The sequence below is a fragment of the Kibdelosporangium banguiense genome (assembly GCF_017876405.1).
Taxonomy (GTDB): domain Bacteria; phylum Actinomycetota; class Actinomycetes; order Mycobacteriales; family Pseudonocardiaceae; genus Kibdelosporangium; species Kibdelosporangium banguiense.
In genome coordinates this window covers 8,493,736-8,551,406 of record NZ_JAGINW010000001.1, presented here as the reverse complement: position 1 = coordinate 8,551,406, position 57,671 = coordinate 8,493,736, and the positions used below count along the sequence as shown (strand labels likewise).

Here is a 57,671-nt window from a genome sequence, read left to right as displayed (position 1 = left end):
GGAACACCAGGAAGAACAACACGATCGGCACCAGCGCGAGCGCCGACATGGCGAACATCGCGCCGAAGTTGGACTGGCTGCTGGTGTCCACGAACAGCCGCAGTCCCAGGGGGACGGTGAACTTCTCCGCGTCGTTGAGGTACACCATCTGTGTGAAGAAGTCGTTCCAGGTCCAGATGAACGTGAAGATCGACGTGGTGACCAGTGCCGGTTTGGCCAGTGGCAGCACCACGAACCAGAACGTGCGGTAGACCCCGCAGCCGTCGATGGTGGCCGCCTCGTCGAGCTCCCGCGGGATGCCGCGCATGAACTGCACGATCAGGAACACGAAGAAGGCCTCGGTGGCCAGCAGTTTCGGCAGGATCAGCGGGACGAAGGTGTTGACCAGCCCGGCCTGCTGGAAGATCACGTACTGCGGGATCAGCGTGACGTGGTGGGGCAGCATCAGGGTCGCGATCATGAACGCGAACAGCGGCCCGGAGAACCGGAACCGCAGGCGCGCGAACGCGTACGCCGCCAGCGTGCAGGAGAACACGTTCGCGGCCACCGACAGGATCGCGACGATGAACGAGTTGAGGAAGAACGTGCCGAACCCGGTTCCGGCCGCGCCTTCCCAGCCTTGCCGGTAGCCGTCGAGCACCACCCGGCTGGGCAGCAGGTTCAGGCTGGAGAGCACTTCCTCGGGCGGCTTCACCGACGCGAACGCCAGCCACACCAGTGGATACAGCACGACCGCGACCGCGCCCAGGCACAGCACGTGCCAGATGACGGTCTTGAACCTGGTGCTCACGACTTGTCTCCGTAGAACACCCACAGCTTCGCGCTGCGGAAGATCACCGCGGTGACGATCGCGATCACCACGAGCAGCACCCAGGCCATCGCCGAGGCGTATCCCATCTCGAAGTCCTCGAATCCGGCCTGGTAGAGGTACAGCGTGTAGACCAGTGCGGAGTCGGCCGGTCCGCCGCGGCCGCCGCCGATCACGAACGCGGGGGTGAACACCTGGAAGGCGTGGATGGCCTCCAGCACCAGGTTGAAGAAGATCACCGGGGAGAGCATCGGCAGGGTGATGTGCCAGAACCTGCGGGCCGGGCCGGCACCGTCCACTTCGGCCGCTTCGTAGAGCTCGCGCGGGATCTGCTTGAGCCCGGCCAGGAAGATCACCATGGGCGCGCCGAACTGCCACACCGACAGCAGGATGATGGCCCAGATGGTGTATCCGGGGTCGTCGACCCAGCTGGGGGTGTCCCAGCCGAGGCCGGCGAGCACTTCGTTGACGGTGCCGCCTTCGGTGAACATCGCCCGCCACACCAGGGCCGCCGCGACGCTCGCGCCCAGCAGTGAGGGGGCGTAGAACGCCGCGCGGTAGAAGCCGTTGGCCGCGGCGCGGGTGTTGAGCACCATCGCGATCAGCAGCGAGACGATCATTTTCATCGGAACCGCGACCAGGACGTAGACCAGGGTGACCTGTACCGAGCGCAGGTAGCGGTCGTCTTGCGTGAACATGTGCACGAAGTTGTCCAGGCCCACCCAGCGCGGCGGGGTGAACAGGTCGTACTCGGTGAACGACAGGTACAGCGAGACGACCATCGGCCCGACCGTCAGCGCGATCGCGCCGAGGATCCAGGGCGCGAGGAAGACGTAGGCCTGGGGCTGGTGATCGGCCCGCCGCCTGGCCCCACGGGGACGGCGGTCCCGTGGGGCCTCCACCGCTGTTGCAGGGGACGGCGGCGGGTTCTTGAGGACTGTCACTTGAGGTCTTTCTGGGCTTCGGACATGAAGCGGTCGACGGCGGCGTCGACGGTCAGGCGGCCGAAGGCGATCTCCTCGTAGGTGCGTTGCAGCAGTTTCTGGATCGCGCCCGCGCCCTTGGGCGGGACGGCGGGGGCCGGGCCGAGTCTGGGTTCGATCTCGGCCTCGTAGTCGAAGATGACCTTGTTGGTGCCGGTGGCCGCGCCGGCGAGCTGGGCACGGACCTTGAGGTTGGGGGGCAGGCCGCGGTCGGCGCCGAGGATCTTGCCCGCTTCGGGGTCGTTGATCAGGAAGTTCACCAGTTTGGCGGAGGCTTCCTGGGCTTTGCCGCGGGCGGAGACGGCCAGGAACATCGACGGCCTGCGGTACTGGCCGGTGTTGCTCGCGTCGTCGCTGGGGTACGGCGCGACTTTCAGGTCCTTGCCGTTGGCCTTCTGGAAGCCCGGGTACACGCTGTCGTAGGCGAATTCGGCGCTGGTGAGCTTCTTGCCCAGCGGGGACTGCTCGGGTGAGGTGTTGTATGAGGCGGTCACGTCGGCCTCGGTGGCGGCCTTGGTGGTGCGGAACTTGTCGGCCAGTTCCCAGTACTCGCGCAGTTCGCCTGCGCCGAACCCGAGTTTGCCGTCCGGGGTGAACATCGCTTTGCCGCGCTGGCGCAGCCAGATCTCCAGGGCGCTGTCGATCATGCCGAAGTCGGTCACGCCACGGACGCTGTTCCCGCCGGCGGCGCTGACTTTCTCGGCCGCGGCCCGGAACTGCTCCCAGGTCATCGGCTTGCTGGGGTCCGCGCCTGCGGCGGTGTACGCGGCGGGGTCGTAGACCAGCGATGACGCGTTCTGCGCCCACGGCACGGCGTAGCGCTTGCCGCCGATCACGCCGGTGTTGGCCAGCTCAGGGTTGACGTCGGCGAGCGAGATCTGTTTGCCGGCGCCCTCGTTGAGGTCCAGCAGTACTTTGCGCTCGCCGTACTCGGCGAGGTAGCGGAAGTCGACGTTCATCACGTCGGGCGGGTTGCCGCCCGCGGTCTGGGTGGCGACTTTCTCCCAGTAGGCCGCGTAGGCCGAGAAGGTGGTGTCGACCTTGATGGTGGGGTTGCGCTGCTGGAACAGTTCGACGGCCTGTTTGGTGATGGTGGCCCGGCCGTCGCTGCCCCACCAGGCGAACGAGATGGTCACGTTCTCGCCCGCGCCGCCGCCTGAGTCCGATCCGCATGCTGTCAGCAGTGGTGATAACACCAGCGCGGCTATCGCCGCCCGTCCGAGTCTCCTGGCAACCATGCCCCGCTCCGTCCTTGCGCCGCGCCGCTTTCATGATTTTCAGAAAACGTCATGCTGTGCCGGGAACGGTAGAGCGGGGTCGTTTCCGTGTCAACGTTGGGCCAATGTCCGGTCATCGGCCGTTTTGGAGGTTTGACGGACTAGTCCGCACGCGGGACGATGTCAGAGTTTTCTGCAAATGATGGGAGTGACGGCATGCGTGGGGACCTCAGCCGGCCGGCCACCCTGGCTGACGTCGCCAGCCGGGCCGGGGTCTCGCCGGCCACGGTGTCTCGGGTGCTCAACGGCGGTACCGCGGTCGCGCCGGGGACCCGGGCGCTGGTCGAGCAGGCGATCCATGAGCTGGAGTACGTGGTCAACGGGCACGCCAGGGCACTGGCGGCGGCCGCGTCGGAAGTGGTGGGGGTGATCGTGGGCGACATGTCCGACCCGTTCTTCGCCCACATCGTGGCCGGTGTGCAGGACCAGACGTTCCTGGCCGGTCAGTTGGCGCTGGTGTGCAGCACCGGCGGCGACCCGTCGCGGGAGATCGGTCAGCTGGAGCATCTGCGCAGGCTGCGCGCTGGTGGGGTGATCCTGGTCGGCGGCGCGATCCGCGATCACCACCATCAGCTGGAGCTCACGCGGCAGTTGACGGGTTTCCTGCGGCGTGGTTGCCGGGTGGTGCTGTGCGGCCGGCCACCGATCCCGGATCTGCCGCAGGCCTCGGCGATCACGTTCGACAACACCGGCGGCACGATGCGGCTGGTGGAGTACCTGACCGGGCTGGGGCACCGGCGGATCGGCTACATCACCGGCCCGATGGCGCAGTCGACGTCCCGCGAGAGGTTGCACGGGTTCCGGATCACCGCGCGCGACCACGATCCCGCGCTGGTCGCCGAGGGCACGTTCACCCGCGAGTCGGGCCGGGTCGCGGGGTTGAAACTGTTGCGGCACAAGGGTGTCACCGCGATCGTCGCGGCCAACGACCTGATGGCCGCGGGTGCGCTGGCCGCAGTGCGCACCGACGGCCGGCCGGTGCCGCAGCAGGTGTCGGTGGCCGGGTTCGACGACATCGAGTTCTGTCAGGACACTCATCCGCCGCTGACCACGGTCCGGCTGCCGTTGCGGGAGGCCGGTGCCACGGCGGGCGGGATCGCGTGTGGCCTGGCGCAGCCGCCCGCTGGGGTCATCCGGCTCAACGCGGATCTTGTCGTGCGGGGCACGACGGGGCCGGTCAGGGAGTGACCCGGACCCGATGGACACCACGCCACCAGCGGTTGGGCCCGGCCCACGGCACGCCGATCTCGGAGAACAGGGCGAGCCGTTCGGCGGCCACGGCGACTTCCTCGCCGATGCCGCGGACCACGGGGTGTCTGGCGGGGCCGTCGCCGACGGTGCGGATCCAGCCTTCGGGGATCGGGGCCGGTTCGGGTGCGTCACGTACGGCCTGCACGACCGACGCGAACGCGCGGGTGGAGGTCAGGGGCGCCAGCAGCGCGGTGGCCTCGGGCCGGGCGCGGTGCTCGATCAGGTTGCGCAGCAGGTCGGCCGGTGGTGCGACGGGGATCCGCTCGTCGTTGATCTCCAGCCGGTGGGTCTTGTACCAGAACTTCGCCCGGCCCTCGGTGCCGTGCACGACCACGTAGGGCTCGTGATCCTGTTCCGCGCACAGGGAAGCGGCCACCACGATCTCCGGTCCGGCGTCGAAGCGCACCCGCAGGCACGCGGTGTCGTCGGCTTCCAGGTCGCGGGTGCCGAACAGTTCCAGCGCGATGTCGCTGGGGTCCCGGTGCGCGACTCCCCCGACGAGCAATGCCGTGGCCACCGCGTGGGAGAACGGGTTGGTCAGCGCGCCGTCCACAACGGCCTGACCGTCGAGCCATCGGCGGCCCGCCCAGGGGTTGCGCGCGTAGTACGCGTCGGTGCGTACCCAGGCGCCTGCCGCGCCGATGCCCACGACCTCACCGAGTTCACCGCGGGCGATCGCCGCGGACAGGGGTGGCAGCGCGGCGGATCCGAAGCTCTGGAACCCGGTCTGGCAGATCCGGCCGAACTGGGTGGTCAGTGCGCGCAACTCGTCGTAGCCGTCGATGTCGAGCACGGGCGGTGTCTCGATCAGCAGGTCCGCGCCGGCACGCAGCGCGGCCGCGGCGACCGGGCGGTGCGCGTGCGGCGGCGTGGCGACTACGACGATGTCCGGCTCGGCGGCCCGCATCAACGTGTCGATGTCGCGGTGTACGGCGGCGCCGGCGGGCATGAGGGCGAGGGCTTGCGGGGCGGGTTCACGGATGTCGCACGCGCCGACGAACCGCGCTACGCCTTCGTCGTGCAGGTCACGCGCCCGCTGCAGATAGGTGAACGCGTATCCGGACGTGCCGACAACGGCAAGGCGTGCGGTACCCGGCATTGGGTCTCCGATCCTGCAAACAGCCGTCACTTTCTGCAAACTCACGCTAGGGGCGGCCCGCGATCGCTGTCAAGAACGAATGCGCTGGTAGGCATCTGTTTGCGGGCAGCACGCGACAGGCCGGGAGGGCCTGTGAGAATTGACAGGAAAGCAGACGATTTACATCATGTTGTGCAAGTCTGCTCAAGGGAGGCTCGTGACCGTCACCATCCATGACGTCGCCCACCGGGCGAAGGTCTCCATCTCCACTGTCTCCCGCGCCTTCACCACTCCCGACCTGGTCAAGCCCGAGACACGCAGCCGGATCCTGGCCGCGGCGGGCGAGCTGGGCTACCAGCCGGCCGGTGGGCCCCGCAAACCGGTCAGCCGGACCGGGCACATCGGGATCATCGTGTCCGATCTGGACAATCCGTTCTTCACCGGCGTGCTCAACGGCGTGCAGGCCCGCGCCCGGCAGGACGACGTGGCGGTGCTGTTCGCCAACAGTGACGAGGATCCGGTCACCGAGGAGAACCTGGCCCGCAACATGGCCCGGCAGGTCGACGGGCTGGTGCTGTGCAGTCCGAGCATGAGCGACGAGCAGCTGCACGATCTGGCCGGGCAGACTTTCGTGGTGCTGCTCAACCGTGAGATCGAGGGCATCCCGTCGGTGGTGATGGACAGCCCCGGCGGGATGCGCCAGGCCATCCAGCACCTGGCGGCCCTGGGGCACAAGCGATGCGCGTTCATCGGCGGCCCGAGGGATTCCTGGTCGAATGCCGCGCGCCGCAGCGGCCTGCGCCCGGCCGCGGAGGAACACGGCATCGAGGTGGTGGAGTTCGGGCCGTTCCCGCCGCGGTTCGAGGGCGGCCTGCAGGGCGCGGACCTGGCGCTCGCGGCAGGCGTGACCGCGATCATCGCGTACAACGACCTGGTGGCGTTCGGTGTGCTGGCGCGGTTGAACGCCCGGGGTGTGCCGGTGCCTGACGAGGTGAGCCTGGTCGGGTTCGACGACCTGGTGTTCGCCGCGATCTCCGCGCCGCCGTTGACCACGGTCGCGATGCCCGCCGAGGCGGCCGGGCGTGCGGCGGTCAATGTCCTGCTCGCGCAGCTGGACGACGACCACCGCGTGGGCACCAACCGGTCTTTGGACACGTACCTCATCGTGCGTGCCACCACCGCCCCACCCCGCGCTTGAGGGTTGTGCCCCCAAAGTGGCTTGCGGGGCATCCAGCGCTCCCAAAGTGGCTTTCGGGGCATGCCGGCCTCCCCCCGCAAGGTGGCTCGCGGCTGTGTCCCCAATGCCACATTGGGGACATCGCATGCCACCAATGTGGCATTGGGGACACATAAACGCGTGAGCCCCCAATGTCCCGTTGGTTGCGTCGCATGCAACCAACGGGACATTGGGGGAACGCTCACAAGCCGGGTCAGGAGGCCGCCCGGCGTTTGGTCCAGATGTCGTAGGCGACCGCCGCGAGCAGGACCAGGCCTTTGACGAGCATGACCCGTTCGCTGGGCTGGCCGAGCAGCGACATGCCGTTGTTGATCACGGCCATGATCAGGCCGCCGGTGATCGCGCCGACGACCTTGCCGACACCGCCCTGCACGGCCGCGCCGCCGATGAAGGCCGCGGCGATGGCGTCCAGTTCGAACGCGTTGCCCGCGGTCGGGCCGGCCTGGTTGAGCCGGCCGGCGAAGATGACCCCGGCCAGCGCGGCCAGCACGCCCATGTTGACGAAGATCCAGAACGTGATCGACTTGACCTTCACGCCGGACAGCTCCGCAGCCTGCTTGTTGCCGCCGATGGCGTAGATGTGCCGGCCGAACACCGACCGGTTGGCCAGCAGCGAGTAGCCCAGCACCAGGACTGTGAGCAGCACCAGCACCCATGGGAGGTTCTTGAACCGGGCCAGCTGCACGATCACCGCGAGCACCACCAGCGCCGCGGCGGCGGTCTTGATCAGGAACACCGGGAACGGGTCGACCTGCTGCAGGTATCCCAGGCGGGCCTTGCGCTGGCGCCACTGGGTGAAGAAGATCGCCGCGACACCGGCCACGCCGGCCAGCAGGCTGGCCAGGTCCGCGCCGCCCAGCGGGCCGAGGCCGATGTTGCCGAGGTAGCCGTCGGTGAACCCGTTGGACAGGGTGCGGATCTGGTCGGGGAACGGGCCGATGCCCTGGTTTCCCAGCACGCTCAGGGTCAGTGCCCGGAACACCAGCATGCCCGCGAGGGTGACGATGAACGCCGGGATGCCGAAGTAGGCCACCCAGTATCCCTGCGACGCGCCGATGACGGCACCGGCGACCAGCGTGATCAGCAGCGCCGGGAACCACGGCATGCCCATCTCGACCGTCAGCACCGCGCACAACGCACCGCAGACCGCCACCACCGAGCCCACCGACAGGTCGATGTGCCCGGCGATGATGATCAGCATCATCCCGACCGCGAGGATCAGGATGTAGGAGTTCTGCACGATGATGTTGGAGATGTTCTGCGGTTCGAGCAGCACGCCGTCGGTCAGGATCGTGAACAGCACCACGATCAGCACGAACGCGACGTAGATCCCGCTTTCGCGCGGGTTGATGGAGAACTTCCGCAGCGCCCGCGGCGTCTCGGTCGCCTGCTGCGGTGCTTTGGTGACAGTCATGTCGATTCCTTGGTCATAAGCTGCATGAGGCGTTCCTGGGTCGCTTCGGCGCGGTCCAGTTCACCGGTGATCCGGCCGCGCGACAGGGCGTAGATCCGGTCGCACAGGCCCAGCAGCTCGGGCAGTTCCGACGAGATGACCAGTACGGCTTTGCCCTCGTCGGCGATCTGGTTGATGATCGTGTAGATCTCGTACTTCGCGCCGACGTCGATGCCGCGGGTCGGCTCGTCGAGGATCAGCACGTCCGGGTCGGTCAGGATCCATTTGGACAGCACGACTTTCTGCTGGTTGCCGCCGCTGAGCTTGCCGGTGATGCTGCGCACGCCCGGGGCCTTGATGTTCATCCGGGCGCGGAAGTCCTCGGCGACGCGGTGTTCCTCGTGCTCGTCCACCCAGCCGCGCTGCGACAGCTTGCCCAGCGCGGCCGCGGAGATGTTGCGTTTGATGTCCTCGATGAGGTTGAGGCCGAACTTCTTGCGGTCCTCGGTGACGTAGGCGATGCCGTGGCTGATGGCCTCACGCACCGAGCGGAGGTGGATCTGGCGGCCGTCCTTGATGATCCGCCCGGTGATGTCCTTGCCGTAGGAGCGGCCGAACACGCTCATCGCCAGTTCGGTACGGCCCGCTCCCATCAGCCCGGCCAGGCCGACGATCTCGCCGCGGCGCAGGCTCAGCCCGGCGTCGTCGACGATGACCCGGCCGGCCTGGACCGGGCTGTGCACGGTCCAGGCCTCGATGCGCAGCACCTCGTCGCCGATGTGCGGCGTGTGCGGCGGGAACCGGTGTTCCAGGTCCCGGCCGACCATTCCGGAGATGATCCGGTCCTCGGTGACCTCGGCGGCCTGCAGGGTCTCGATCGTGCGGCCGTCGCGCAGGATGGTGATCGAGTCCGCGATGGCCATCACCTCGTTGAGCTTGTGCGAGATGATCACCGAGGTGACGCCCTGCTCACGCAGTTCGCGCAGCAGCCCGAGCAGGTGCTCGGAGTCGCTGTCGTTGAGTGCCGCGGTCGGCTCGTCGAGGATCAGCAGCCTGACCTCTTTGGACAGTGCCTTGGCGATCTCGACCAGCTGCTGCTTGCCGACACCGAGTTCGGACACGGGCGTGACCGGGTTCTCGGCCAGGCCCACGCGGCGCAGCAGTTCGCCGGCCGCGTGGTTGGTCCTGTTCCAGTCCACCAGTCCGCCGGTGGCCATCTCGTTGCCCAGGAAGATGTTCTCCGCGATCGACAGCTGCCCGCAGAGGGCGAGTTCCTGGTGGATGATCACGATGCCACGCCGTTCGCTGTCACGAACGGACAAGAAGCGGCACGCCTCGTCCTCGAACTCGATCTCGCCCTCGTACGAGCCGTGCGGGTACACCCCGGACAGCACTTTCATCAGCGTGGACTTGCCCGCGCCGTTCTCCCCGCAGATCGCGTGGATCTCGCCGCGACGCACGGTGAGGTTGACGTCCTGCAGCGCTTTCACACCGGGGAATGTCTTGGTGATGCCGCGCATCCGCAGGATTGTCATTTGAGCTGCCCGGCGTTGTAGTACCCGGAGTCGATGAGGATCTTCTGGTAGTTGGCCTTGTCCACGATCACCGGCTCCAGCAGCTGGCTGGGCACGACCTTCTTGCCGTTGTCGTAGTCCTTCTCGTTGTTGACCTTCGGCTTGTTGCCCTTGATGACGGTGTCGGCCATCTCCACGGTGACCTTGGCCAGGTCGCGGGTGTCCTTGAAGATGGTCGAGTACTGCTCACCGGCGATGATCGACTTCACCGACGCGACCTCGGCGTCCTGGCCGGTCACGACCGGGTAGGGCTGGGAGGCGGTGCCGTAGCCGCTGCTCTTGAGCGCGGAGAGGATACCGATGGACAGACCGTCGTACGGCGAGAGCACACCCTGGACGGTAGCGCCACCACGGTAGGTCTTGGTGATGATGTCCTCCATCCGGCGCTGTGCGGTGGCGGGGTCCCAGCGCAGGATGGCCACGGTGGCGAAGTCGGTCTGGCCGCTGGCGACCTTCAGCGTGCCCTTCTCGATGTAGGGCTTGAGCACCGACATCGCGCCGTTGAAGAAGAACGTGGCGTTGTTGTCGTCGGGCGAGCCGGCGAACAGTTCGATGTTGAACGGGCCGGTCACGCTCGGGTCGTCGGTGCCGTCGGCCTTCTTGAGCTTCAGGCCGGTCACCAGCGAGGTCGCCTGCTCGACGCCGACCTTGAAGTTGTCGAAGGTGGCGTAGTAGTCGACGTTCGGGCTGTTGCGGATCAGCCGGTCGTAGGCGATGACCGGGATCTTCTTGTCGGCGGCCTCTTGGAGCTGCGTGGTGATCGCGGTGCCGTCGATGGAGGCGATCACCAGCAGCTTGGCGCCCTTGGTGATCTGGTTCTCGATCTGGTTGACCTGGGTGGGGATGTCGTTCTCGGCGTACTGCAGGTCGACCTGGTAGCCGAGCTTCTCCAGTTGGGCCTTGATGTTGTCGCCGTCGTGGATCCACCGCTCCGACGACTTGGTCGGCATGGTGACGCCGACCAGCCCACCGGCCGCACCGGCGCCCGGCGCGGCGGTCTGGTCGCCGGTCTTCACGCTCGACCCGCACGCCGCCAAAGTCGTGGTGAGTGCGATAACTCCCGCAATGACTGCGATTCGCATATGTCCATCTCCTTTCTAAAAGCCCTGGGCGAGCCGGTAGTAGGCCTGGTTCCATCGGATCCGGTCGCCGAACGCGGCCGGGGTCGTGTGGCTGTCGATCAACAGCAGTTCGGTGTGCAGCATGTGGGCGAAGTCCTGCAGGGTGTCCGAGCCGACGGCCTGGGTGAGCACGGTGTGGTGCGGGCCGCCCGCGGTCAGCCACGATTCGGCCGATGTGGACAGTGACGGGCTCGGCTTCCACACCGCGCGGGCCACCGGCAGGCTGGCCAGCGGCTCGTCGGGCTCGACGACCTCGATCTCGTTGGCCACGAACCGGAACCTCTCGCCCAGATCAGCCAGGCCGATGACCACGCCGGGCCCGGTCGCGGCGTCGAAGACCAGCCGCACGGGGTCCTCGCGGCCGCCGATGCCCAGCGGGTGGATCTCGCAGGAGGGCCGGCGGCCGGCGATGGTCGGGCACACCTCGAGCATGTGCGCGCCGAGGATCTTGGGCTCGCCGGGCCCGAAGTGGTAGGTGTAGTCCTCCATGAAGGAGGTGCCCCGGCCGGTGCCGCGGCCCATCGCCTTGACCGCCGCCAGCAGGGCGGAGGTCTTCCAGTCGCCTTCGCCGCCGAAGCCGTATCCGTCGGCCATCAGCCGCTGCACGGCCAGGCCGGGCAGTTGCCGTAATCCGCCGAGGTCCTCGAAGTTCGTGGTGAACGCGCCGAACCCGCCGTCGGTCAGGAACGTGCGCAGGCCCGCCTCGATCCGCGCGGCGTAGCGCAGCGACTCGTGGCGTTCACCGGTCAGCTGCGGGACGACGTCGTAGGCCTCGGCGTACTCGGCCACCAGCTCGTCCACGGCCTGGTCGGACACCGCGTCCACCACGGCCACCAGGTCGTTGACGCCGTAGGTGTTGACCGAGACACCGAATTTCAGCTCGGCCTCGACCTTGTCGCCTTCGGTCACCGCCACGTCGCGCATGTTGTCGCCGAACCGGGCCAGGCGCAACGAACGCAGGTGAGCCACGCCGACCGCGGCCCGTACCCAGCCGTCGATCCGGTCGGCCAGCGCGGGGTCGCTGGCGTGCCCGGCGACGGTCTTGCGGGCCACGCCGAGCCGGGTCTGGATGTAACCGAACTCCCGGTCGCCGTGCGCGGCCTGGTTGAGGTTCATGAAGTCCATGTCGATGCTCTGCCACGGCAGTGCCTCGTTGAGCTGCGTGTGCAGGTGCAGTACCGGTTTGCGCAGCGCGTCCAGCCCGGAGATCCACATCTTGGCCGGGGAGAAGGTGTGCATCCACGCGATGACACCGACACACGCCGGGTCGCTGGAGGCCTCGGTCATCACCCGGCGGATCGCCGCGGCGTCGGTCAGCACGGGCTTGCCGACGATCTCGGCGCTGATCCGGCCGGACTGGGTGAGCATCTGCTGGATCTGCAGCGACTGGCCGGCGACCTGCTCCAGGGTCTCCTGCCCGTAGAGGCCCTGGCTGCCGGTGAGGAACCAGACCTGGGGCTTGTGCTCGGGAGTGGACAAAGTGGGGCTCCTGCTCCTAGTGCTGGCCGTAGACGTTTTGGTAGCGCTGGTGCAACTGGTCGATGTCCTGCTGGCTGATGGCCAGCGGGGCACCGAGCTGACGGGCGATGTGGACGGTGCGGGCCACGTCCTCGACCATCACGGCGGCCTTGACCGCCGAGCGGGCGTCCTTGCCCACGCTGAACGGCCCGTGGTTCTGCATCAGCACTGCGGGCGAACGGCTGCCGCGCAGGGTCTCCACGATGCCGCGGCCGATCGAGTCGTCACCGATGATCGCGAACGGGCCGACCGGGATGTCGCCGCCGAACTCGTCGGCGATCATCGTCAGCACGCAGGGAATCGGCTCGCCACGCGCAGCCCACGCGGTGGCGTAGGTGGAGTGCGTGTGCACCACTCCCCCGACCTCGGGCATGTGACGGTAGACGTAGGCGTGCGCGGCGGTGTCCGAGGAGGGCGCCAGCTCGCCGTGCACGAGGTTGCCGAACAGGTCGGTGACGACCATGGTTTCGCCGGCCAGGTTGTCGTAGGACACGCCGGACGGCTTGATCACCATCAGGTCCTGGCCGGGCACCCGCGCGGAGACGTTGCCCGCGGTCCAGATCACCAGCTCGTTGCGGGTCAGCTCGCCGTGCAACGCCGCGACGGTCTGCCGCAGTTCGTCGACGGTGTCGAGGATGGCGGTGGTCAGCACCATCTAGCTCTGTCCCTTCTGGACTCGGCGGCGCTCGCGCAGCCGGCGCATGACATCGTTGACACCACGGCCGAAGTAGTCGTGCAGCGTCTGGTACTCGTCGAACAGCTCCTGGTAGAGCTCGACATTCGCCTCGATCGGCTGGTAGTCGGCGCTGCTGGCCGAGCCCATCGCGGCGGCGGCCTCACGGATGTCGGGGTAGGCCCCGGCGGCCACCGCGGCATGGATCGCCGAACCGAGCGCGGGTCCCTGCTGCGAGCCGATCACCGACAGCGGCAGGTTGGTCACATCGGCGTAGATCTGCATGAGCAGATCGTTCTTGATCAGCCCACCGGCCACGATCAGCTCACGCACCGGGATGCCCGAGTCGATGAACGTGTCGATGATCATCCGGGTGCCGAACGCGGTGGCCTCCAGCAGCGCCCGGTAGCTCTCCTCGGGCCGCGTGGCCAGGGTCTGGCCGATGATCAGGCCGGCCAGCTCGTGGTCCACCAGCACCGACCGGTTGCCGTTGTGCCAGTCCAGGGCCAGCAGGCCGTGCTCACCGATGCCTTGTGCCGCGGCGAGTTCGGTGAGGTACTCGTGCACGGTCAGGCCCTTGGCCTGTGCCTGCTCGTGGTACTCCGGCGGCACGCAGGTGCGTACGAACCAGGCGAAGATGTCGCCGACACCGCTCTGCCCGGCCTCGTATCCCCACAGCCCGGGCACGATTCCGCCGTCGACCACGCCGCACATGCCGGGCACCTCGACCAGTTCGGCCGCGTTCATCACGTGGCACGTGGAGGTGCCCATGATCGCGACCATCTGGCCGGGTTCCACCGCGCGTGCCGCGGGCGCGGTGACGTGTGCGTCAACGTTGCCAACCGCGACCGCGATGCCTTGCGGCAGGCCGGTCCACTGCGCGGCCTGGGCGGTGAGCTCACCGGCCTTGGCGCCCAGCTGCCCCAGCGGATGGTCGAGTTTGTGGGTGACGAACCGGTCGAAGTCCGGGTTGAGCTCACGCAGGAAGTCCGGGCTGGGGTACTCGCCGTCCTGGTAGATGCCCTTGTACCCGGCGGTGCACGCGTTGCGGACGTAGTTGCCGGTCAGCTGCCAGATGATCCAGTCGGCGGCCTCGACGAAGTGCTGCATCGCGGTGTAGACGTGCGGGGCTTCCTCGAGGATCTGCAGTCCTTTGGCGAACTCCCACTCCGAGGAGATCAGCCCGCCGTAGCGCGGCAGCCATTTCTCGCCGCGCACGCGGGCGAGCTCGTTGATCCGGTCGGCCTGCGGCTGCGCGGAGTGGTGTTTCCACAGTTTGACGTACGCGTGCGGTTCGTCGGCGAACTCCGCCAGCTCGCACAGCGGGGTCCCGGTGGATGTGGTGGGCACCATCGTGCAGGCGGTGAAGTCGGTGGCGATGCCGATGACGTCTTCCGGTTGTGCCTGCGCCGCGCGCAGCGCCTCCGGCACCGCTTGCGACAACGAGGTGATGTAGTCCGCGGGCACCTGCAGGGCCCAGTCGGGTGGCAACGGCTTGTCACTGCCCGGCAGAGCCTGGTCGACGACGGCGTGCGGGTAGTCGAAGACCGCGCTGCCCAGTTCGGCTCCGTCCCGTACGCGTACGACCACGGCCCGAGCGGACAGCGTGCCGAAGTCCACACCGACCACGAGCGGGTCTTGTGCTGCCACGTGCCCTCCTGTCAGTTAGCGCTAACAATGTCGGCCCGCCGCACCTGCTCCGGCGGGCTGGCGGTTTCACTGGGCCCGGCGGGCGACCAGTCGTTGCAGGACGATGAACACGAACAACAGCGCGCCGATCACGATTTTGGTCCACCATGAGCTGAGCGTGCCGTCGAAGGTGATCAGGGTCTGGATGATGCCCAGCACGAGCACGCCGAGCACGGTGCCGAACAGGTAGCCCGCGCCGCCGGTGAGGATCGTGCCACCGATGACGACCGCGGCGATGGCGTCCAGTTCCATGCCCACGGCGTGCAAAGCGTTGCCCGACAAGGTGTAGAACGCCAGCAGCACGCCGCCGAGCGCCGAGCACAGGCCGCTGATCGTGTACACCGCGATCTTGGTGCGTGCCACCGGAAGACCCATCAGCATCGCCGACTGCTCGCTGCCGCCGATCGCATAGACCGTACGGCCGGTGCGCGTGTAGTGCAGCACGTAGGCCGCGATGGCCACGATGACCAGGGCGATCACGACGCTGATCGACACCCGCAGCTCACCGGGCAGCATGACCGGGGTCTGGGCCATGGTGGTGAAGAACCCGTTGGTGATGGAGATCGAGTCGGTGCTGATCGTGTAGGACAGGCCGCGAGCCAGGAACATGCCCGCGAGGGTCACGATGAACGGCTGCAGCTCGAAGAAGTGGATGACCGCGCCCATGCCCATGCCCAGCAGCGCGCCCATCACGAGCACCAGCGCGATCACCGCGGGCCCGGGCCAGCCCTGTTTCTCCATCAGGGTCGCGGAGACCAGTGTGGACAGTGCGACCACGGCACCGACCGACAGGTCGATGCCGCCGGTGAGGATCACGAAGGTCATGCCGACCGCGACCACGAGCAGGAACGCGTTGTCGATCAGGATGTTCAGTACGACCTGGCCGTCGCCGAACGCCTCGTACTGGGTGGCGCCGAAGACGTACATGCCGATCAGCAGGACCGCGGTGGCCAGGATCGGCACGTACTTGCGGCGGGCCGCGGTGATCTTGCCCAGATCTGCCAGGGTGGTCATGCCGGGATCTCCACCTTCGTCTGCGTCTGCGAGGCCTGGGCGGGCGGTTTCGGCTTGCGGCGGCCGAGCACCTTGCGCCGGAACGCCGGCGACTGCGCCAGGCACACCGCCATCACGACGACCGCCTTGAACAGCAGGGTGGTCTCCGGCGGGATGCCCAGCCGGTAGACGGTGGTGGTCAGGGTCTGGATCAGCAGGGCACCGATCAGCGTGCCGCCGAAGGAGAACCGGCCGCCGGTCAGCATCGTCCCGCCGATCACCACGGCCAGGATGGCGTCCAGTTCCATCCAGAGTCCCAGTGCGTTGCCGTCCGCGCTGGAGACGTTCGAGCTGAGCATCAGCCCGGCCAGGCCCGCGAACAGCCCGCACAGCAGGTAGGTCAGCCAGATCAGCCGCCGGGACTGCACACCGGCGAGCCTGCTGGCCTCCGGGTTGCCGCCGACCGATTCCAGCAGCAGGCCGAGCGCGGACTTGCGCACCACCAGCGAGATCAGCACGAACACCGTCAGCGCGATCAGGATCGCCAGCGGCAGCGCCACCACGAAACCGGCGCCGATCGCCTTGTACGGGTCGGAGTTGATCGTGATGATCTGGCCCTCGGTGATCAGCTGGGCCAGGCCGCGGCCGGAGACCATCAGGATCAGGGTGGCCACGATCGGCTGAATGCCGAACACCGCGACCAGCAGCCCGTTCCACGCACCCAGGACCAGGCTCAGTGCCAGGGCGATGCCCATCGCGCCGAGCATGCCGCTGATGCTGTTCTGGTCGCCCAGTTTGCTGATCTGCAGGCACGCGATCGCCGCGCTGATGGCGGCCACCGACCCGACCGACAGGTCGATGCCGCCGGTCGCGATCACCAGGGTCATGCCCAGTGCGATCAGGATCAGCGGCGCGCCGTTGCGCAGGATGTCGATCAGGCTGCCGTAGAGGTGGCCGTCGCGCAGTTCGATGGCGAAGAATCCGGGGTTGGCGATGAAGTTGCCCAGCAGCAGCGCGAGCAACGACGCTGTCGGCCAGAACAGCCTGTGCTTGATCATTCCCGCCCTCCGTCGGCAATGGTGGCCATGATGTCGTCGGGCGTCAGTGAGTCGTTGCGCAGCTGCGCGACCACGCGCCGGTCTTTGAGTACCGCGACGCGGTCGCTCAACCGCAGGACCTCTTCCAGTTCCGAGGAGACGAACAGCACCGCCATGCCCTCGGCGGCCAGCTCCGACACCAGCTTCTGGATCTCGGTCTTGGCGCCGATGTCGATGCCGCGGGTCGGCTCGTCGAGGATGAGCAGCTTCGGTTCGGTGATCAGCCAGCGGGCCAGCAGGACCTTCTGCTGGTTGCCGCCGGAAAGGTTGCGTACCAGCGCTTCCGGGTTGGCCGGCCGGATGTCGAGTGCCTTGATGTTGCGTTCGACGATCTCGTCCTGCCGGCGCCGTGACAGCGGTTTGGTCCAGCCACGCGCGGCCTGCAGGGCCAGGATGATGTTCTCGCGCACGGTGAGGTCCGCGATCAGTCCTTCGGTCTTGCGGTTCTCCGAGCTGAACGCGATCGCATGCGTCATCGCGGCGCGGGGGGTGCGCAGGGCGACGGGCTTGCCGTCGATGCGGATCTCTCCCTCGTCGGCGTGGTCGGCGCCGAACAGCAACCGGGCCAGCTCGGTACGCCCGGACCCGAGCAGACCGGCCAGCCCGACCACCTCACCGCGTTTGATCTCCAGTGAGAAGGGCTCGATGCTGCCCTTGCGGGCCAGTTCCCCGGCCTGCACGAGCACTTCGGCCTTGGGGCGGTCGTGGTCGACCAGGCTGTCGAGGACTTCCAGTTCCTTGCCGATCATCTTGCGCACCAGCTCGACCTGGGTGATCTCCCTGGTCTCGAACTCGCCGACGAGTTTTCCGTTGCGCAGCACGGTCATCCGGTCGGAGATGGCGAAGACCTGGTCGATGAAGTGCGACACGAACAGGATCGCCATGCCCTGCGACCGCAGCGACCGCATGACCGCCAGCAGCTGCTCGACCTCACCGGAGTCCAGGCTGGAGGTCGGTTCGTCGAGGATGAGCACGCGGGCGTCCACGTCCAGCGCCCGGGCGATCGCGACCAGCTGCTGGACCGCGATGGACTGGGTGGACAACTGCGCCGAGACGTCCAGCCGCAGGTCCAGCCGGGCCAGCAGTTCCTCGGCGCGGCGCCGGGTCTGTGCCCATCGAATCCGGCCCAACCGGCGTGGTTCCCGGCCCAGCAGGATGTTCTCGGCGATGGAGAGGTTCGGGCACAGGTTCACCTCCTGGTAGACCGTGCTCACCCCGCCGCGCTGGGCGGCGGCCGGGCCGGTGAAGGCGACCGGGGACCCGGCCAGCTCGATCTGACCGGCGTCCACCCCGTACACCCCGGTCAGCACTTTGATCAGGGTGGACTTGCCGGCGCCGTTCTCGCCCATCAGGGCGTGCACCTCGCCGGGGAACAACCGCAGGTCGACGCCGTCGAGCGCGAGGACACCGGGGAACTCCTTGCGGATGCCGGTCATCCGCAGGATCTCGGCTGGCATGGGCACTCCCTGCACGACTGGGAAAGGGCTGGGTTCAAGTGTGAAGCTGACAGCGGCTGGGGCCCAGGGGGTCCCGGGTCCTTTGCGACGCGGGACCCCCTGGGAGTCGGTGTCAGTACTGCCGCTGCGGCAGCGCGGCCTTGGCCTTGGCCTGGTCGAACTCGGTCTCCTCGGTCTCGATGCGCTGCGGCACCGACTCACCGGCCGAGACCTTCTTGACCAGGTCCATCAGTTGCGGGCCGAGCAGCGGGTTGCACTCGACGATGTAGTTGATCTTGCCGTCGGACAGGGCCTGCATGCCGTCCTTGACCGCGTCGATGGTCACGATCTTGATGTCCACACCGGGCTTCTTGCCGGCGGCCTCGATGGCCTCGATCGCGCCAAGGCCCATGTCGTCGTTGTGCGCGAAGAGCACGTCGATCTTGGGCTGGGACTTCAGGAACGCCTCCATCACCTCTTTGCCCTTGGCACGGGTGAACTCGCCGGTCTGCGAGGCGACGATCTTGAGCTTCGGCTGCGCGGCGATCGCGTCGGCGAAGCCCTTCTTGCGGTCGTTGGCCGGCGCGGAGCCCGTGGTGCCCTGCAGCTCGACGATGTTGACGTCACCGGTGGCCGAGGCGGTCTCCTTGACCAGCCAGTCGCCGGCCTTCTTGCCTTCCTTGACGAAGTCGGAGCCCAGGAAGGTCTTGTAGAGCGAGGTGTCCGGCGAGTCGATCGCGCGGTCGGTGAGCACGACCGGGATGTTGGCCGTCTTGGCCTCCTTGAGCACGGTGTCCCAGCCGGACTCGACCACCGGCGAGAAGGCGATGACCTTGACCTTCTGCTGGATGAACGAGCGGATGGCCTTGATCTGGTTCTCCTGCTTCTGCTGCGCGTCGGAGAACTTCAACTCGATGCCCGCGGTCTTGGCCGACTCCTGGATCGACTTGGTGTTGGCGGTACGCCAGCCGCTTTCGGCGCCGACCTGGGCGAAGCCCAGTGTGATGGGACCGCTGCTGCCGCTGTTGGTCCCGCTGGCACCCCCGCCGCCCGCCGGCGTGCCGGCGTTACCGCACGCGGTCAGCAGCGCGAAGCTGATGATCCCGGCCGCTGCGGCGGCCAGCTTCCTCGTTAACATGGCGGCTCCAACTTCACTGTTAGCGCTAACATTTGCAAGGGACGGGCTCGGGAAAATGCGCACGCTGGGCTATCGGGGCCCGGTACTCTCCCGGACGATCAGCTCGGCCTGGACCAGGTCACGCACTTGTGGCGGGCGACCGGCGATCCGTTCGGCGAGCTGACGGAATGTGCGTCTGCCGACTTCGATGAAGTCCTGGCGCACGGTGGTCAGCGGCGGCGAGAAGTACGCCGCCTCCGGTACGTCGTCGAATCCGGCGACGTGCACGTCCTTCGGCACGATCAGGCCGGCTTCGCTGAACGCGCGCAGCAGGCCCAGTGCCATCTGGTCGTTGGCCACGAACACCGCGGTCAGGTCCTTCTCCGCGGCCAGTGACCGGCCCGCCTCGTAGCCCGAGCGCGAGCTCCAGTCGCCCCGCACCACGCGCGGGGCCTTGGCGCCGTGCCGTTTGAGGGTCTCCCGCCAGGCCCGTTCCCGGTCCTGGGCCTCCAGCCAGTCGGTCGGACCGGCCACGTGCCACACCGTGCGGTGGCCGAGAGCGAGCAGGTGTTCGGTGACCCGCCGGGCACCGTCGTACTGGTCGACCGCGATCACCGGGATCGGCGCGTGCTCGCCGCCGCCGACCGCGACCAGGGGCATGTCCTGGGGGGCACATGCCAGTGCCTTGCCGGCCGCGGCGTGTGGCGCGATCACCACGATGCCCTCGACCGCCTGGCGGCGCAGTGTTTCGATCGCGTCGGCGATGGCCGTGCGATTGGGTGCGCTGACACTGGTGATGGTGACCGAGTAGCCGGCCTCGCGGGCGGCGTTCTCGATGCCGTACAGCGTGCTGGCGGGCCCGTAGAGCGTGGAGTCCAGGGCGATCACGCCGAGGATGCCGGTTTTGCCGGTCACCAGCGCACGGGCGGCCGAGTTGGGCCGGTAGTCCAGTTTCTGCACCGCGGCCAGTACCCGGGCGCGTGTCTCGGCCCGGACGGGACCGGTGCCGTTGATCACCCGGGAGACCGTCATGTGCGAGACGCCGGCGAGTTCGGCCACGTCAGTCAGGCTGGCGTGCCGCCCGGAAAGGCTGCCACCGGTCATATGCGACAACCTCCCGTTCGCTGCACCACATCGTGACGAGACGTAGTGTTAGCGATAACATCGGGTCGGTCAAGAAGCATATTCGTAACGGTCGAGTCACGACACAGTAGCGGACCGAGACCTCGCTGTCACCGACCATCGGTGTGACCTTGTCGAAACCCCCGCTGAGCGGCGCAAACACACTCCCCCGGACGCCTGGCAACCTTGCCCCGTGGTGAGCGGCGCCCCTACCGTCGAGACACCTCGTTGGATGTTAGCGATAACATTTCGGCGGGAAAGATGCCTGTGCGCACCTGACCTTTTGGTATGCCCCCAAAGTGGCGTTGGGAGCACTGGATGCTCCGAACGCCACTTTGGGGGCAACACAGCGCAGCCTCGTGCTACTGGCCGATGATGATGCCGCGGCCGTTGGTGCCGAGGTAGACGCGGCCGTATACGCGGGGGTCGCCGGTGATGGCGTCGCCGATGTTGCCGTACTGGTGTTTGTCGTCGTTGATCCGGGTCCAGGTGGCGCCGGTGTCGTCGGAGCGGAACACGCCGCGGACGTTGCCGATCCGGGCGATGGCGTACAGGGCCGGGTAGGTCTTTCCGGTGGCGGGTTTGCCGAAGCCGATGTTGTCGGATTCCTGCACGGCCGCCAGTTTGGTGAATGTGGCTCCGGAGTCGGTGGAGTGCCACAGGCCTGCGCCGCCCGCGAGCCAGATGTCGCCTTCCCGTCCGGCCACGGCTTTGAAGTTGGCGGTGGCGGGCAGGCCGCCGGCGGGGCTCGCGGTGAAGGCGGCGCCGCCGTTGGTGCTGACGTAGAACCGGCCGCCGGAGAAGCCGTAGAACTTCTGGGGGTTCACGCGGTCGGATTCCACTTTGGCCCCGGCCGGGATGCCGTTGGCGGCGGTCCAGGAGTTGCCGTATCCGACCGAGTAGTGCACGCCGGTGCCCTGCGGGCTCCAGACGAACCGGCTGGCGTCCGCGGCCGCGGCGACCGTCCCGCCGCCGGTGACACCGCCGGGTTCGGTGCCCTGCCACCAGTTGGCGCCGCCGTCGGTGGAGAAGGCGACGCGGTTGTCGTTGGGGCGCGCGGACTTGTCGAGGTTGCCGACACGCACGATGTTGCCGGGGTTGCGTTCGGCGTAGTCCAGGCTGGTGGTGCTGACGAAGGTGGGCTGGGTGAACATCCTGGCGGGCACCGCGTCGAGCCGGTCGTGGCGGAATCCGCCGATGTCGCCCAGGGCGCTGAGCAGGGGCGCGCCAGTCGGCGGGCTGGCCAGGTCGAGCACCGCGGTCTCCTCCAGGCCGCCGACCATGGGCCTGATGGTGATCTTGCCGCCGGTGTCCCAGGCGGTGAGGTTGGTGGTGCCGTAGATGGTGGCGCCGGTGCCGTACATCATCCGGTTGGAGTCGAACGGGTCGATCTCCATCGCCTCGGTCATCCAGCCCAGTTTCGGGGTCACCTCGGGCGGTTGCGGGTTGGTGGCGAAGGTCAGCCACGGCACGGCCGAGATGTCCTGGGTGTAGCGCGTGGACCGGTTGGGGTAGCTGGTCCAGTCCCAGATGCGCGTCCAGGTGGTGCCGCCGTCGGTGCTGCGGAACAGGATGATGTCGGGCCACCAGGACACCTGGGTGGCGACCATGATCGTGCCGGGCCTGGTGCGGTCGACGGTCAGGCCGCTGTAGCCGAAGTAGTCGTCGGAGCTGGTGGACGGGATGGGGCTGATGCGGGTCCACACGCCGGTGGCGGTGGCCAGCTTCCAGACGTCGCCTTTGCTTCCGTCGTACGGACCGCCAGTGTCGCTGGTCGCGATGTAGAGCACGCCGTTGACGTGGTCGAGGACGCCTTTGTGCGGCAGGAATCCGGTGGGCTGCCCGGCGACGCGTTCCCAGCTGGCGCCGCCGTTGGTGGAGCGGTAGATGTTGTTCTGTTTGTCGGCGACGCCGACGTAGATGGTCTGGGTGGTGTTGCCGCGTGAGCCGGTGCGCGGGTCGAAGGTCACCCAGAGCACGCCCTGGTTGTCGTTGAGATAACCGTTGGGGTCGTTGGGGTCCTGGGCGTAGTTGCCGGGGTTGGGGAACGAGGTGACCTTGCCCCAGGTGACGCCGGAGTCCGTGCTGCGCCACAGGCCGTTGCCGCTGGGCGCGGCCAGGTACAGGGTGCTGTTGCGGTTGGGGTCGATGGCCAGCCGCTCTCCCATGCCGCGGCCGGGCATGTTGCCGCCGAGTTTGAACGGCAGCGCGGTGGACTGCCAGGTGCCGCCGCGGTCGCTGGATCTCAGGATGGCGCCGTTGTTGGGGTCCCAGCTGTTGGTGTACATCCCGGCGGCGACGTAGACCCGGTTGGGGTCGACGGGGTCGGTGGCCAGGCTGGCGACGCCGTTGAGGCCCCAGTTGTCGCGGCCGACGTGGTCCAGCAGGGGGATCCACCGGCCGTTTGCCTGGTTCCAGCGGTAGGCGCCGCCGATGTCGGTGCGTGCGTAGATCAGGTTGCGCTCGGTCTGGTTGAACACGATGCCGGGCACGAATCCGCCGCCCGCGATCTCGGCGTTGGTCCAGGAGTAGGGCGCTTGGGCGGTAGCCGGCTGCGCCGCGCTGATCAGGCCTGCGAGCAGGGCTGCCGCGAGCATGCCGGAAAGAGCTCTCCGCATTGAGAGATGCCTCCGTTCGAGAAACGGTCGCCAGATTCTGGGAGCGCTCCCAGGCGTAGGGTAGCCGGGCCGCGCGAAAATGGACAGCCCGTTGACACCGGGAGCGCGGCGTCCTACCGTCAGTGCGGAAAGCGCTTTCCGTCTCGGTCGCCGTCCCTGCCCGGCGCACCGGGATACGACTGTCCGCTGTGGACTCGACTGGTCAAGATCGCTTTGCTGCCAGTGATTTCACCAGCTTGTCCGGCCCGCCGTCGGTGGGGCAGGATACAAGCAGGTGCCATCTCCCGGCCCGCAGTCGTCGTGGCCGCGTCCACGACGCCCGAGGCGGTGGCCGCTCCGGCGGCCACCGCCGACGGCGATGCCAGTGCCGGCTGACCGTCCCCAGTGGCCATTCTCCAGGCGGGGTGAGCTGCGGGTATCTGACTGTTGGCGTGCTGTGTGAGGTTTGCGAGCGGCGGGTTGCAGGGTGGCGTTGTCCACGTCATCCGTGGCATCAGTGTCACCTGTCAGCTGGAGGAAAACCTCTATGTCCCAACGTGTTTTCAGGCCGAGCCGGGCCGCGGTGTCGGCGCTGGCGGTCAGCCTGGCCTTGGCCGCAGCGGTGCCCGCGGCCGCGAGCGGCACCGATATCCAACGCGCTCAGCTGCAGGAGCTGACGCGCAAGCTGGTGGACGCCGGGGCACCCGGCGTGATCGTGCGGGTCGACGACGGTCGCGGCCGGCCGATCGAGATCGCCGAGCAGGCCGCGTGGACCAGGCCGGACCACGTGATCCGGCCGGGAGACGAGTATCGGGTGGCGTCCAGCACCAAGACCATGATGGCCACGCTCGTGCTGCAACTGGTCGCCTCGGGCGAACTCGCCCTGACCGACTCGGTGGACAAGTGGCTGCCGGGCAAGGTCTGTGGCCTCGGTCCGTGACATCGCCGGGTGGCGGGTCGGCCAAGCCGGTCAGGGCATGCGCGCGGGCCTGTGCCGGCCGTCCGGCTTGGCGTTCCAGTCGCGCGAGAGCCAAACAGACCTGGGCGCGGGGGACTCCACCGACCCGGCCCGCTCGGCCTGGGCGAGCAGGTCGGTCAGGTGCCGTCGCCCGCCGTCCGCGTCCCCGGCCTGGGCGCGCCGCAGGGCGACGTGGACCTCGTTCTCCATCGCGTGCTCGGGCAGGCCGAGTTACCAGCGATTGCAGCGCATGCAGATTGCGGGCAGGTGCCGCGTCGTCCCACAGCGCCTCGGCCAGGCTCTCCGGCCGGACGGCGCGCCCGGGGGTCAGCACCAGCCGGGCCAGCAATGCCCGCAGCCGCGCTCCCCGGACCGCCACCGGACCGGTCGCTGTGTCCAGCACCAGTGGACCGAGGATGCCGACGCGCACCATGCCACTATCCCAGCATGATCCGTTGGGCGGCTCAGGCCCTTTCCGGGCCGGCGCCGAAAAGGGAGAAACGGGTGCAGGGAAATGCCCCGCCGTGGCATTTCCCTGCACCCGTGAACCATATTTCCGGTCACTTCACCGGAGCGGGTCTGCAACAATTACCACCCGGCCGGATCCGCCGGGGACGGCTCCTCGCGAGCACCACCCGCCATGGGTGCCCACGAGGAGCCGGTCGGTCACCTGGCCGTCACTCCCGGCAGGTCTTGTTCTTGTTCACACAGTTGACCAGGCGGTTCATGATGTTCTGGGACATCACGTTGGCGAAGTCGTCGTGGTCGGAGAACGGGTTGTGCTTCTCCTCGGGGAATGAGTCCACCTTGTACTGGCCGTTGACCTGGACGTCGCGGGGGATGTTGTAGGTCAGCGCGACGCGCAGCTGCGGCACTGCCTTGAAGCCGTTGCGGCACTGGCCGTTCTGCTCGGGGTAGACGATGTGGTCGCGGTGGTTCTTGGAGTCGATGTTCTTGCCGTCCCAGCAGCTGGGGAAGTCGTGGATGCGCTTGACTTTGCTTCCCTGCGGGCAGATCGGGTACTTGTTGATCAGCACCCGGTCTTCGAAACCGGTACAGGTCCACGAGTCGCGGGCGTTCTTCGGCCCGTTGGTGCCGACCTTGGCGTCGCCGTAGAGGATGCGCAGGAACTTCGGCATGGCCACGACCTTGCCGGCGGGGCTGCCGCGGAAGGTCAGCTCGGCCTTCTCCGGCCGCTGGATCTCTCCGTCGTTGCCCGGCAGTTCGTTGTTGTCGTTCTCGTCGGGCAGCTGACCGCCACCGCCGTTGTTGCCGCCACCGCCGTTGTTGTTGCCGCCTTGCTTGAGGGCGCAGGGGGCTAGGCGCTCGAGGCCTTGTGGCTTCGGTGCGTTGCGGCCGATGGCGATGGCCATCCGGTCGATGGTGGCCACACGCTTGTCCTTGAGCGGTCCGAGGATCGCGTTCTGGATGAAGTTCGGGCCACCTTCACCTTGCGAGGTGATCAGGCGCTTGTTGGCCTCGTCGATCTGGGTGTCGAGCAGTTCCAGGTTGCGCTGGATCTCGGCTTCGGCCTGGTCGGGCACGTCGGGCAGCTGGCTGGCCACGTCCGGGCAGTTGACCTGCGGGGCCTGACCGGCGGCCTTGTCCTGGTTCTGCTGCTGCTTGCGCTGCTGCTTCTGGTCCTTGGCCGGCGGGTTGGGCTTGTTGTCCTCGCGGTCGATGCGGATCACCGGCCAGAAGTACGCCGACTTGTCGCCGTTCTTACAGGTGGTCCCGCCCTTGGCCAGGCTCTCGTTGGTCGAGTCGGCGTTGGTGGTCAGGTTGCCGACGTAGTCGTGCAGGTGCTGGGCTCCGTTGCGCACGCCGGGCTGCGCGATGAAGTTGTCCGGGTTGAAGTGGCCGTTCTCGTTGCGGCCACAGTCCACTGTGAAGGTTCCACGTGAGGCGTTGCCCTGCTGGCGCGGCGGTTTCACGTTGGGCCGGACAGTGGTGATGTCGACGAACAGTGACTTGTCCGCTCCGTCGGCCCGGGCCGACGCGGGGTCGCCGGCCGTGGTGACCACGACGATGCCGCCGACCGCGAGGGCCAGTCCGATCGCACCGGTGGCGATTTTCGTTCTGCGCGTGATGCGGTGTTGCCCGGTGTTTCGCGCCATGGGCCATTCACCTCGTTCGGGTCTCTGAGCTCTCTTTTCTCTGAGCTCTTATCCCGTGATACGTACGTAACCTGGCTTGGGCTCAACGACGGTTCAGATATTCGAGTGGGCAACACCACATGCGCGCGGGGGATTCCTACTTGGACATTCGCGCTTTTCGTGCTGTGCCTGCTATCCGTTCGCGGTCAGTACCCGTGAAGTAGCGCGCTGCGACCGTATCCACATGTTGCACGAAAACTCCTTTCGACGCAAATGGTGCAGCGGCCCATACATCGTCGAGAAATCCGGGCACGTTCGCCACGCCCGAATCGAGCCCGCCGAACACAACGCGTGACTCCACCCGACGGAAATACGAGTGGAACGCGTCCGCGGTCGCCTCGAAGAACGGCGCCAGTTCGACACCGTCCACTGTGTAGTGCAACGGCTTTCCCGCAACCGGCTGCACACTCCCGATCAGGTCCCCTGAAAGGGAAGCGTTGCCGTACAGCCCCAGCGGGATCAGGCTCGTGCGCGGGTCGCAGGCCACGAGGTGGACCGGCCCGTACATCAGGCTCTGCACGTCGGGCTGATCAAGCGCTCGCTCGGCACGCAGCGTGAACGGAAATCCAATGCGGACAGTGTCACCGGTGCGCCACCACCGGGAGATCTTCACGTACGTACCCGGCGTAACGCGGGGTATCGGCTGGTCGTTGACAGTCACACCGGCTCCCCGCGCCCAGCCGGGAATCCGCAGATACAAGTCGAACCGGGCACTGCCGGTGATCCGTAACGTCGATTTCTGCTCGAACGGGAACGCTGTCGCCTGAGCGATCGTCACTCCCCGCCATTGCACTGTGGACGGACTGTAGAGGTTGACGTACAGACCCGATCCGTCGGCCGTCTGGTGGTAGATCGTGTCCTGGTACTTCGTCGCGCTCTCCATCCCGGTGCCCTCACAGCACGTGGTGCCCTGCTTCGGGGTGTAGTCACGCACCGAACCGGGCGCCAGCCCGATGAAGTAGGTCACCAACGGGTACTCGGCGTCCGGTTGGTCCTGTTTGGACCCCAGGATCTGGTTGAACAGCGTCCGTTCGTAGTAGTCCATGTACTTCGGGTCCTGCTCGTGGGCGAACAGCGACCGGCTCAGCTTGAGCATGTTGTGTGCGCAGCACGTCTCGGCGTTGACGTCGGTCAGGCTGCCGGCGATGACATCCCGCGCCCGCCAGAACTCGCGGTCGCTCGTCCCGCCGATGCTGTACATCCGGTGCGGCACGACCATGTCCCAGAAGTTGCGCGCCGCGGTGAGGTACCGCTGCTCGCCGGTGGTGTCGTAGCGCCGGACCAGGCCGGTGAAGATCGGGATGTGCTGGTTGGCGTGCAGCCCGTCGAGCACGTCCCGGTTGTCCGCGCAGGCGGTGATCAACGAGTCCAGGTCGAACAGCCTGGCCAGCGAGAGATGGTCGGCATTGCCGGTGATCTCGTACAAATCGGTCACGGCCTCGGCCAGGCCGCCGTACTCGCCACTGGAGAACAGTCCCCACATCCGTTGCAGGACTTCGGGAGCCAGCCGCCGCAGCCGCGAGTACATCCAGTCGCCCATCCCCCGCGCCAGATCCAGCGCCCGCGGGTCGCCGGTGTTGAGGTAGGCGTCCAGCAGTCCTTTGAGGATTTTGTGCGCGGTGTAGTAGGGCGCCCACACGACCGTGTAGTCCGGGCGGGTCATCGTCTCCAGCGTGATGAACTGCGTCTCCGGGTACGCCGCGAGGAAACCCGGATGGCTGGGACCGCCCCACGTACGGCGCAGTGTCATGCCCTGCGGCCCGGACGCGAGATCACCCCGCCCGGCGCTGGTCGCGGCCGCGGCCTGCGACTGCAGTTCGGTGATCTGGCCCGCGCTCAACGCACGCGACCAGATGTTGATCTCCTCGAGGGCACCGGCGAAGACCGGATCGGCCGGATAGTTCGACCGCCCCACCCAGTTGTTACGCAACTGCCCCAGCGCGGCCGGGTTGAGCGTCATCGCGGTGTTCGTGCCGACCGGTTCGCCGTTGACGTACATCGTCCCGGTCGTGCCGGTGATGGTCACGGCGATGTGGCTCCACTGGCCGAGCGCAAGCGGCGCACGGCCGTTGATGCCCTGCTCGGCGCCGGGCCCGTTGGTGGTGATCGCGAACCGGGGAACACCGTTGCCATTGCGCGCGGCCAGGTAGAGATACCGGGTCGTGTCGTTGCCGAAGTCGAAGATCCGCGCCCAGTTGGACGCGTGCGAGGGCCTGACCCACGCCGACAACGTGATCGTGGCACTGCCGCCGACCACACCGGCCGGCAGATCGAGGTACTGGTAGCTGCCCCGGGGCTGCTCCACCGCGGTGGCGAACCGGCCGGGCACACCCAGCAGCACGGGGTCCTTGTTCAGCGCGGCCCGGCATTCCACCAGCGCACCCAGCATCGTGCTGATCTTCTCGGCGTACACCGCCTCCCCCGTGCTGCCATAGGCCTGCGACAGCATGGACAGGAAATGCCCGGTGTAGTGCCCGCGGAGGTTGCCGTTCGCCTCACCGTCCAGGCCTTCCCAGCCACCCGGCGCGACCGCGCCGAGCGTGGGCAGACCGGCATTGGCCCGGAAGACCTGCAGCAACCGGTTGACGTCGTAACCCCGGGCGTAGTCCAGCATCAGGGCCCGCTTGTCCGCGAAGATCCCCTTGCCCAGCACGACATCCCGCAACGCGAACGGCCGCAGATCCCCAGCGGCCGCAGGCGCCGCTGCTACCGACACCGCAGTACCGGTAGCAGCGAACGGGACAACAGCAGTAGCCATGAGAAAGCCACGCCGGCCCAGCATCAGCTGGTCCTGAACGTGACGCGCTGACGGTCACGGTACGACCCGCCCGGCCGCACGGCCACAAACCGGCCGTTGTCATGCCCCAGGTAGGTACCCGAATCCGTGGCCAGCCGGAACGACACCGCCCCGCCGTCGGCAAGCCCCGGCACCTGCACGAAACTCGCCGCCCGCCCGTAGGCATCGCTCTCGTCATACGGATCGACCCGCACAGTCATCGGATCCACCACCCGGACATACCGGTCGGGGAAGTTCACCGACTGCAACGCCACCCGCCCCGGCTCCCGGAAACCCGCCACGAGCCGGAACTGCGAATCGGCCAGCTCCCGCACATCCCCGTCCACCCGCAACCGGTACTCGTAGTGCCGGACATACAGGTTCGGCGCATCCAACGGCGAGAACCGCACAGCGGGCCCGCCTTTGCCCACCGGCACACCGAAACTCGGTGTCCCGTCCTCATTCCAGTACAGCCGCTGCACCCGGGTATGCCGGTTCGGGTCGTACAGCGGATCACCGGTGATGTCCCGGTAGTCCCGCGCGTGATAGACCAGCACATCGGTCTTGCCGTCCTCGGCCACGGTGAACGAGTTGTGCCCCGGCCCGTACTGACGGGTGGCGTCGTTGGTGGTGAAGATCGGCTGCGGGGACTTCGTCCACGACCGCGCGTCCAGCAGATCGGAACGCTCGTCCGCGGTCAGCAGACCCATGCAGTACCGCGCGTCGGTCGCGCTGGCCGAGTACGTCATGAACACCCGGCCGTTACGGATGATCACCGCCGGGCCCTCGTTGACCTTGAAACCCTGGATCTCCCACGGCAACGTCGGCACCGCCAGCCGCACCGGGTCACCCTTGATCGCCAGCGGCGACGCCATCTCGGCGATGTAGAGGTTGCTGTTGGTCGCGATCCCCGGCTCACCCTGCGCCCACGCGAAATACCGCTTCCCGCGGTGCTCGAACGTGGTCGAGTCCAGCGTGAACGTGTCCCACTTGGTGATCATCTGGCCACGTAGCACCCACGAGTCCGCCCGCGGATCCTCCGCTGAGGACTCCAGGATGTAGGTCCGGATCCCGAACACGTTGTCGGAATCCCCGGCCGCGAAGTACACGTACCACTTGCCGTCGATCCGGTGCAGCTCCGGCGCCCAGATGTGCCCGCCCATCTTGCCCGACGCGGGACGCCGCCAGATCGTGCGCTCCCGCGCCGTGGACAGCCCGTCGATCGTGGACGCGCCCCGCACGACAATGCGGTCGTACTCCGGAACCGACCCGGTCATGTAGTACATGCCGTTGACCGGCCGGGTGATGAACGGATCCGCCCGCTGCTCGACGAGCGGGTTACGCGTGGTCAGCTGCGCCGGGCCGGGAGCGGCCTGCGCGACCGCCGCCGCGGACGCGGTGGTCACCGTCGCGGCGGCCACCAGCCCACCGCCCGCGCGCAGCAGGTTACGCCGGTCGAATGTCGCCATGTCTGCTCCTCTACCTGGCCTGGATCCGCAGGAACGTCACCGAGTTCGCGGGGAAGGTGTAGGTGAACGTGCCCGCCACACCGAACACCCGCGACTCGCGTGGCTGGATCGGCTGTGTGTACGCGGTGTTCACGTCGTCGGGCCGCCCCTGCAGCGTGGTCGCCCGCGCGACCGCCCCTACCCGGACCTTGTTGCCCAGATCGACCCTCGTGCGGGCCTCGGAGTCCTGGGCGTTGACGACCTTCACCACGAGCTCCCCGGTGCGGGTGTCCCGGGTGACGACCTGCCGGAACGGCTCAGCGATCTTGTCATCGGTGAAGCTGCCCCACTTCTGCCCGTCCAGCAGCAGCGTGACCTGACGGCCGCGGACCTCGACCTTCAGGTCGTACTGACGACCGGTGTCGATCTTGGTGTTGTTCTGCACCAGGGTCTGCTTGGCACCACCCTCGGACTTCTCCACCGCCGAGATGGTGTTGTTCCAGCCACCGAGGTTCCACCAGTAGTAGTTGCCGGTGTCCTTGACCCCGAAGGCGACCAGGAACCCTTCCCGCCCGGCGAGCTTGGTCGCCCTGACGTTCAGGTCGTAGTTCTGCCACGCCGAATCGCCCGCGGTGACCAACGTGTTCTCCGCGCCCTGGTCGGACTGGACATACGCACCGTTCACAATGGACCACGAACCACGCCCGGCCACCTTGGCCCACTTGGCGTCGTTGCCCGAGAAGTCATCGGCGAACAACGTGCTGCCGTCCGCGGCGGTGACCTTCACGTCGTCATAGGACGCACTCGTGGCCCACGTGGACAGTCCAATCGCGCCGGAGATCGGGGCGACCGTGCCCGGCGTGGCCGAGGCCTTGCTCGGCACGACGTGCTCGCCGACGTTGGTCATGAACAGCTTCTGGGTCTCATAGCTGGTCGATCCCCAGGAAGCCTGGTTGTTGAACCAGATCATGTCCGGACGCCACTGCACATAGTCGGTGTTGGCCAGCAGCGGCGCGTAGGAGGCGAGCTTGACCACGTCAGCGTTGCGCTCCAGGCCCGTCATGTAGGCGGCCTCGGCCAGGGCGTTGCCCCACCGGTTGTCCAAAGAGGCGTACTCGCCGAGGAACACCTTGGGCCCGTTGCGGTCATAGGAGTCGTACCGCTGGTTGTTCTGCAGGAACCACTGTGGACTGTTGTAGTAGTGCTCGTCGACCATGCCGACCTTCGCCCCGCGGTTGAGTTCCCACAGCCGGTCGAACGTCGCGCCCGTGTCGTCCGGGCCGGAGTTGCCGATCACGGTGATCTTCGGGTACTTCGCCTCGATCGCCGCCCGGAACTGGGTGAACCGGGAGAAGAACGCGTCCGGCAGGTTCTCCTCGTTGCCCACACCGATGTGCGTCAGGTTGAACGGCGCCGGGTGACCCATCTCGGCACGCTTACGGCCCCACGTGGAGGTGGCCGGGCCGTTGGCGAACTCGATCAGGTCCAAAGTGTCCTGGATGTGACGCTGCAGCAGCGCGGGATCCTCAGTGGCCCGGTTCTGCCCGCAGCCGGTCACCAGCGCGGGCACCACCGGCAACGGCATCGCGCCGATGTCCTCGGAGAACTGGAAATATTCGTAGTACCCGATGCCGTAGGACTGGTTGTAGCCCCAGAAGTTCGCGTTCGTGGCCCGCTGCTCGACCGGCCCGATCGTGTCCTTCCACTGATACGACCGCTTACGCTCGAAATTCGGCGCGTCGTAGCCGTAGTGGCTGCCGGTGTTGACCAGGCACCCGCCGGGGAACCGCAGGAAACCGGGCTTCAGCGCGGCGATCTTGTCCGCCAGGTCCACCCGCATGCCGTTCGGGCGATTGCGGAAGGTGTCCTTCGGGAACAGCGACACCATGTCCAGCCGCAGCGTCCCGGTACCGCCGCCGGTGACCGCCAGCCGGCCCAGCGAACTGGTCGCACGGCTGCGGATCGTGCCGGTGTACTTCGCCCACCGGTCGCCCTTCACCTGCAACCGCAACGCATCCGCGAGCGGCTGCCCAGCCGGGTCGGTCAGCTCGACCGTGACCGGAGTGCCCTCGGCCCGATCGGTGCGCGCCCAGACCGAGAAGTCGTACCGTTTGCCGTTCTCGACACGGATCCCGGAGTTGTAGCCCGCGTTGGCCACGCCATATCCACCGTTGCCGCCTCGCAGGTCCAGCCGCAGATAGCGGCGGTTGCGTTCGTTGAGGCGCCCGTCGTCGTCGACGACCTGCACGCTGCCCGCTCCCCCGGTGGACGTCGGCGCCCACGAGGTCAGCGACGTGTACGCGGCGTTGTCGGCGGGGTCGTACTCGAACGACCGGTTCTGCACGAGCTCGGCGTACAACCCGCCGTCCGCGGCCCGGTTGATGTCCTCGAAGAAAACCCCGTACATGCTCCGGTCGATGGTGGCGCCGCGACCGGTCGAATCGACCGTGATGGTGTAGTCCGTCGTCGCGGCGACTGATGCAGGACCGCTGGTCAGAGTCACCGCCGTCAATGTTAGCGTTAACATAAATACCCGGAGGAACCTGCTGGACACAGCACTTCCTTTCGCACCGTTGCGAGGACTCATGCACTTCCGACCACCTGGCACGGCGATCGAGCGAACGCAGAGATAGTCAACCGTGGGCGCGCAGTAGTCAAGAGGGTGTTAGCGCTAACCATCCTGCGGTAACGCACCGTGCCCGTTTCTCCGGAAAGCGGTTTCCTTGTGTCGGCGCCGTCACTCGCCGTACCGTCGCCGCTACGATCCTCCAGCACAAGGAGCACCGATGCGAGTGATGATCGCCGCCGTGCTGACCACCCTCGTCACGGCCACACCCGCCCACGCCGACGTCACGATCACCGTCGCCAAAGACGGAACCGGCAACCACACCAGCGTCCAGGCCGCGATCAACGCGACACCCGACCGCACGCCGGTGACCATCAGGATCAAACCCGGTCTCTACCGCGAAGTCGTGACCATCCCGGCCACCAAGACACCACTCACCATCCTCGGCACCTCCGGCAACCCCGCCGACGTCACCATCGACTACGACAACGCCTCCGGCACCAAAAAACCCGACGGAAGCACCTACGGCACAACAGGAAGCGCCACTGTCACCATCGCCGCGAGCAACTTCACCGCCCGCAACATCACCTTCAGCAACTCCTTCGACCGCGCCGCCCACCCCGAGATCACCGCGACCCAGGCCGTCGCGGTCAAGACCACCGGCGACCGGATGTCCTTCGACAACACCAGATTCCTCGGTCACCAGGACACCCTCTACACCGACACCCCCAACGTCACCACCCGCGCCCGCCAGTACTTCACCCGCTCCACCATCACCGGCGACGTCGACTTCATCTTCGGCCGCGCCACCGCCGTCTTCGACCGCGTCACCATCACCGCCCACAACCGCGGCCAGAACCCCAACGGCTACGTCACCGCCGCCAGCACACGCTCCGACAACCCCTACGGCATCCTGATCATCAACAGCCGGATCCTCAGCACCGCCTCCACCGGCACCTACTTCCTCGGCAGGCCATGGCACCCCAGCGGCGACCCCGCCGCCATCGCCCAGGTCGTCATCCGCGAAACCCAGCTGCCGACCGCCATCAAGACCGCCCCCTGGACCGACATGTCCGGCTTCTCCTGGCGAGACGCCCGCCTGCGCGAATACCGCAACACCGGCCCAGGCGCCACCCCCGGCCCCGACCGGCCCCAACTCACCGACGCCCAAGCCGGCCAGTACACGGTCAAGAACTACCTGGGCGACTGGACACCATCGTGCTGTCGCGGATGACCACCTCACCCTTGACCCGCACCACCCGCCGACGATCCCCCGACTGCTCGTCGAGCACCATCGACGCCGCCATCCGGCCCATGTCCTCCAACGGCAACCTCACCGTGGTCAACGACGGCGCCACATCCCGCAACGTCGGAATGTCGTCGAACCCCGCGATCGCCACGTCATCCGGCACCCGCAGACCCCGCTCACGCACCGCCGCCATCGCACCGATCGCCATGACATCGTTGACCGCGAACACACACCCCGGCCTGCTCCGCCGATCCAGCAGGTCCGACATGGCCTGATACCCGCCATCCCTGGTGAACTCGCTGTGCAGCACCACCGCCGCCCGCCGCCCGCGCCGGGCCAGCCCGTCGGTGAAACCCTCGAGCCGGTCCCGCGCGGTCAGCAACGTCTTCGGCCCCGCCAGCACCCCGAACGTCTTGTGCCCCTGATCAGCCAGCGCCGTCGCCAGATCCTTCGCACCCGCCCGGTTCTGCGGCAGCACCGTATCGGTACCCAGCCGATCCTGGCCGATCACCGCCGCCCGGCCACCACTGGCCACGAACTCCGCGATCGCCTCGGCCAGCCGCCGCGTGTGCGCCGCGTCCGTCGTGCGGCTGCCCACCATCACCAACGCCTGCGCCTGCCGCGCCCGCATCGTCGTGATGTAACGAAGCTCCTGCTCCTGGCGGTGCAACGTCGTCCCGAGCATCATCTCGCCACGCGGCTCCACCACCGCCATCGCGGCCGCCGCGATCACCGAGAAGTACGGATCCTGGATATCCGGCACCACCAGGCCCACCACATCACTGCGGCCCCGGGCCACCGCCTGCGCGAACGCGTTGGCCGTATAACCCAGCTCCGCCGCGGCAGCCAGCACGCGCTCCCGGAACCGGGCGCCGACAACACGTTCGCTGCCGTTCACGACCCGGGACGCCGTCGCCAGCGACACCCCTGCGCGCTCAGCCACGTCTGCCAGGGTGACCTGCGAGCCCACGCCGACCTCCATTTCAGGGAAACCGGTTTCCGATCGTACCGGTCCGGCGGGGTGGAAGGCGCTTTCCACGCGGGTCTGGTGCCCGCTGATCTCGCGAGTTACCGTACCCAACGCGAGCATCTCTCACGTTTTAGTCACATTAGGCGCGAACAAGGGACACCCTGTGGCAAGACCGTTCCTCACCGTCACCCTGACCGCGGCACTCCTGCTGGCCCAGGCCGGCGCACCAGCCGCCCAGCAAACCGTCACCGGGAACTTCTCGGTGCTCACCTACAACGTCGCCGGCCTGCCCGAAGGCCTCTCCTCCGGCCACCCGGCCACCAACACCCCACTGATCAGCCCCCGCCTTGCCCCCTACGACGTGGTCAACGTCCAGGAGGACTTCAACTACCACGCCGCCCTCTACGCAGGCGACAACCATCCACACCGGACCCCCACCAGCGGCGGTGCGGCCTTCGGCGACGGCCTCAACACCCTGTCCGACCACCCCTTCACCGAACTCACCCGGGTCAAATGGGCCAAGTGCAACGGCACCGACTGCCTGACCCCCAAAGGCTTCACCTTCAGCCGCCTGCAACTGGCCGAAGGCGTCTACGTCGACCTCTACAACCTGCACCCCAACGCCGGCACCACCAACGCCGACCTGGCCGCCCGGCGAGCCAACATCACCCAGCTCACCGACTACATCGTCGCCAACTCGGCAGGCAACGCCGTCGTCGTCATGGGTGACACCAACACCCGCTACACCCGCGCCGAGGACAACATCCGCGAACTGACCAGCCGCGCCGGCCTCACCGACCCCTGGGTCCAGCTGATCAAGGGCGGCCAGCCACCCGCGGCAGGCAGCCCCGCACTGCTCTGCGACCCCGCCAACGTCACCAACTCCTGCGAGGTCGTCGACAAGATCCTCTACCGCGGCAACAAGTTCATCAACCTCACCGCACGCTCCTACAACAACGAGAACGCCGCGTTCCTCGACAGCAAGGGCCAGCCGCTGTCCGACCACTACCCGCACACCGTCGGATTCGACTGGTCACTCAACACCGGCATCCGGATGAGCGACCAGTTCGGCGGACCCCACGGCACCCCCTTCACCGACGTCGACCACATCAGCAGCGGCACCTCCGCACGCTCAGTGACCCTGCGCGGCGGCGACCGGCTCGACCAGATCGGCCTCACCCTCACCGACGGCACAGTCCTGCGCCACGGCGGCACCGGCGGAACCGAATCCACACTGACCCTCAACGCCGGCGAACGCCTCACCTCGATCACCCTGACCCAGGCCAAACACAACAACCGCACCCGCATCTTCTCCGCCCAGATCACCACCGACAAAGGCCGGACCCTCACCGCGGGCAAACCCACCAGCGACACCGTCACCTACACCGCCCCGCCCGGCTGGCACATCACCGGATTCACCGGCCGCAGCGGCGACGGCGTCGACAAACTCGGGGTGATCTACCAACCATGAGAATCATCGCCGCATTAGCCCTGCTCTGCCTGCTGATCACACCCGCACAGGCAGCCGCGGCCACCGATCCGGCCTGGTACGACAACGCCACGATCACCGTCGACGGCGGCGTGTTCCGCGACGAACACGGCCGCGAAGTCGTCCTGCGCGGATTCAACGTCTCCGGCGAGGCCAAACTCGCCGAGAACAGGGGCCTGCCCTTCGCCACCCTCGCCGACGCCCAGGCCTCGGCAGCCGCCATGCGAAAGCTCAGCGGCGCCAACGCCGTCCGGTTCCTGATCACCTGGGCCTGGGTCGAACCCCAGCCCCGGCAGATCGACTACCAGTACCTGGCCAAGGTCACCGAACAGATCACCGCCTTCACCGGCCAGGGCATCCGCGTCTACCTCGACTTCCACCAGGACCTCTACTCCCGCTACCTGTTCAACCCCGGCAGCTGGTACACCGGCGACGGCGCCCCGGCCTGGGTGGTGCGCGCCGGCGGCTACCCGCAGGAATCCTGCGGCCTCTGTTTCCACTGGGGACAGAACATGAAGAACAACAACGCCGTCACCAGCGCGACCTACGACTTCTGGCACAACCGCGAAGTCACCACCACCGCCGGGCCGATCAGGATCCGCGACGAGTTCCTGTACCAGGCAGGCGAAACCATGCGGTACCTCAAGGAGAACCTCTCCCCCACCGCGTTCCGCCTGATGCTCGGCGTGGACCCGCTCAACGAGCCCTACGCCGGCCGCTACGACTCAAGCCAGACCAGCCTCACCTGGGAACGCGACCTGCTCTGGCCCTTCTACCAGCAGTTCCGCCAGAAAATGGACCAGACCGGCTGGACCGCGAAGCCGGCGTTCGTGGAACCCCTGGTGTTCTGGAACCAGAACGTCGACTTCTTCGCCGAACCAGGAGGACTGACCTCGGTGCCCGCCATGGGCTCCCGATACGTCTTCAACTCCCACTTCTACGACGGCAAAGCACAGTCCGGCGTCCTGAAACCCGGAAACGCCAACGACGGCGAATACACCCGCGATTTCGGCACAATCCGTGACCGCGCCCAGGCCCACGGCACAACCGGGATCGTCTCGGAGTTCGGCCACCCCATCGCCGGCTTCACCTCCGACAAGGCACCCAGCGTGCTCAAGGCGATGTATCAGGCACTGGACTCCAGAGTGAACGGTGCCAACTGGTGGTCCGGCGCAGCCGGCTCCGGCCGCCCATTGTCAGGCAGCCAATGGCACTGGGACATCTACTACGGCCGGCACCACGAGCTGATGAACGACAACCCGGACAAGGTGCGCACCGAGGGCGACGCCATGAACGACGAGCACTTCTCCGCAGTCCGCCTTGCAACCGGCGGCTACGTGTTGAATGTGGACAGTCGCATCGTGGACCGGGCCTTCCCCCGCGCAGTCGCAGGCAACACCGTCGCCTTCACCTACGAGGACCGCGCGGTGGCAGCCTGGAACCGTATCCCCGACTCAATGCCATCCGTCCGCCAACTCGTCGGCACAGGCCAATACGCCGTCCTCGTCTGGCGCTCCAACGGCGGCACAGCACCCACCGAGATACACCTACCAGCCTCATTCACCCGTACGAACACAACGGTGGTAAGCGACGTCAGCTCGTCCATCGCACCGGAACCCGGCGAGTCCGGCGTCAACCGCCTGCTCCTGCCCACAACCGACACCGGCAAAGTCCACTTCGCACTGATCACGAACGGCGGCGGCCCGCAAGGTTCGGCCCTCACCGAGCTCACCACCTGGGCAAACACCACAGCCCGCTGAAACCCCCGGACGCCAGGAGTACTCCCCTCCTGGCGTCGGGGCTTCTTTTAGGGGTATTTTCGTCACTGGAGATTGTACTGTGGTCGTAGTCTTGAATACAGTGGTGTGATCGTGTCGTGAATCTTGCTAGAACCTGCGTATGACCTTCAGTGTTGTGCCTGTTCCGGCTGAGATTCGGCCTGTGCCGCAGGAGAGCTTCCAGATCACCGCCGCCACCCGGGTTCGAGCGCTTGGCGCGGCCTCCCCCGTCGGCGCGTACCTCTCGGAGATCCTTGCGATCCCCTCTGGGGCTGACGGTGAGATCTCCCTCGAGATCGGTGAGACCGGCGTGGGTGATGCCGGGTATCGGCTCGATGTGAGCCGTGCAGGTGTTGTCCTGACGGCGAATACCGGTACTGGGTTGTTCGCCGGGGTGCAGACGTTACGGCAGATCACCGACGGGCAGGGCCTTGTTCAGGGCTGTGAGATCCTGGACTATCCGAGATTCCGGCATCGGGGCGCCATGCTTGACGTGGCGCGGCACTTCTACTCCCCCGCCGAGGTCAAGCGGTACATCGACCAGCTTGCCCAGTACAAGATCAATGTCCTGCATCTGCACCTTACCGACGATCAGGGCTGGCGGCTGGACATCGAGAGCTGGCCCAAGCTGGCCACCATTGGCGGCGCCACCCAGATCGGCGGCGGCCCGGGTGGCTGCTACACCCAGGCTGAATACCGCGACATCGTTGCCCACGCCACCAGCCGGCACATCACCGTGATCCCGGAGATCGATATCCCGGGCCACGTCAACGCCGCCCTTGTCGCCTACCCGGAACTATCCTGTGACGGCGTCGCTCCCCTGCCGTTCACCACGACGGGAACCGCGACAGGCTTCAGTTCCCTGTCCACGGACAAGGAAATCACGTACCGGTTCGTCGAGGACGTACTCACCGAAGTCGCGGCCCTCACGCCCGGCGAGTATCTGCACATCGGCACCGACGAAACCCACGCCACCCCAGGCGAGGGCGCCCAGAACTTCATCAGGCGCGTGCTTCCCATGGTCACCGGCCTCGGCAAGAAAGCCATGGGCTGGCACGAGATCCTCAAGGCCACGCCGGACGCCGTGGCCCAGTTCTGGAGCAAGAAGGCGCCCGATCCCCTCGTCACCGAGGCGGCCTTGAACGGAACGAAGATCCTGCTGTCCCCCGCGAACAAGGTGTACCTCGACATGAAGTACACCCCCGACTCCCCTATCGGCTTCAAATGGGCCGGCTACATCGAACTCCGTGACGCCTACGACTGGGACCCCGGCACATACCTTGATGCAGTTCCCGAAGACGCGATCCTCGGCGTTGAGGCTCCACTGTGGTCGGAGCACCTCAGGTCCCGTGACGACCTCGACTTCATGGCCTTCCCCAGGATCGCGGCGGTCGCCGAACTCGGCTGGTCACCCCGGTCCGCCCACGGCTGGGAGAACTTCGCGACGCGGCTGGCTCAGCATGGACCCCGATGGGAAGCCGAAGGCATCGCGTTCTACCGCTCACCCCAGATCCCCTGGGCCTAGCCCCTGGACCGATCAGGCCCGTTCGAAGCAGTGAGAGTGGCCGATGACGGAGAAGCCGCGGCGCTCGTACCAGTGTCGCGGCCAGTCCGCCGCATCAGCTGTCAGGAACCGGGTGTCGCAGTCCTTGTCCGCGGCCAGGCGCAAGGCGGTGGCCAGCACGGCATCGGCGTAGCCGCGCTTGAGGTGGGCCTCTGAGGTGATCAGGTCCTCGATCTGGGCTGTGCCGGTTGCCGGGTCCAGATAGAGGTCGGCCCATGAGGCGACCTCGCCCTCTTCCGTCCGGGCACCGATGAAACTCACGACGTCGGCCCCGCGGCGGCGAGCCTCGCGCCGGTCGACGAGGTGGCGTATGACCTCGTCGTCGGCATTCGGAAGGATGTCCCGCCATCGCCGGGCGAGCGGGACACGTATCGCGTCGAGGTCCATCTCCTCCGCGGCGCCGTCGGCCGGCACTGGGCCTGTGTGCAGCATGACCAGATAGGTGGAGTGGGTGTATCCGGCCCGGATCATCGGCCCTGCGCACGCCAAGGCGACTTCGTTGTCAAGGACGGAGACCAGTCGATGTGGCAGATGCCCCAGTGCCTGCTCCGCAATGGCGGGCAACGTCTCGGAATCAACGGCCGTTTCCACGATGACCTGGTTGTTCGAACGGGAATGTGCGAAGGCGTCGTCATATACGGCGAACCCGCCCGGGAGCTCTGCGATGCGCGCGGCCTGGCGGCGGGCGAAGGCCGACAGGAAGGAGTTGATCCGCTGCAGTTCTGGCTTCGGCATGGAGGGAGGGTAGGCAGCTGTGGACCATGGCCGCCTTTGAATTATCCCCGGCAGGGCGGACCTTCAGGCCACCACTTCCGCTTCGGTGTTGTGGCTCCTACCGTCCAGGCTTCTTTGTCCGGTTATTTTTGTCATGACGATATACACTGTGGAAGTAGTCATGAATGAAGTGGCCGAGCGATCATGGAAAAGCCCGGGCCTCGACAGGCCCGGGCTCCCCTGGGCCGGATCACGCGTCCGGCAGGCGCTCCCCTGAGTTCTTGTCGAACAGGTGCACGGCGCCGGCCCGTGGGCGGACGCCGAGCTGCTGTCCCCGCTGCCACTCCGACATGCCAGGCGTGCGGACGACGATCGGGTGCGGGGCCTCCTGGTGTTCGATGTCCTCCCCCGCCGCGACCAGTTTGGCGTCCGACGAGCCGTACAGGTACTGGTCGGAGCCCAGCTCCTCCACTGCCTCGATGGTGACCGACAGGCCGTCCGCGGCGTCGACGACGTCCCAGCCTTCAGGCCGGATCCCGACGATCACTTCACCGCCGGTCAGGGCCGAGCGCTGGCCCGGTGTCAGCGGGATCGTGGTGCCGCCCAGGGCGATGCCGTCGGCCGTGACGTGAGCCGGGATCAGGTTCATCGCAGGCGAGCCGATGAAACCGGCCACGAACACGTTGCGGGGCTTGGAGAACAGCCCGACCGGGGTGTCGCACTGCTGCAGCAGCCCGTCGCGCATCACCGCGACCCGGTCGCCCATGGTCATGGCTTCGACCTGGTCGTGGGTCACGTAGATGGTGGTCGTGCCCAGCCTTCGCTGCAGGGACGCGATCTGCGTGCGGGTCTGCACGCGGAGCTTCGCGTCCAAGTTGGACAGTGGTTCGTCCATACAGAACACCTGGGGCTGACGCACGATGGCGCGGCCCATCGCCACCCGCTGGCGCTGCCCACCGGACAGCTTGGCCGGCTTGCGTTCCAGGTACTGCTCCAGATCCAGCAGCTTGGCCGCCTCGGCGACCCGTTCGTCGCGCTCGGGCTTGGGCATCTTGGCGATCTTGAGGTGGAACGCGATGTTCTCGTGCACCGTCATGTGCGGGTAGAGCGCGTAGTTCTGGAACACCATGGCGATGTCCCGGGCCCGCGGCTCCACGTCGGTGACGTTCTTCTCGCCGATCCAGATCTCCCCGCCGTCCACGCCTTCCAGGCCGGCGAGCATGCGCAGCGTGGTCGACTTGCCGCAGCCGGACGGGCCGACCAGCACGAGGAACTCCCCGTCGGCAACCTCCAGATCAAGCCCGTCGACCGCGGGCGTGTCGTTGCCGGCGTAGTACCGGGTCGCGCCCCGGAACGAGACCGTAGCCATCTTGGAGCTCTCCCTACTTTCCGGCGCCGAGCGTGAGGCCGGTGATGATCCGACGAGCGAGCAGGATGTACAGCACGAGCATGGGCAGCACGATGATGGCCACCCCGGCCAGCAGCCCGCCGTACTCCGACTGGTAGGACGCGGCGTTGTAGAAGGTGAACAACGCCCGCGCCAGCGTGAAGTTCGCGTTCTCCTGCAGGAACACGATCGCCAGCAGGGTCTCGTTCCACAGCCCGATGGCGTTGAGGATCAGCGCCGTGATCAGCCCGCCGCGGGCCAGCGGCAGCATGATCGAGAAGAACGTGCGGGTCGGCGACGCGCCGTCGATGGCCGAGGCCTCCTCCAGCTCGTCGGGCAGCGACCGGAAGAACCCGGTCAGCAGGAACACCGTGAACGGCAGCGACAGCGCGATGTAGATCAGCGCGAGGCCGAACAGGTTGTTGTTCAGGTCCACTTTGGACATGGCGATGAACAGCGGGATGATCACCGTCTGGAACGGCACGCCCATCCCGATCGCGATGAACCCGGTCAGCGGCCCCGATCCACGCACACCCAGCCGGGACAGCGCGTAGGCCGCGGGCGCCGAGATCAGCACGATCACCACCGAACAGACCGCCACGAGCACAACGGTGTTGAGGAACGCCGTGCCGAACTCCGCGCTGTCCCACGCGTAGACGAAGTTGCGGAACGGCGTGCCCCGGGTGAACAGCTGGCTGGGCAGCCCGAGCGGGTTGCGGAAGATCTCGATCGGCGTCTTGAACGCCGCCGCGATCAGCCAGTACAACACCACCAGGTTGAACAGCGTGAACAGCCACACCACGGCCAGGCCGATCACCCGCAGCGGGCTGACCCGCTTGGTGCCGGGCGCGGGCTTGGGCCGCCGGGGCGCCTTGCGGGCCGGCGGCGGTTTGACTCCCGGGCCCGTGGAAGACGTTGACAATGCGGTGGTCGACACTGCTGCCTCTCAGAACTGGATGGCGTCGCGGCGCATCAACCTGCGCAGCGCCACCACGAACACCGACACCAGTGCGATCATCACGACCGCGCACGCACAGGCCGCGCCGTACGCGGGCGTCCCGCCGAACGACCGGTCGAACACGAAGATGCCCAGCGTCCACGTGTGGATCGGCGGGGCGTACGTTCCCGAACCGGCCATCACGAAGACCAGCTCGAAGATCTTGATCGCGTTGATCGTCCACAGCACACCGGCGATGCCCACCACGTCCCACGTCAGCGGCAGCGTGATGTTGCGGAACTTCTGCCACGGCGACGCCCCCGCGATCGAGGCGTCCTCGTACAGGTACGGCGGGATCCGGTCGACCGCGGCCATCAGGATCGTGATGTAGAACCCGGCGGACGCCCAGATGATCGACCCGAGCACCACCCATGTGACCGAGTCGGCCTCGAGGAACTTCACCGACGACAGGCCCACGCTCTCCAGCAGGTAGTTCGCCAGGCCCTGCCGGTTGGGCTGGTAGCGGTAGACCACGCCGAAGAACATGCCCAGCGCCACCGGCGCGACGATGTTGGGGAAGAACAGGATGGCGCGCACCATCTTGTTGCCCCGCATGTCCCGCAGCACCATCGTGAACAGGAACGCCAGCACGAACGTGCCGACGCCGCCGAGCGTGATGTAGATCAGCGTGTTGACAAAGGAGTTCTGGAACCCTTCGTCGCCGAACATCTGCATGTACTGCGCGAACCCGTTGAACTCCGGCGTGTCGCCCGCACCGCGCCAGTTGGAGAAGCTGAGCACCACGGTCGCGAGCGTCGGGACGATCAGGAACAACCCGTAGAGCACGAGCGTGGGCGCCACGAACGGCCAGAACAGCCGCTTGCGGCGGGCGATGTGGGCGGCCTGCCTGCTTTTCTCGACACCGCCCCCTCCTGCCTCCGGCTTGTCACCGGAGGCAGGAGGGGTTGCCAGACTGCTGGCTGTCATCCGCGGTTCTTCCAGAAGTCCGCGGTCTTCGGCCCGATCTGGTCGATGAATTGCTGAGCGGTGATCTTGCCCTTGAGCAGGTCGTTGTTCAGCGGGTAGAAGACGTTCTTGACGTAGGTGCCCTCATAGAGCGAGTCGATCGAGTCCATGAAGATGACCTTCTCCTTCTTGGAGTCGGTCAGCGCCGCGTTGAGCTGCTTGAGGTCGTCGGGCACCGGCAGCTCCGCGCGGGGCGCGAGGTTGTCGGCCACGGCCGGGATGCCCCGGGCGAGGTCCTTGTTGGCGAAGTACGCGATGAACGCCTTGGCGGCTTCCGCGTTCTTGGCCTTCTTGGTCACCGTCCAGCCGATCGGCAGGAACTCGATGGTGTCGTGCGTGGCGCCCTCGGGCTTCGGGAACTGGAACGACCCGTAGTTGATGGTCGCGCCGCCGCCCTGCTTGCCCAGGTACTCACGGGTCTCCGACGGGCCCCACGAGCCGACGAACAGGAACGCGGCCTCGCCGTCGGCCCAGCGCTGCTGGATCTGCGGGAACTTGCCGGCGTCCCAGCCGTCGAGGAAGTAGCCGCCCTTGGCGATCTTCTCGACGTACTGCGCGGCCTTGAGGAAGCCCGCCTCGCTCTTCCACTGGTTGCCGGTCTTGTCGTCGACCGCCTTCTGGATGCCGCCCGCGCCGACGTACTTCTCGGCGATCTGGGTCAGGAAGTAGGCGTTGTAGAAGTCGATGTCGCCGTCCTGCGCCAGCGCGCCGCCCGCCGCCTTGGCCTTGTCCAGCGCCGCGAACAGCTCGTCGGTGGTCTTGGGCTCGACGAAGTCCTTCTGCTTGTTCTTGTCGTACCAGAACCCGTTGGACAGCACCTCGTAGGGAACCGAGAAGAGCTTGCCGGCCTTGTCCTTGGCCTGCGGGATGTCGTAGAGGTAGCTGGGGGTGACGTCCTTGACGGTCTTGTCGCCCTCACCGACCTTCATCGTCAGCACGTCGTCGAGGCCCTGCGTGCCGCCCACGTCCACCACGGCGGCCTTGACCTGGCTGATGTCCTGGTCGATCAGGTCCGGCACGGTGTCGGTGTTCAGCGCGGGCGCGACGTTCTGGGTCAGGAACTTGCGGCCCAGCCACTGCACGTTGACCTTGACGCCGGCCTTCTCCTCGAAGCACTTGAAGGCCTTCTGCAGCACCCGGCCCTGCGGCTCGTCCTTGGTCCACATGGACCAGTAGGTGAACTCCTTCTGGGTCGGCTTCACGCCCGGCTCAGGGCAGGGCGCGTTCAGGTACTCCTGCTCGCCGACGAGCTTGCCGTCCTCGCCCGCCACGGTGCCGCCGCCACCGGCAGCCGGCTCGTTCGTCGAGCCGCACCCTGCCAGCACGAGCGAGACGGCCGCGGTAAGCACAAGAGCGGACGTGCGCCGCGTACCGCCATACATCGATCGCATCCAGTCACCACCTATGAAGCCTTGTTGGCAAGACGGACCAGCCGTCTTGCGCGGATGTGCAACTATTCCGGCAGTTTCAATCAGAAGTCAACACAAAGTTGCACTCTTGTTGCATTGGTCTGTACCAACTTAGCTCGCTGGCCCACCATGCCTGCCGGGCCCCCTCTTGTCCAGCCCCACGTAACCCGCTATAGGGACCGGTTTGTTCTTCATGTCCGATCGTCTCCGGCGCGTGGCCGCACCGGCACGGAAAGTGGACACGAACCGCGCCCGCACCGCCACGTGGACGCCCCATCGTCAGCCTCAATCGTTAGGGAATGTCCAACATCCTGGCACTCTTCGCCCGCAACGCGGACCTACAGCCGGGCGTCCCCAGCCGGCACCTTGCCCAGCCACCCGGCCGCGAGCCGGAGCCGGCCGCCGCCAGAAATCGGTGAACACCCACGGGTCGTCCAGTCCGAACTCGTCGTCGTCGAAGGCTTTGCCCATCTCCTGCGTCGCGACGGGCACAAAGTAAGGAGCGACCTGATCGGGTGTGCGGCCCGCGGCCTCGGCGACGATCGCGGGCCGGCCGGCATAGGCGGCTTTCAGTCGTGCGATTTCGCCGGAATCGTCGGTGAAGTAATCAGGCACCGACGCGAACCGGTCGAGCGTGCTGCCGTTGCGCAGCAACGAATGACACCAGTAGTCGCCGTCGTGGATTCTGACCGTGCTCACCAGCACGCCCAGGTCACGGGAAATGGACTCCACCGCGGCCAATTCGGTGAAGTAAGCCGGCCACAGGATCACTGTCCACCCATTCAGCGGTGGAAAGAACAAAACGTCGTCCTCGGTCACCGGCTCGGCGTTTCCCACCGGCCGCGCGGGCCAGGAACACGATTCGAAAAACCGGCCGGTGGCGGCCGAAACCGCGTCTTCGTTCTCCGTTTCGATCGCCGGGACCGTGACAAATTCACCCATGTGGGGACCTTAGTGGGTTCTTCCCGACCCCCGGCGCGCCTCAGGCGTTCTCGGCCCTGGCCCGGTTCTGCTCGGCGGCTTCTTCCATGGATTGGGGGCGCTGGGGCCAGCCGACGTTGGGACGGGCCAGCAGCGCGTTGAGCGGCTCGGGGCGGCCGAGGTGGAAGCCCTGGGCCACCCGCACGCCCAGCCTCGACAACGCCTGGACCTGGGTGGGGCGCTCGACCCATTCGGCCACCACCGACAGTCCCAGGCCCCGGGCGATGTCCACGATCCCGCTCACGAGCACTGTGTCGCGGCTGCCGTAGTCGATGCCGTGGACGAACTCGCCGTCGATCTTCAGGCCGGTGATCGGCAACTGCTTGAGGTGCACGAAGGACCCGAAGCCGGAGCCGAAGTCGTCCAGCGTGATCCGGCAGCCGCTGGCCCTCAGCTGCTGGGCGAGGCTGCGGGCGGCGTCCAGGTTGGTCACGGCCGCGGTCTCGGTGATCTCGAAGCCCAGCCGGCCGGGCGCCACGCCCGCGGCCGCGATCCGGTCGAGCACGAAGTCGCCGAAGTCCTCGTCCTCCAGCGTCCGCCCGGAAACGTTGACGTTGAACCGCAGGCCCGGGTACGGGTGCTCCACCAGCGCGTCGATCGCCGTTCCGGCCACCCAGCGGTCGATGTCCAGGACCAGGTCGCTGCGTTCGGCCGCGGGCAGGAACTCCCCCGGGCCGAGGCGCGGGTGCTTGTTGTCCTCCAGTCGCAGCAGCAGCTCATGCCCGACGACGCGCCCGCTGGCGAGCTTCACCATCGGCATGGCGTGCAGCGCGAAACCACCGTCCTGCAGAGCGCCGCGCAGACGGTCCAGCACCGAGACGCGGAGCGCGGTGTCGGTGTAGTGCCCCTGCTCGTAAACGGTGACTCTGTTACGGCCCGCGGCTTTTGACGCGTACAGCGCCAGATCGGCGTTCGCCAGGATCGCCTGCCAGCTCTCCCCCGAGTCGAACCGTGCCACGCCCGCGCTGATGGTCGTCCTGGCCGCCCCGGAACCGCCGCTGAGCGGGATCGCGGCCACGGCTGTACGCAACCTGTCGGCGACGGCCACGGCCTCGCGTTCGTCCGCGCCAGGCAGCACGACGGCGAACTCGTCGCCGCCTAGCCTGCCGACGATCTGGCCGTCGGTGAGCCGGTCGCGCAACAGGTTCGCCAGAGTGCACATCACGCGGTCGCCCGCGGGGTGGCCGCGCAGGTCGTTGATGTCCTTGAAGTTGTCCAAGTCCAGCAACAACAGCGCACCACGCACGCCCAGCGCCAGCTGCCGCTCGAGTTCCCTGGTCAGCGCGCGGCGGTTGGGCAGCCCGGTCAGCGGGTCCTCTTCCACCATCCGCAGCAGGTCCTCGTGCCGGTGGCCGAGCTTGGCCGCACGTAGTTCCTGGTCACGCCAACGGGTGACGTCCACGGCACGGAAGAGCAGCTCCTCCGCCAGTGCCGCACACGAGATCTCCAGCCAACGGTGATCCGCCTCGTCGCGGGAACGCCACGAGACCACAACGCTTTGGGCGGGCGCCTCGGGCGCGCCCGAGAGCAGCGCCGGGAGAGAACGGCCGACACTCTGCTCGGTGCTGAGCCCGAGCAGTTCGGCCATCCGTGGGTTGACCCACTTCACCCGGCACCGCTGATCGGTGACGGCGAACGCGATATCGCTGGCCGCCAGCACCTCGCCCGATGAGGCGCTGTCGTCACTCACTAACACCCTCGCAAGATCTTGACCTCAGCAAGTTGTCTCTGCATGCGCGCACGAAGCGTAGCCGACCGGCCCCTTTAGCGCAGACGCTCCAGCGCATCGGCTGAACGCAATATCTGTGCGGCCAACCGGCCGAGCTCCGCGGCGTCCGCCCCGTCCTGTGCCGCTGTCACCACATCCTCTGCCGCACACCGCAGTTGGAACAACCTGTCCTGCAGGTCCGCGAGCTCCGCCGTGGAAAGCACGACCGCGTCGTCGGGCAGGCCGCTGCGCTGCAGTGCCGACCGGCGCTCGTACGCCCGTTGCCGGCAGGGCTGAGCGCAATAGCGCCTCGGCCGGCCGACCCTGTCCTCTTCGGGCAGCCTGCGGCCGCACCAGCCACAGTGCTTCGGTTCCGCGCGCATGAAGTCCCGAGGCGCGCCGGATTCCGTCCCGGTAACCACCGTCATGACATTCGACCGTATCTGGACATCGCGCCGCCACCCATCCGCCACGCCGCCGGTGCACACTCATGATGTGCGTGACCACGATTATCTGGCCGGACCGTACCCGCGGGCCTTTGCCCACCGCGGGTGGCATGTCGGCGATCTCAAGGGCATGGAGAACTCGCTCAGCGCGTTCCGCCGGGCGGTCGACGAGGGCTACCAGTACCTCGAAACCGACGTGCACGCCACGGCCGACGGGGTCGTCGTGGTGCATCACGACTCCTCGCTGGACCGCACCACCGACACCCGTGGCCTGGTCGCCGGGCTGCCGTGGCGAAGTGTGCGCAGCGCCAAGATCGCCGGCCGGGAGCCGGTCTGCCGGCTGGAGGACCTGCTCGAAGAGCTGCCCGACGCGTTGCTGAACATCGACGTGAAGTCGGACGCCGCGGTGGAGCCGGTCGTGGAGACGTTGCGCCGCACAGGAGCGGTCAACCGGGTCTGCCTCGCGTCGTTCTCCGACTCCCGGCTGCAGCGGCTACGCGCCAGAGTCGGGCCCCGGCTGATGACCTCGATGGGTCCGAGGTCCGTGGCCGCGCTCTGGGCCGCCGGACGGGTGTGGGCGCCGCGGGCGTGGCGCGCGATCCGCGGCCGGATGGCGCAGGTGCCGGTCAACCAGGGCCGGTTGACGGTGGTGGACCGCCGGTTGGTCAGTGCCGCGCACCGGCGGGGCATGGAGGTTCATGTGTGGACGATCGATGAGGCCGGCCAGATGCACCAGCTGCTGGACCTCGGGGTGGACGGTCTGGTGACCGACCAGCCGGGGATCCTGCGTGACGTGCTGCGTGCCCGGGGCACCTGGCCGGCGGCGGTCAGGTGACGGCCGGATCGGCCAGGGTCAGATGTATGCGGACTCCGCATATGTCGGGACGCGCTTGCTTCGAGCGTCTCTGTCCTCACGCAGTTTGAGCTTGCGCGCGCAGCTCCACGGCTGCCAGCCACGCATCCGGTAGAGGTACAGCGCCCGGTAGTCCTGCTCGTCCGGGCTTGCCAGGTGCGGGCTGCCCTGCCCGCCCACGCTCTTCCACGTCGTCATCGTGAACTGGTACGCGCCGAAGTGCTTGCCTTTGGCGTCGTAGCGGCCGCCGGACTCACATGTCCGTAGCCGTGCCCAGTCGCCGTGTGCCGGATCCGCGACAGCCTCCCCTGCCGGTGTTGTGAGTACGCCTGCCATCAGGAAAACCATGACCAGCCGTTTTCTCATGGGTCCCGAAGCTAGGTCACAGCCGCATCACGTGCCTCACGAGTCACTCGGTCGTGAACATTTGATACCGCCCTGGCATCGCATCGTGGCGCGGGTCACCCGGTCGTGAATCCGACCAGTACAGTCCGCGTACCACTGGACCTGGAGGGACTGCGTTGAGCGCCGAGCAAGTAAGTACCGTGGACGGGACACGGGACCGCAAACGAGAACAGCGGGGCTGGGTCTGGTACGACTGGGCGAACTCCGTGTTCCCCACGTCGGTCACGACGGTCTTCGGCTCGCTCTATCTCACCGCGGTGGCCGCGACCGCCGCAGAGGCAGACACCGCCCGCAACGGCCCCACTCCCTGCCCAGGCGGGGACAGGCTGCGTGACTGCGACATCTCGGTGTTCGGCCTGGAGTTCCCGGCCGGGTCGCTGTGGGGCTACCTGCTCTCGTTCGCCACGGTGATCCAGGTGCTGATCGTGCCGCTGATGGGCGCTGTGGCCGACCGCAGCCACAACAAGAAGCGGATGCTGGCGATCTTCGCGTTCGGTGGTTCGGCCGCGACCGCGTTGATGGCGCTGGTGACCGGGTCCAGCTGGGAGCTCGGCGCGATCCTGTTCGTGCTGGGCAACATCGGCTACGGCACATCGGTGGCCATCTACTACTCGTTCATCCCCGACATCGCCAACACCGACGAACGCGACGACCTGTCGACGCGCGGCTGGGCGTTCGGCTATCTCGGCGCCGGTGTCGTGCTGGCGTTGCAGCTGGCGATCGTACAGTTCGGCGACTCGATGGGGATCTCGGCGGGCGACGCCGCCCGGATCGCGTTCCTGCTGTCGGGCATCTGGTGGTCGGCGTTCACGCTCATCCCGCTGCGGCGGCTGCGCAACCACGTCCCGACGCGCCCCCACGAGCCTGGCACCAACGTGTTCACCTCGGGGTTCAAGGAGCTCGGCGCCACGCTGAAGTCCGCGAAGGCGTTCCCGCTGACGCTGGCGTTCCTGGGGACGTACCTGATCTACACCGACGGCATCGCCACGGTCGCCAACGTCTCGGCCCAGTACGGCAGCGAGGAGCTCAAGCTCGAGCAGAACGTGCTGATCACCACGATCCTGATCGTGCAGTTCGTGGCGTACGTGGGTGGCATGCTGCACGGCCTGGTGGCCCGCCGGATCGGCGCCAAACGCACGATCATGTACAGCCTGGGCGTCTGGGTGGTGGTGATCGGCCTGGCGTACTTCGTGCAGGCCGGGCAGGCACTGCAGTTCTACGGCCTGGCGGCGGGCATCGGCCTGGTGCTGGGCGGGACGAACGCGCTGTCGCGGGCGCTGTTCAGCCAGATGATCCCGCCGGGCAAGGAGGCGCAGTACTTCTCGGTCTACGAGGTCGGCGAGCGGGCGACCTCGTGGCTGGGCCCGCTGGTGTTCGCGGTGACGTCCCAGACGACCGGCTCCTACCGGTACGCCATCATCTCGCTGGTGATCTTCTTCTTCGTCGGGCTGGTGCTGATGGCCTTCGTTCCGGTGAAGCGGGCGATCGAGGCGGCGGGCAATGCCGTGCCCCGCACGCTTGAAAGCAAAGCGTGACTTTCGATAAACGCAGTGTGCTGTGCCGTAATCGAATTCGGGCAACTACTTTTGGTCACCGATACAAGATCGTAAGACACCGTTTAGGGCCACAGCCCGGCGGGTACCTGTCAAACTTGGACTGACCTGTGACATAACTCCTCCGAACGGGTGAGATGTTGGTGTCGATTGTGGGATAACGCGTCACTTTCCCGCGCCGATTGCCTCCCTTAGGAGGAAGCTGTTGTTGACGGGTGAAACATGTCACTGTGCGCGACGATGTGCCGGGAGTAGGGAATCTCCCAGCCGTTCCGTTCGTTGCACACGGTGAGCAACACCCTGGCTCGAGGGGACTCGGGCCGAACGAAAGGACACCGCCATGGCCGACCGTGTTCTCCGTGGAAGCCGGCTGGGAGCGGTCAGTTATGAGACTGACCGGAACCACGATCTCGCGCCGCGTCGTACGGTTCGGTATGCGTGCCCGAAGGACCACGATTTCGAGGTGCCCTTCTCGGACGACGCCGAAGTGCCACCGGTGTGGGAGTGCCGTCTGCACGGTCTTGAATCCAAGATGATCGACGGGTCCCTGCCGGAGCCCAAGAAGGTCAAGCCGCCGCGGACGCACTGGGACATGCTGCTCGAGCGCCGGACTATTCCGGAGCTCGAGGACCTGCTCACCGAGCGGCTGGAAGAACTGCGCGGCCGTCGTAGCCGGACCGCGTAACGACCGGGTATCCCGCCACGCAAGTGCAGAAACCCGCCCAGACCTCCCGCCTGGGCGGGTTTTTCGTGCCCGCTAGCCGAACAGGCGGCAGGAGGACAGGTACTTCAGGCCGCTGTCGACCTGGACGGTCAGCACGCGGTGGCCGGTGCCCAGCCGGGCCGCCAGGCGAGCGGCGGCCACGAGGTTGGCGCCGGTGGACGGGCCGGAGAACAGGCCGAGCTGTGCGGCCGCTGTACGGGCCATGTCGAAGGCCTCGGCGCTCGTGACGGTGATGATCTCGTCGAAGTCGTAGGACTCCAGCAGGGGCGGCCAGAAGCCGATGCCGATGCCCTCGATGCGGTGGGTGCCGGGCTGCCCGCCGGAGAGCACCGGTGACTCCGCCGGTTCGACCGCGACCCGCAGCATGCCTGGGTACCGCTGACGCAGCGCGCGGCCCGCGCCGATCAGGCAGCCGCCGGTGCCCACCGAGACGCAGAACGCGTCGATATGGCCCGGCACCTGGGCGGCAACCTCGTAGCCCAGCGGTTTGTAGGCGTTGATCACCTCGGGATTGTGGAACTGGTCGGTGGCGTAGCCCTCGACCTGGTCGGCGACCAGCCGGGCGAGCCCGATCAGCTGCGGCCATAGCTCCGGCGCCAGCCCACCGGGTGGGCTGGCCACCAGGTCCACCTCGGCGCCGAACGCCCGCATCGCGGCCAGCTTCTCCGGCGCGAACGCGTCGGAGGTGACCACGCGCAGCGGATGGCCGGTCACGGCGCACACCAACGCCAGCGACGCGCCTGTGCTGCCGCCGGTCGCCTCCACCACGATCTGGCCTGGGCTGAGCCTGCCGGACTGTTCGGCGCCGCGGATCATCGCCAGCGCCATCCGGTCCTTGTAGGAGCCGGTCGGGTTCGCGGCCTCCAGCTTGACCCAGACCTCGGCGTCGTCGGGGCCGGTCAGCCCGTCCAGCCGCACTGCCCGGGTCCAGCCGATGCCGGCGAGCAGACCGTGTTCGGCCATAACCGCTCAGGCGGGCTTCTGGCCGCCTTTGACCAGGGACTTCAGCTGGTTTCCGCGCAGCCGGACACCCCACTTGAACACTCGCCACAGCGCCTCGCGCACAATCGCGCCATCCATCTTGGACACGCCGATCTCACGCTCGGTGAAGGTGATCGGCACCTCGGCGACGGTGAACCCGGCCTCCAGGGTGCGCCAGGTCAGGTCGATCTGGAAGCAGTAGCCGGCCGAGGCCACGTTGTGCAGCTTGACCTTCTCCAGCACCGCGCGGCGGAACGCGCGGAACCCGGCGGTCATGTCGTTGACCTTGGCGCCGAGCCAGATCCGGGAGTACAGGTTCGCGCCCTTCGACAGCAGGAACCGGCGCTTGGGCCAGTTCACCGTCTTGCCGCCGGGCACGTAACGCGAACCGATCGACAGGTCGGAGTCGTGCAGCGCGTCGATGATCCGCGGCAGGTCCTCCGGGGAGTGCGAGCCGTCGGCGTCCATCTCCACGACGACGTTGTAGTCCCGCTCCAGCGCCCACCCGAAACCGGCCACGTACGCGGCGCCCAGCCCGGCCTTCTCGGTGCGGTGCATGACGTGCACACGGTCGTCGGCGGCAGCCATCTTGTCGACGATCTCTCCTGTGCCGTCCGGGCTGCCGTCGTCCACCACCAGCACGTGTGCCTTGGGCAGCGCGGCGTGCAGCCGGGTGATGATCGGCGTGATGTTCTCCCGCTCGTTGTACGTCGGGATCACCACAAGCACCGGCTCGAGCTCCGCCATACGTTCCTCTCCTAGTCGTTTTCTGCCCGGCTCGAGTCAACGTGCCGACGCCGGATCCGCAGACCGATCGCCCACAGCCACGCCGTGAGGCCACCGGTGACCATGACACCTTCTGGCCAGGCCCCGATCCGGGTAGCCAGGGTAACGGTCGTCCTTTTGGCAACCGTGGCGACCAGCGTGTCGGCGGTGTACAGCTCAGTCTTACGGGTGACAGAGCCGTCCGGCTCGACGATCGCGCTGACGCCCGTCGTGGCCGACACCACCACCGCACGGCCGGTTTCCACGGCTCGCACGCGCGACATGGCCAGCTGCTGGTAGCTCATCTCCGTCCGGCCGTACCAGTTGTTGTTCGTGGGAACGGTGAGCACCTCGGCACCCTGCTTCGCCGCCTCGGTCAACACGTCGTCGTAGGCCACCTCGAAGCAGATGCCTACACCGAGTTTGGTGCCGGCCACGTTGAGTACCGGCGGCTCGATGCCGGGCAGCATGTCGGTCTGCCCGTCCACGAACGGAGTGAAAAATCGCGCGATCGGGCGAACCGGCACAAACTCGCCGAACGGCACCAGCTTGGTCTTGGCGTACTGCAGGCCGGGGCCGGTCCGCGGATCCCAGTTGATGATCACGTTCTGCGCGGCGCCGCCAGGGCGTTCGATCCGGGCCCCCACCAGGGTCGGTACGCCCAGGTCGGCGACCATCCGGCTGAGCGCGGCGTCGGCGGCCGGATCAGGCCCAAGGCTGGTGAAGGTCTCCGGCATGACCACCACGTCCGGCCGGGGCACGCGGCCGGCTTTGATGTCCTGTGCGAGCTGTTCGGCCCGCTGGATGTGGTTACGCCGCATCTCCGCGCCCTGGGTGAGCGCGCCGAGGCCTTCAGGCGCGTTGCCCTGCACGACGGCGACCGTGAGCGTCCCGTTCTGGGCGTCGGTGCCGACCAACGGCGTTGCGGCCAACCCGATGGCCACCGGCAGCACGGCCATCAACGCGGGCGCGATCCGCCGCCGGAACACCAGCTCCGCGAGCGCGCACCCGGTGAGCACGACGGCGAAGCTGAGCAACGGCGCACCGCCGAGCGAGGCCAGCGGCAGGTACCAGCCTTCCGGCTGGCCGAAGCCGGTCCGTGCCCAGGGGAACCCGCCGAACGGGAACCGGGCGCGGATGGCCTCGCTGGTGACGAACAGCATCGCCATCCAGACCGGGCCGCCCGGAAGTTTGCTGACCACGGCCATCCCGGCCGCGGGCACGGCGATCATCAGCGCGATCGTGACCGAGAGCCCCACCCACGGCGCCGGCCCGAACCCCTCACCGAGGAAGTTCTGCAGCCAGTACAGCACCGGCATGATGAACCCCATCGCGAACACGAACCCGTAGCCGAGTCCGGCCCGCGCCCGCTGATGCCTGATCGTTATGGCGAACAACGCGAACGCGATCGGCGCCAGCCACCACAACGACCGAGGCGGGTAACTCACATAGAGCAGTCCCCCACCCGCCAGCGCGGCTGCCGTACGCCAGATCACCGGATGACGCCGGACGAACGAAACCGTGCCGCGAGGAGCGGGCGCAGGTTCAGGCGTCATGGGAGGAGCGATCACACCGCTCAGCGTACGGCCGGTGGACGAGGCACTACCTGTCGGTCAGGTTGTGTGTCTCGTCGGCCCATCGGTCCAATAGAGAGGCGTCGTGCGAGATGTCGAGCACGCCTGCGCCCGTTTCGCTCTGATAGTCCCGGATGACCGCGACCAGTGCCGCCGTGGTGGAGGGTCGAGCATCGTGGTCATCTCGTCACACACGAGGTATGTGGACGGCCTGACGCAGGCTCAGCCTGGGGTGACCGTCAGGCCGTCGAGACTGACCGCACCGGCGAACGGCTTGAGCAGCAACGAGAGCACTCTGGCCAAAGTGGACTTCCCGCTGCCGCTGGGCCCGGCGGGACCCACCGTCTGGCCGGGTTCGACCCGCAACGAGACACCGGTGATCACCGGGGGCGTGGGTCGCTGACCCGCCCCTAGGTGAGCCTCCGGCGGGACGCGAACAGCCCGAGGGCCACCACTCCCCCGCTGAGCACCAGGAACAACGCCAGCTCGGTCAGCTGGAACCGCCAGAACTGCCCGGCCAGGTGCACCTCGCTGTAGGAGGCGACCACGCCCTTCTCCACCATGCAGTCCTTGGGGTCACGCATGGTCCGCGCGCAGTCGATGGGTGAGTACCCCACCTCGTTGCCCTTGGCGTCGAGATACCCGTAGCTGACCGTCATGGAGTCCCAGGGCTCCAGCCGGCTGGCGTGGTCGACCGGCCCTTCGTAGCGCGTAGGTGTGGCGTAGTGGGGACGAACCTCGTTGGCCACAGTCATGACAAGCACTGTGTAAGCAACGAGCGTGACCACCATCGCGGCCAGCGTGTTCCGTAGCAGGAGTCCCGCGGTGGCGCCGACGACGAACGCCAGCAGCGTGTACACGCCCACGGTCACGCCCTGGGTTTCGAACATCGTGGCAGCCATCCGCCCTGACAAGACAAAGTTCAACGGCGCCAGAGCCCACGCCGCTATCAGCCCGAGCGCGAACATCAGCAGTCCCGTGGTGCCGCCGGCGACCGCGAACTTCGACACCAGCCAGCGCCGCCTGCTGATCGACTGGGTCAGCCCGAAGATGTGGGTGCCCTGTTCGATCTCCCGTGCGAACAGCGGCGCTCCCGCGAACATGCCGAGCAACGCCGGCAGCACCAGCATCGCGAGCACGAAGTACTGCAGGAACTGGTTGTACTTCTCACTCACCACAGCCATGTCCGGCAACAGTGCGATCGCGTCCATCCGCACGTAGACGAGAATCGCCGACACCAGCAGGACGATGCCCAGGGTGGCGAGGATCTGCACGCGTTGCTGACGCCAGGTCACCCAGATCATGCCGCTACGTCCTTGTTCTCCTTGGCCGAGCGCAGGTAGCCCAGCGCGAGCTCCTCCAGCGAGGGCTCGTGCAGTTCCCATCCGGCCTCGGCATGGGTTGCGCGGGCGAGCAACGTCGCCTGCCGCGCGGTCGTACTGCTGTCCACAATGGAGGACGGCAGGGCGAGGTCGCTCGGCCCGATCATGATCCGGTGCTGCGACAGCAGGTCCTCGACGTCGCCGCACAGGTGGATGCGGCCGCCGGCGAGCAGCACCAGGTGATCGCACACACTTTCCAGGTCTGCCAGCACGTGTGAGGACAGCAGCACCGTCATCCCGGTGTCGGCCGCCTCGGCCATCAGGGCCTTCATGACCTCGGTGCGCGCCAACGGGTCCAGATCGGACAGCGGTTCGTCCAGCATGATCAGCTGCGGCCTGCGGCCCAAGGCGATCGCCAGCGCGACCCGGGTCCGCTGCCCACCCGACAACGTGCCGACCCGGGCATGCATGGGCACGTCGGCCTCCTCGACCAGCTTGGTCGCGTAGCCGTTGTCCCAGTCCGGGTTCATCGATTCACCGGCGCGCAACATCTCCGCGACGGTGAATCGCCGGTACAACGGCTTGTCCTGTGCCAGGAACGCCACCTTCTGATGCGCCCGCACATGCCCGGTGGTCGGCGTCAGCAGGCCGTTCGCCAGATGCATCAGCGTGCTCTTGCCCGCGCCGTTCGGCCCGACCAGCGCGGAGATACTGCCCGCGGGCAACTCGAACGTACAGTCCCGCAAGGCCCATCCCCTGCGGTATTGCTTGCCCAGCCCGGCCGCTTCCAGCGCGATCCCTGAATCCAGTCTCACAGTTCCCTCTATCGGTAATGGTCATCCAGCGCGGCCTTGACCAGCGCCATCACGTCTTCACGGTCAAGACCGCCCTGTTTCGCCCGGCGTACCCAGTCGCCGATCTCGTCACGCAACGGCCCGTCAGCGGCGTTCTCCGGCATGGCCAGGGAC

47 protein-coding genes and 1 pseudogene (2 of these 48 only partly in view) are annotated in these 57,671 nt (G+C 67.3%); 10 read left to right on the top strand and 38 right to left on the bottom strand.

The features are described from left to right. The 3 genes in view from JOF56_RS38780 to JOF56_RS38770 are tightly spaced (each overlapping or abutting the next) and all read right to left on the bottom strand, a layout consistent with a single transcriptional unit that may run on beyond the window. Positions 1–790 carry the 5' portion of a carbohydrate ABC transporter permease gene (locus tag JOF56_RS38780; RefSeq protein ID WP_209644387.1) on the bottom strand. It extends 47 nt beyond the left edge of the window, so only the first 790 of its 837 coding nucleotides appear in the window; it begins with the start codon at positions 788–790; its stop codon lies beyond the left edge, outside the window. Next, positions 787–1,752, bottom strand: a complete 966-nt coding sequence (locus JOF56_RS38775; protein ID WP_209644386.1) for a carbohydrate ABC transporter permease — start codon at positions 1,750–1,752, stop codon at positions 787–789. Before JOF56_RS38775 ends, JOF56_RS38780 begins: the two co-directional genes overlap by 4 nt. Next, a complete protein-coding gene (locus JOF56_RS38770) occupies positions 1,749–3,029 on the bottom strand; it encodes an ABC transporter substrate-binding protein (protein ID WP_245378555.1) in 1,281 nt (426 codons plus the stop codon). Before JOF56_RS38770 ends, JOF56_RS38775 begins: the two co-directional genes overlap by 4 nt. A gap of 195 nt (positions 3,030–3,224) precedes the next feature. On the opposite strand from JOF56_RS38770, the gene JOF56_RS38765 reads away from it, so the two are divergent. Continuing rightward, entirely contained in the window at positions 3,225–4,256 is a 1,032-nt protein-coding gene (locus tag JOF56_RS38765; protein WP_209644385.1) for a LacI family DNA-binding transcriptional regulator, read from the top strand. On the opposite strand, the gene JOF56_RS38760 is transcribed toward JOF56_RS38765, so the two are convergent. After that, the gene (locus tag JOF56_RS38760) at positions 4,246–5,418 is read right to left on the bottom strand and encodes a Gfo/Idh/MocA family protein (RefSeq protein ID WP_209644384.1); all 1,173 of its coding nucleotides are present in this window, start codon (positions 5,416–5,418) and stop codon (positions 4,246–4,248) included. The two genes, JOF56_RS38765 and JOF56_RS38760, sit on opposite strands and share 11 nt — an antisense overlap. A 196-nt stretch (positions 5,419–5,614) precedes the next feature. On the opposite strand from JOF56_RS38760, the gene JOF56_RS38755 reads away from it, so the two are divergent. Continuing rightward, positions 5,615–6,595 carry a LacI family DNA-binding transcriptional regulator gene (locus tag JOF56_RS38755; protein ID WP_209644383.1) on the top strand — a complete coding sequence of 327 codons (981 nt, stop codon included), beginning with the start codon at positions 5,615–5,617 and terminating at the stop codon, positions 6,593–6,595. Between the two features lie 232 nt (positions 6,596–6,827). Here JOF56_RS38755 and mmsB read toward each other — a convergent pair whose 3' ends face one another. From mmsB to JOF56_RS38695, 12 genes are all read right to left on the bottom strand, one after another. Continuing rightward, the gene (gene mmsB / locus JOF56_RS38750) at positions 6,828–8,048 is read right to left on the bottom strand and encodes a multiple monosaccharide ABC transporter permease (protein WP_209644382.1); all 1,221 of its coding nucleotides are present in this window, start codon (positions 8,046–8,048) and stop codon (positions 6,828–6,830) included. After that, the gene (mmsA, locus tag JOF56_RS38745; RefSeq protein WP_209644381.1) at positions 8,045–9,562 is read right to left on the bottom strand and encodes a multiple monosaccharide ABC transporter ATP-binding protein; all 1,518 of its coding nucleotides are present in this window, start codon (positions 9,560–9,562) and stop codon (positions 8,045–8,047) included. The genes mmsB and mmsA overlap by 4 nt, the downstream gene beginning before the upstream one ends. Continuing rightward, positions 9,559–10,683 carry a multiple monosaccharide ABC transporter substrate-binding protein gene (chvE, locus tag JOF56_RS38740; protein WP_209644380.1) on the bottom strand — a complete coding sequence of 375 codons (1,125 nt, stop codon included), beginning with the start codon at positions 10,681–10,683 and terminating at the stop codon, positions 9,559–9,561. The genes mmsA and chvE overlap by 4 nt, the downstream gene beginning before the upstream one ends. A 15-nt stretch (positions 10,684–10,698) precedes the next feature. Beyond that, positions 10,699–12,201: an L-arabinose isomerase gene (gene araA, locus JOF56_RS38735; protein ID WP_209644379.1), complete on the bottom strand. Its 1,503-nt coding sequence runs from the start codon at positions 12,199–12,201 to the stop codon at positions 10,699–10,701. Positions 12,202–12,217: 16 nt separating this feature from the next. Continuing rightward, positions 12,218–12,895, bottom strand: coding sequence for an L-ribulose-5-phosphate 4-epimerase (locus JOF56_RS38730; protein WP_209644378.1), 678 nt, complete (start codon positions 12,893–12,895; stop codon positions 12,218–12,220). Beyond that, on the bottom strand, positions 12,896–14,563 hold the full coding sequence (araB, locus tag JOF56_RS38725; RefSeq protein WP_209644377.1) for a ribulokinase: 1,668 nt from the start codon (positions 14,561–14,563) through the stop codon (positions 12,896–12,898). Between the two features lie 66 nt (positions 14,564–14,629). Further along, positions 14,630–15,616 (bottom strand): galactofuranose ABC transporter, permease protein YjfF, encoded by a 987-nt coding sequence (gene yjfF, locus JOF56_RS38720; protein ID WP_209644376.1) that lies wholly within the window; start codon positions 15,614–15,616, stop codon positions 14,630–14,632. Continuing rightward, the gene (locus tag JOF56_RS38715; protein WP_209644375.1) at positions 15,613–16,653 is read right to left on the bottom strand and encodes an ABC transporter permease; all 1,041 of its coding nucleotides are present in this window, start codon (positions 16,651–16,653) and stop codon (positions 15,613–15,615) included. The genes yjfF and JOF56_RS38715 overlap by 4 nt, the downstream gene beginning before the upstream one ends. After that, complete coding sequence (locus JOF56_RS38710; RefSeq protein WP_245378553.1) at positions 16,650–18,149, bottom strand: sugar ABC transporter ATP-binding protein; 1,500 nt, start codon at positions 18,147–18,149, stop codon at positions 16,650–16,652. The genes JOF56_RS38715 and JOF56_RS38710 overlap by 4 nt, the downstream gene beginning before the upstream one ends. A gap of 112 nt (positions 18,150–18,261) precedes the next feature. After that, positions 18,262–19,266, bottom strand: coding sequence for an ABC transporter substrate-binding protein (locus tag JOF56_RS38705; protein ID WP_209644374.1), 1,005 nt, complete (start codon positions 19,264–19,266; stop codon positions 18,262–18,264). A gap of 69 nt (positions 19,267–19,335) precedes the next feature. Beyond that, positions 19,336–20,349: a LacI family DNA-binding transcriptional regulator gene (locus JOF56_RS38700; protein WP_209644373.1), complete on the bottom strand. Its 1,014-nt coding sequence runs from the start codon at positions 20,347–20,349 to the stop codon at positions 19,336–19,338. A 380-nt stretch (positions 20,350–20,729) separates the two neighbouring features. Next, positions 20,730–22,985, bottom strand: coding sequence for a xyloglucanase (locus JOF56_RS38695; RefSeq protein WP_209644372.1), 2,256 nt, complete (start codon positions 22,983–22,985; stop codon positions 20,730–20,732). A gap of 526 nt (positions 22,986–23,511) precedes the next feature. On the opposite strand from JOF56_RS38695, the gene JOF56_RS38690 reads away from it, so the two are divergent. Continuing rightward, positions 23,512–23,904 (top strand): serine hydrolase, encoded by a 393-nt coding sequence (locus tag JOF56_RS38690; protein WP_209644371.1) that lies wholly within the window; start codon positions 23,512–23,514, stop codon positions 23,902–23,904. A gap of 30 nt (positions 23,905–23,934) precedes the next feature. On the opposite strand, the gene JOF56_RS38685 is transcribed toward JOF56_RS38690, so the two are convergent. From JOF56_RS38685 to JOF56_RS38665, 5 genes are all read right to left on the bottom strand, one after another. Beyond that, positions 23,935–24,132, bottom strand: a complete 198-nt coding sequence (locus tag JOF56_RS38685) for a hypothetical protein (RefSeq protein WP_209644370.1) — start codon at positions 24,130–24,132, stop codon at positions 23,935–23,937. A 467-nt stretch (positions 24,133–24,599) separates the two neighbouring features. After that, complete coding sequence (locus JOF56_RS38680) at positions 24,600–26,039, bottom strand: DUF1996 domain-containing protein (RefSeq protein WP_209644369.1); 1,440 nt, start codon at positions 26,037–26,039, stop codon at positions 24,600–24,602. Positions 26,040–26,175: 136 nt separating this feature from the next. Further along, the gene (locus tag JOF56_RS38675) at positions 26,176–28,794 is read right to left on the bottom strand and encodes a beta-L-arabinofuranosidase domain-containing protein (RefSeq protein ID WP_209644368.1); all 2,619 of its coding nucleotides are present in this window, start codon (positions 28,792–28,794) and stop codon (positions 26,176–26,178) included. Positions 28,795–28,859: 65 nt separating this feature from the next. Further along, a complete protein-coding gene (locus JOF56_RS38670) occupies positions 28,860–30,323 on the bottom strand; it encodes a family 43 glycosylhydrolase (RefSeq protein WP_209644367.1) in 1,464 nt (487 codons plus the stop codon). A 10-nt stretch (positions 30,324–30,333) separates the two neighbouring features. Next, entirely contained in the window at positions 30,334–32,805 is a 2,472-nt protein-coding gene (locus JOF56_RS38665) for an alpha-L-arabinofuranosidase family protein (RefSeq protein ID WP_307855451.1), read from the bottom strand. Between the two features lie 283 nt (positions 32,806–33,088). On the opposite strand from JOF56_RS38665, the gene JOF56_RS38660 reads away from it, so the two are divergent. Beyond that, positions 33,089–34,102 (top strand): pectinesterase family protein, encoded by a 1,014-nt coding sequence (locus tag JOF56_RS38660; RefSeq protein WP_209644365.1) that lies wholly within the window; start codon positions 33,089–33,091, stop codon positions 34,100–34,102. Here the strand turns inward: JOF56_RS38660 and JOF56_RS38655 are convergent. Then, a complete protein-coding gene (locus tag JOF56_RS38655; RefSeq protein ID WP_307855450.1) occupies positions 34,056–35,087 on the bottom strand; it encodes a LacI family DNA-binding transcriptional regulator in 1,032 nt (343 codons plus the stop codon). The genes JOF56_RS38660 and JOF56_RS38655 overlap by 47 nt on opposite strands. Before the next feature lie 163 nt (positions 35,088–35,250). On the opposite strand from JOF56_RS38655, the gene JOF56_RS38650 reads away from it, so the two are divergent. The 3 genes from JOF56_RS38650 to JOF56_RS38640 all read left to right on the top strand — a co-directional run bounded on the left by JOF56_RS38650 (position 35,251) and on the right by JOF56_RS38640 (position 39,879). Then, positions 35,251–36,558: a jacalin-like lectin gene (locus JOF56_RS38650; protein WP_307855449.1), complete on the top strand. Its 1,308-nt coding sequence runs from the start codon at positions 35,251–35,253 to the stop codon at positions 36,556–36,558. Next, complete coding sequence (locus tag JOF56_RS38645) at positions 36,555–38,336, top strand: cellulase family glycosylhydrolase (RefSeq protein ID WP_209644364.1); 1,782 nt, start codon at positions 36,555–36,557, stop codon at positions 38,334–38,336. Before JOF56_RS38650 ends, JOF56_RS38645 begins: the two co-directional genes overlap by 4 nt. Before the next feature lie 139 nt (positions 38,337–38,475). Beyond that, positions 38,476–39,879 (top strand): beta-N-acetylhexosaminidase, encoded by a 1,404-nt coding sequence (locus JOF56_RS38640; protein ID WP_209644363.1) that lies wholly within the window; start codon positions 38,476–38,478, stop codon positions 39,877–39,879. Between the two features lie 12 nt (positions 39,880–39,891). Here the strand turns inward: JOF56_RS38640 and JOF56_RS38635 are convergent, their stop codons facing one another. The 8 genes from JOF56_RS38635 to JOF56_RS38600 all read right to left on the bottom strand — a co-directional run bounded on the left by JOF56_RS38635 (position 39,892) and on the right by JOF56_RS38600 (position 48,508). Then, the gene (locus tag JOF56_RS38635; RefSeq protein ID WP_209644362.1) at positions 39,892–40,653 is read right to left on the bottom strand and encodes a GNAT family N-acetyltransferase; all 762 of its coding nucleotides are present in this window, start codon (positions 40,651–40,653) and stop codon (positions 39,892–39,894) included. 229 nt (positions 40,654–40,882) lie between these two features. After that, entirely contained in the window at positions 40,883–42,001 is a 1,119-nt protein-coding gene (locus JOF56_RS38630) for an ABC transporter ATP-binding protein (protein ID WP_209644361.1), read from the bottom strand. Between the two features lie 13 nt (positions 42,002–42,014). Then, on the bottom strand, positions 42,015–42,956 hold the full coding sequence (locus tag JOF56_RS38625) for a carbohydrate ABC transporter permease (protein WP_307855448.1): 942 nt from the start codon (positions 42,954–42,956) through the stop codon (positions 42,015–42,017). A gap of 9 nt (positions 42,957–42,965) precedes the next feature. Then, positions 42,966–43,943 (bottom strand): carbohydrate ABC transporter permease, encoded by a 978-nt coding sequence (locus JOF56_RS38620; protein WP_245378552.1) that lies wholly within the window; start codon positions 43,941–43,943, stop codon positions 42,966–42,968. Beyond that, positions 43,940–45,373 (bottom strand): ABC transporter substrate-binding protein, encoded by a 1,434-nt coding sequence (locus JOF56_RS38615; protein ID WP_245378551.1) that lies wholly within the window; start codon positions 45,371–45,373, stop codon positions 43,940–43,942. Before JOF56_RS38615 ends, JOF56_RS38620 begins: the two co-directional genes overlap by 4 nt. 303 nt (positions 45,374–45,676) lie before the next feature. Beyond that, positions 45,677–46,333, bottom strand: coding sequence for a hypothetical protein (locus JOF56_RS38610; RefSeq protein WP_209644360.1), 657 nt, complete (start codon positions 46,331–46,333; stop codon positions 45,677–45,679). Between the two features lie 40 nt (positions 46,334–46,373). Beyond that, positions 46,374–48,062 (bottom strand): putative bifunctional diguanylate cyclase/phosphodiesterase, encoded by a 1,689-nt coding sequence (locus tag JOF56_RS38605; protein ID WP_307855447.1) that lies wholly within the window; start codon positions 48,060–48,062, stop codon positions 46,374–46,376. 74 nt (positions 48,063–48,136) lie between these two features. Continuing rightward, the gene (locus JOF56_RS38600) at positions 48,137–48,508 is read right to left on the bottom strand and encodes a hypothetical protein (protein WP_209644359.1); all 372 of its coding nucleotides are present in this window, start codon (positions 48,506–48,508) and stop codon (positions 48,137–48,139) included. Between the two features lie 67 nt (positions 48,509–48,575). Here JOF56_RS38600 and JOF56_RS38595 point away from each other — a divergent pair, with 67 nt between their 5' ends. Continuing rightward, positions 48,576–49,361, top strand: coding sequence for a glycerophosphodiester phosphodiesterase family protein (locus tag JOF56_RS38595; RefSeq protein ID WP_307855446.1), 786 nt, complete (start codon positions 48,576–48,578; stop codon positions 49,359–49,361). Between the two features lie 21 nt (positions 49,362–49,382). On the opposite strand, the pseudogene JOF56_RS38590 reads toward JOF56_RS38595, so the two are convergent. Then, a pseudogene (locus tag JOF56_RS38590) lies at positions 49,383–49,745 on the bottom strand (transglycosylase family protein); the annotation flags it as partial. 179 nt (positions 49,746–49,924) lie between these two features. On the opposite strand from JOF56_RS38590, the gene JOF56_RS38585 reads away from it, so the two are divergent. Together JOF56_RS38585 and JOF56_RS38580 are read left to right on the top strand one after the other, a co-directional pair. Beyond that, positions 49,925–51,319 (top strand): MFS transporter, encoded by a 1,395-nt coding sequence (locus tag JOF56_RS38585; RefSeq protein ID WP_307855445.1) that lies wholly within the window; start codon positions 49,925–49,927, stop codon positions 51,317–51,319. Positions 51,320–51,677: 358 nt separating this feature from the next. Beyond that, a complete protein-coding gene (locus tag JOF56_RS38580; RefSeq protein ID WP_033391943.1) occupies positions 51,678–52,022 on the top strand; it encodes an RNA polymerase-binding protein RbpA in 345 nt (114 codons plus the stop codon). A gap of 72 nt (positions 52,023–52,094) precedes the next feature. Here JOF56_RS38580 and JOF56_RS38575 read toward each other — a convergent pair whose 3' ends face one another. The 7 genes from JOF56_RS38575 to JOF56_RS38545 all read right to left on the bottom strand — a co-directional run. Then, a complete protein-coding gene (locus JOF56_RS38575; protein WP_209644356.1) occupies positions 52,095–53,024 on the bottom strand; it encodes a PLP-dependent cysteine synthase family protein in 930 nt (309 codons plus the stop codon). Positions 53,025–53,030: 6 nt separating this feature from the next. After that, positions 53,031–53,789 (bottom strand): polyprenol monophosphomannose synthase, encoded by a 759-nt coding sequence (locus tag JOF56_RS38570; protein ID WP_209644355.1) that lies wholly within the window; start codon positions 53,787–53,789, stop codon positions 53,031–53,033. A gap of 11 nt (positions 53,790–53,800) precedes the next feature. Beyond that, positions 53,801–55,378 (bottom strand): apolipoprotein N-acyltransferase, encoded by a 1,578-nt coding sequence (gene lnt, locus JOF56_RS38565; RefSeq protein ID WP_209644354.1) that lies wholly within the window; start codon positions 55,376–55,378, stop codon positions 53,801–53,803. Between the two features lie 225 nt (positions 55,379–55,603). Continuing rightward, positions 55,604–55,765 (bottom strand): ATP-binding cassette domain-containing protein, encoded by a 162-nt coding sequence (locus JOF56_RS58540; RefSeq protein WP_307855444.1) that lies wholly within the window; start codon positions 55,763–55,765, stop codon positions 55,604–55,606. 26 nt (positions 55,766–55,791) lie between these two features. Further along, positions 55,792–56,685: an ABC transporter permease gene (locus JOF56_RS38555; RefSeq protein ID WP_209644353.1), complete on the bottom strand. Its 894-nt coding sequence runs from the start codon at positions 56,683–56,685 to the stop codon at positions 55,792–55,794. Further along, a complete protein-coding gene (locus tag JOF56_RS59690; protein ID WP_307855443.1) occupies positions 56,682–57,518 on the bottom strand; it encodes an ABC transporter ATP-binding protein in 837 nt (278 codons plus the stop codon). The genes JOF56_RS38555 and JOF56_RS59690 overlap by 4 nt, the downstream gene beginning before the upstream one ends. Positions 57,519–57,526: 8 nt before the next feature. Beyond that, on the bottom strand, positions 57,527–57,671 hold the 3' end of the coding sequence (locus tag JOF56_RS38545) for a GntR family transcriptional regulator (RefSeq protein ID WP_209644352.1). Its footprint extends 236 nt past the window's final position; only the last 145 of its 381 coding nucleotides appear in the window; its start codon lies beyond the right edge, outside the window — the gene reads right to left on this strand; the stop codon is at positions 57,527–57,529.

Coding starts and splice junctions, on each gene's coding strand:
- JOF56_RS38555 (WP_209644353.1), bottom strand. CDS start 56,685: ATGATCTGGGTGACCTGGCGTCAGCAACGCGTGCAGATCCTCGCCACC.
- JOF56_RS38710 (WP_245378553.1), bottom strand. CDS start 18,149: ATGCCAGCCGAGATCCTGCGGATGACCGGCATCCGCAAGGAGTTCCCC.
- JOF56_RS38640 (WP_209644363.1), top strand. CDS start 38,476: ATGACCTTCAGTGTTGTGCCTGTTCCGGCTGAGATTCGGCCTGTGCCG.
- JOF56_RS38570 (WP_209644355.1), bottom strand. CDS start 53,789: ATGGCGGAGCTCGAGCCGGTGCTTGTGGTGATCCCGACGTACAACGAG.
- JOF56_RS38695 (WP_209644372.1), bottom strand. CDS start 22,985: ATGCGGAGAGCTCTTTCCGGCATGCTCGCGGCAGCCCTGCTCGCAGGC.
- mmsB (WP_209644382.1), bottom strand. CDS start 8,048: ATGACTGTCACCAAAGCACCGCAGCAGGCGACCGAGACGCCGCGGGCG.
- JOF56_RS38730 (WP_209644378.1), bottom strand. CDS start 12,895: ATGGTGCTGACCACCGCCATCCTCGACACCGTCGACGAACTGCGGCAG.
- JOF56_RS38580 (WP_033391943.1), top strand. CDS start 51,678: ATGGCCGACCGTGTTCTCCGTGGAAGCCGGCTGGGAGCGGTCAGTTAT.
- JOF56_RS38635 (WP_209644362.1), bottom strand. CDS start 40,653: ATGCCGAAGCCAGAACTGCAGCGGATCAACTCCTTCCTGTCGGCCTTC.
- JOF56_RS38630 (WP_209644361.1), bottom strand. CDS start 42,001: ATGGCTACGGTCTCGTTCCGGGGCGCGACCCGGTACTACGCCGGCAAC.
- JOF56_RS38610 (WP_209644360.1), bottom strand. CDS start 46,333: ATGGGTGAATTTGTCACGGTCCCGGCGATCGAAACGGAGAACGAAGAC.
- yjfF (WP_209644376.1), bottom strand. CDS start 15,616: ATGACCACCCTGGCAGATCTGGGCAAGATCACCGCGGCCCGCCGCAAG.
- JOF56_RS38685 (WP_209644370.1), bottom strand. CDS start 24,132: ATGGAGAACGAGGTCCACGTCGCCCTGCGGCGCGCCCAGGCCGGGGAC.
- JOF56_RS38660 (WP_209644365.1), top strand. CDS start 33,089: ATGCGAGTGATGATCGCCGCCGTGCTGACCACCCTCGTCACGGCCACA.
- JOF56_RS38615 (WP_245378551.1), bottom strand. CDS start 45,373: ATGCGATCGATGTATGGCGGTACGCGGCGCACGTCCGCTCTTGTGCTT.
- mmsA (WP_209644381.1), bottom strand. CDS start 9,562: ATGACAATCCTGCGGATGCGCGGCATCACCAAGACATTCCCCGGTGTG.
- chvE (WP_209644380.1), bottom strand. CDS start 10,683: ATGCGAATCGCAGTCATTGCGGGAGTTATCGCACTCACCACGACTTTG.
- JOF56_RS38715 (WP_209644375.1), bottom strand. CDS start 16,653: ATGATCAAGCACAGGCTGTTCTGGCCGACAGCGTCGTTGCTCGCGCTG.
- JOF56_RS38620 (WP_245378552.1), bottom strand. CDS start 43,943: ATGACAGCCAGCAGTCTGGCAACCCCTCCTGCCTCCGGTGACAAGCCG.
- JOF56_RS38575 (WP_209644356.1), bottom strand. CDS start 53,024: ATGGCCGAACACGGTCTGCTCGCCGGCATCGGCTGGACCCGGGCAGTG.
- JOF56_RS38680 (WP_209644369.1), bottom strand. CDS start 26,039: ATGGCGCGAAACACCGGGCAACACCGCATCACGCGCAGAACGAAAATC.
- JOF56_RS38765 (WP_209644385.1), top strand. CDS start 3,225: ATGCGTGGGGACCTCAGCCGGCCGGCCACCCTGGCTGACGTCGCCAGC.
- JOF56_RS38760 (WP_209644384.1), bottom strand. CDS start 5,418: ATGCCGGGTACCGCACGCCTTGCCGTTGTCGGCACGTCCGGATACGCG.
- JOF56_RS38770 (WP_245378555.1), bottom strand. CDS start 3,029: ATGGTTGCCAGGAGACTCGGACGGGCGGCGATAGCCGCGCTGGTGTTA.
- JOF56_RS38670 (WP_209644367.1), bottom strand. CDS start 30,323: ATGGCGACATTCGACCGGCGTAACCTGCTGCGCGCGGGCGGTGGGCTG.
- JOF56_RS38700 (WP_209644373.1), bottom strand. CDS start 20,349: ATGACCGGTGGCAGCCTTTCCGGGCGGCACGCCAGCCTGACTGACGTG.
- JOF56_RS38705 (WP_209644374.1), bottom strand. CDS start 19,266: ATGTTAACGAGGAAGCTGGCCGCCGCAGCGGCCGGGATCATCAGCTTC.
- JOF56_RS38690 (WP_209644371.1), top strand. CDS start 23,512: ATGTCCCAACGTGTTTTCAGGCCGAGCCGGGCCGCGGTGTCGGCGCTG.
- JOF56_RS38645 (WP_209644364.1), top strand. CDS start 36,555: ATGAGAATCATCGCCGCATTAGCCCTGCTCTGCCTGCTGATCACACCC.
- JOF56_RS38600 (WP_209644359.1), bottom strand. CDS start 48,508: ATGACGGTGGTTACCGGGACGGAATCCGGCGCGCCTCGGGACTTCATG.